Below are 57,671 nucleotides of genomic sequence, written 5' to 3'. Positions count from 1 at the left end.
CCTGGCCGACCTTGTCGATGCCCTCCTTGTGGGAGGCGCGCAGCTCGGCTTCGAACTCGAAGTCCTTCTGGTCGGCGTACTCGATCAGGTCGGCGGGCAGGCCCGCGTCCGCCAGGGCCGCCGCTATCGCCTCTTCGGTGGGGCCCTCGCCCTGGTTGTGGAAGCGGGTGCCGAGGGCGGTGTAGAGGGGGCCGAGGACGTCGGCGCCGTGCTTCTGCCAGGCGGCGGTCGCCACCCGCACCGGCTTCCACGCCTTGGTCGCGAGCATCTCCCGGTATTCCTCGGGCAGTTCGTCGATCTTGTCCTCGTTCAGCACCGCGAGGCTCATGATGTGCCAGCGCACCTCGATGTCGCGGACCTTCTCCACTTCGAGGACCCACCGGGAGGTCATCCACGCCCAGGGGCACAGCGGGTCGAACCAGAAGTCGACGGGGGTCTTGCCGGAGGCGGTCGCGGTCTCGGACATGGGTCTCCTCACAATGCGGGCCTTTCCGAGCTGCAACAGCGACCGGCCCCCGCCCATTCCCGGCTGCCGGGCGCCGGGGGCCCATGGCAGGATCAGCCTGTCCGCATACTGAACACCAGCCCAGGGAGTACCGCCCGTGCCCGGTGAGAACCTGTCCCGCGACGAGGCCCGGGAGCGGGCCGCCCTCCTGTCCGTGGACGGCTACGACGTGTCCCTCGACGTCCGCTCCGCCGTCGGTGACGACACCGCGGACGGACCGAAGACCTTCCGTTCGGTCACCACGATCCGCTTCCGCTGCGCCGAGCCCGGCGCGTCGAGCTTCGCGGACCTGATCGCGCCGAGTGTGACCGCCGTCTCCCTCAACGGCCGGGACCTCGACCCGGGCGAGATCTTCGACGGCTGCCGGATCGCCCTGGACGACCTGGCCGCCGAGAACGAGCTGGTGGTCGACGCGCAGTGCGCGTACTCCCGTACCGGCGAGGGACTGCACCGCTTCGTCGACCCGGAGGACGGCGAGGTCTACCTCTACACCCAGTACGAGCCGGCCGACTCCCGCCGCGTCTTCGCGAACTTCGAGCAGCCCGACCTCAAGGCCCCGTTCCGCTTCGAGGTACGGGCGCCCGAGGGGTGGACGGTGTGGAGCAACGGTGCCGGTGAACTGGCCGAGGGCCGCTGGCGGTTCGCGGAGACGAAGCCGATCTCGACGTACATCACGTGTGTGGCGGCGGGCCCGTACCACTACGTGACGGACTCCTACTCCCGCGTCCTGGCCGACGGCACGACGCTGGACATCCCCCTCGGCGCCATGTGCCGCAAGGGCCTGGCCCCCCACTTCGACTCCGACGACGTCTTCCTCGTCACCAAGCAGGGCCTGGACTTCTTCCACGACCACTTCGACTACCCGTACCCCTTCGGGAAGTACGACCAGGCGTTCGTCCCCGAGTACAACCTCGGCGCGATGGAGAACCCGGGCCTGGTGACCTTCCGCGAGGAGTTCATCTTCCGGGGCAAGGTCACGCAGGCGTCCTACGAGGGCCGGGCCAACGTGATCCTGCACGAGATGGCGCACATGTGGTTCGGCGACCTGGTCACCATGGAGTGGTGGGACGACCTGTGGCTCAAGGAGTCCTTCGCCGACTTCATGGGCGCCTTCGCCCTGGTCGGCGCGACCCGCTTCAAGGACGGCTGGATCACCTTCGCCAACCGCCGCAAGGCCTGGGCCTACCGCGCCGACCAGCTCCCCTCCACCCACCCGATCACCGCCGACATCCGCGACCTCCAGGACGCGAAGCTGAACTTCGACGGCATCACGTACGCCAAGGGGGCTTCCGTACTGAAGCAACTGGTGGCGTACGTCGGCCAGGACGCGTTCCTGGAGGGCGCGCGGCGCTACTTCAAGCGGAACGCGTACGGCAACACGCGCCTCGGTGACCTGCTGTCGGTGCTGGAGGAGACCAGCGGGCGGGACATGGCCACCTGGTCGCGGGCGTGGCTGCAGACGGCCGGGGTCAACTCACTGACCCCGCAGGTGCTGTTGGCGGCGGACGGCCGGGTCGACGAGCTGGCGGTCGTGCAGGAGGCGGCCGAGTCGCACCCCGAACTGCGGCCGCACCGGGTGGCGGTGGGCCTGTACCGGCGTTCCGCGGACGGTTCCCTGGCCCGGTACGCCCGTGCCGACGTGGACGTGGACGGGCCGCGTACGGTCGTGGCGGAGCTGGCCGGTGCGGAGGCACCCGAGCTGGTGCTGGTCAACGACGACGACCTGACGTACTGCAAGATCCGCTTCGACGAGACGTCACTGGAGACGCTGCGGGGCGGGCTGGGTGACCTCACCGACCCGCTGGCCCGGGCCCTGTGCTGGTCCGCGCTGTGGAACATGACCCGGGACGCGCTGCTGCCGGCGCGGGACTTCGTGGACCTGGTGCTGCGCTTCGCGGGGCGTGAGTCCGGCATCGGCGTCCTGCAGATGCTGCACGCGTGGGCCAACTCGGCGCTGGTCAACTACGTGGCGCCCGAGTGGCGGCCGGTCGGTGAGCGCCTGCTGGCCGAGGGTGCGCTGCGCGAGCTGCGGTCCGCCGAGCCGGGCAGCGAGCGCCAGCTGGCGTGGGCGCGGTTCCTCGCGACCGTGGCGTCCGGTGCGGAGGAGCTGGGGTTGCTGCGCGGCCTGCTGGACGGCACGGCGAAGATCGACGGGCTGGACGTGGACCAGGAGCTGCGCTGGGCGTTCCTCCAGCCGCTGACGGCCCACGGGGTCGCGGACGAGGGGACGCTGGCCGCCGAACTGGCCCGCGACAACACCGCGTCCGGCAAGCGCCACCAGGTCCGCTGCCTCGCCGCCCGCCCGTCCGCGGCGGTCAAGGCGCAGGCGTGGGCGCAGCTCGTGGAGTCGGACGCGCTGTCCAACGCCCTGGTCGAGGCCACCCTCGCGGGCTTCGCCCAGCCCTCCCAGCGGGAGCTGCTCGCGCCGTACGCGGAGAAGTACTTCGCGGCGATCGAGCGGGTGTGGCGGGAGCGGTCGATCCAGATCGCGATGCACGTGGTCGAGGGCCTGTTCCCGTCCCTCCAGCACTCGCGGGCGACGCTGGACGCGACGGACGCCTGGCTGGCGGCCCACGAGGACGCGGCCCCGGCGCTGCGGAGGCTGGTGCTGGAGGCGCGGGACGACCTGGCGCGGGGGCTGCGGGGACAGGCGTGCGACGCGGGAGCGGCCGGCTGACGATCTTTGGCCTGTGATCGGGCGGTCCGTGACCGTTACGGAATTCAGGCAATAGGAGCCGTAACCCCTGGTCCCACCCGAACGGACCAGGGGTTTTCCGTGCCTACTCGGCATCCGAACACCCGTCCTTTAGTTCTGCCTTGTCCGGATTTGTCGACGAGCGTGTAACAGCGGTTAGAAGGCCGGTGGACCGCGGCAATCTCCACGCCATGAACCACAACACCCCGGTCCCGCCGCTCTCCCCCCGCCCCCTGCACCACCTCGCCGAGGTACACCGCCGCGTCGTGACGGCCGCGGTCCTCCGCTCGCACGGCGTCACCCCGGCCGAGACCAACGAGCAGTGCCGCCCCGGCGGCCCCTGGCAACAACTGCTCCCCGGCGTCTTCCTGCTCCACCCCGGCCCGCCGACCAGCGAGGAGCGGCTGCACGCGGTGCTGATGTACGCGGCGAAGGAGCGGACGGCAGGCGTCCCGGCCCAGCCGGGCGCGGAGGAACCGCACCGCCCCATGTACGCGGAGGCGATGATCACGGGCCTGGCGGCCCTCACCCTGCACGGCTTCTCCGCCACACCCCCGCTGACGGCCCTGGACCGCATCGACGTCCTGGTCCCCCGCCTGCGCCGGCTCCGCTCGACGGGCTGCGCCCGCATCGTCCGTACGGCTTCCCCGCCCACCCCGCAGCAGGTCACCGGCGTCCCGGTCGCCCCCGTCCCGCGCGCCCTCGCCGACGCGGTGACCGAACTGACGGACGGGGGCGCCGTACGCCGGCTGCTGACCGAGGCGGTACGCGCCGGACACTGCGAACCGGCCGCGGTGGTACGGGAGTTGAACAACGCCAAGCTGCTGAGCCGCCCGCACGTGGTCGACGCGGTGGACTCCCTGCTGGCCGAGGGCCGGGCGATCGCGGAGGACCGCCTGTACACGATGGTGAGTGAGTACGGCCTCCCCGACCCGGTCTGGAACGTGGACCTGCGCCTCCCCGGCGGCCCGCACCTCGGCGGCCTCGACGCGTACTGGCCCGAGCAGGCGGTCGCGGTGGAACTCGACACCCGCGCCCCCCGCCAAGGCCATCGACAGGACGACGACGCCCTCTGGTCCGAGTACGCCCGCAAGCGCGAGCACCTGGAGCGCCTCGGCATCACGGTCGTCCACATCACCCCGAAGAAGCTGAGGGACGCGCTGGAGCAGCAGGCGGCAGTGGTCCGCACGGCACTCATGGCGTCCGGCGACCGCGAGCCGGCCGCGTATGTCGTGGTGCTTCCCCGGTAGTGACGGACCGGGGCGGGACCAGGAGGGGAGAGGAGGGGCCGCCGGGTGACGACCGGCGGCCCCTCCTCATTACGTGCCGCAGTACTCCGCCACCGCCTCGGGCCGGTTTCAGCCCTTCTTCAGCAGCAGTTCCGTGTTCCGGTCCCTGACCTCACCGGCCAGGTCCGTGCGGGCGCCCGGCGCGTTGTAGGAGAGCTCGCGGTAGAGGGCGGCCAGGCCGGTCTGGGAGAGGTCGCTGAAGTCGGTGCGGTGGGGGGCCGAGGACTCGATGCAGGTGGTGAAGATCGAGACGGTGCCGTCCTTGTTGTCCGCCAGCTCGATGACGCGGGCGAGCTGGGGATAGTCGACGTGGGAGGCGGTGGAGATCTCCCAGAAGGAGCGGCCGCCGGGGGCGGAGTGCGGGGTGATGGCGTTGCGGTGGATGTGGCCGTTCACCCAGGCCAGGACGTTGGCGTGGCTGCCGAGGAGGGCGACGACCTCCTGGCCGTTGTGCCGCTTCTCGCCCGGACGGGCCGGGTCGGGGCGGGTGTTGGTCATCGACGTGCTGGTGTGGTGGCTGAAGACGACCGCGTACGAGTCCTTGTTGTCGCGCAGGGTCTTGTCCAGCCACTTCAACTGGGCCGTCCCGAGGGAGCCGTTGTAGTGGCCGCCGGGGTCGGTGGTGTCGAGGCTGATGCCGATGACGTCGTCGGCGATGCGGAAGCTGTAGTACTGGGTGCCGGCGTCGACGTTGGCGGAGGAGTAGCCGTGGCCGACGGGGCCCACACCGCGGTAGGCCGGGTCGAGGTGGGCCTTGAGGTAGTCGGCGGCGGTGTACGGGGCGCGCTTCTCGTCCGGCGTGACCGAGCGCATGTCACGGACGTGCGCCTTGAGGAGGTCGCGGAACGCGGTCCCCATGGGGTCCTTGCCGTTCTTGATGGAGTCCTGGAGCTTCTTCGCCTCGGACGCGGACAGGCTCATCAGCTTCTTGCCGCCGATGGCGTACTCGGCGAGCCAGGAGTCGCCCAGGCCGTAGCAGCCGAGCGGCAGGGAGTCGTGGTTGCCGACGGTGGAGTACCAGGGCAGGTTGAGGCCGGGGCTGTTCAGCTCCCGTACGGCGGCGGCCAGGAAGCCCTCCAGCTGCGGGAAGCCGTACTGCTTGTCGGTGTCGCGCAGGGCCGTGTCGGGCTGCCAGTACTGCTTGAGGCCGCTGTTCTGGACGCCCTCGTAGCGGCGCGGGTCACCGGAGTTGGGGGTGATCCGGCCGCCGCTCATGACGGTCAGGAACCACTCCAGCTCGGTCCTCGCGTTGTTGTCCGTGTTGTCGCCGGTCGTCATCGCGAAGTGCAGCGGGGCGCCGGTGACGGGGGCGCCCCGCAGCGCGTTCACCCGCTCGACGAGGGAGACCGCGCCGTGCACGGTCAGTGCCTCGTGCGGCCGCCAGGCGTGGACGTCCGTGGCGCGCATGTACTCCAGGCGCATCGGGTGCTGGGCGTCGATCAGGTGCAGATCGGTGAGCTGCACGAACGCGGCGAGCGTGGTCCGGCGTCCGGCCCGGCCGGTCTTGGCGGCGGCGAGCTCGTTGCGGACCCCGCGCCGCCAGCCGGGACCGTTGCCGAGGCGCCGGAAGCCGGAGTTCGTCCGCGGGGCCGCGACGGTGGCGAGGGTGGTGCCACGGGTGTACGGCGCCAGGGGCGCGGCCGGCGCGGTGCGGGACTGGGCCACGGGTGCCCCGGCGGCTTCGGCGCCCGAGGCGGAGGTGGCGGCCCGGCTGTCGGTGGGCCGCAGGGCGTAGCCGACGCCCGCGGAGACGGACACGGCCGCGGTGGCGGCGAGGACGGAACGGCGGTTGACCCCCAGCGCGGAGCTGGCGACAGAGCGTGTGCGCGACATGGCGCGATCTCCCCGAGTGCGAACTGCGTCGGCAGTGGTCGCGGGCGATCGCCGGCCGTGACTGCCGCGAACTTCCCGCTCTCACTGGATCGTTGGCACCAGGGATGACCTGCGCGTGAACGAGGCGGCAACGCGCAACGCCGATCACCGTACGTGGATCTTGGACTACCCTGCGCGTCCGCGAGCGCTCCTCAGGTGGCCCGGAAGCGGTTACTCCGTGTTCATCTTTCCGGGTAGGGGAGGAGTTCCCGGCCGCTCCCGCCACAGCCGCAGCCCGATGTCGACCAGCCCCACCCGGTTGAGTTCCGGTACGGCGTCGAGGTGGTGCCAGGCCGCCATGTCCGTGGAGCCGCCGATCTCGTAGCGCAGCTCGCCGCCGGTGACCCGGGCCTCGTAGAGGAGTCGCACGCCGTGGTGGTCGACGGTCCGGCCGAAACGGAGCGGGAGGGTACGGCGGGACGAGTGCACGCCGAGCAGGCCGGTGACCTCGATGCGGTACCCGGTCTCCTCGGTCACCTCCCGCAGGACGGTGTCGTGCGGATCCTCGCCGTGCTCCATGCCGCCGCCGGGCAGCACCCACTCGGGCGGACCGCCGTCCGGTGCCGGGGAGCGGGAGAGCAGGAGTTGTCCGTCCCGGACGCACAGGGCGTAGGCCGCCACCCTCAACTTCCGTCGCATCGAAGGACGTTAACCCGGGTCGGCGACCCCTTGCGCCCTGAAGTGCACCCCTGGGCGACTTGCCCTGTTTGCGGCTCATCTCCCCAAAGGGCATCGGGGGTTTTCCCCATCCGCCCATATCGATTCGGTCAACTCTCCCTAAACATCCTTCCCATGCGTAAAGCTGTGCGATCGTCCGGGATCGCATTCCGGGCCCACCGCGACCAGGACCGATCGGTCCCGGCCGCCACCCGCTCGTTCCTTTACCTACAAGGGATGCCGATGACCCTCACCCCCCAGCGTGAACCGATAACCGGCGCGAGACGCGTGGCCCGGATTGCCGTGGCCGCCGGTCTGGTGGCCGCGCTCTCCGCGGCGGGGCCGATACCCATGGCCCTCGCCGACGCCGAGGCGCCCGTCGCGGCCGACCCGGGCGTGAAGTCCGCCCACGACAAGCTCGGCTCCGACGACGCCGACCTCCTCGCCGAGGCCAAGGCCGCCGGCGACAAGACCGTTACGATGATGGTCGCGACCGCTCCCGGGCAGACCGAGAAGGTCGCCGAGCAGCTGGACGCGGTCCAGGGCGGCCTGGTCGGCCGTACCTACGACAAGCTCGGCTACGTCCGCGCGACGGTCCCGACCGGCAAGGCGGACTCGGCCATCGCCGCCGCCGCCAAGCTGACCTCCGTGCACGGCATCGACCTGCGGCAGGACATCCCGCTCGACGACCCGACGCCGGCCGCGGACGCCGCGAAGGGCGCCGCGGGCACGGGCGGCACGGCCGCCTACTCCGCGCCGACCAAGAAGACCCCCGCCGAGAACCCGTACAACCCGTCCTTCGAGACGGGCGCCGTCGACTTCGTGGAGGACCACCCGAAGGCGGACGGCCGCGGCGTCACCATCGGCATCCTCGACTCGGGTGTGGACCTCGCCCACCCGGCGCTCAAGAAGACCACCACCGGCGAGCGGAAGATCGTCGACTGGGTGACGTCGACCGACCCGGTCTCCGACGGCGACCTCTCCTGGCGCCGCATGCTCACCTCGGTGGCCGGCCCGGCGTTCTCCGCGACCCCCGCCGGCGGCGCCGCCGAGGCGTTCACGGCCCCGGCCGGGTCGTACAAGTTCAACTACTTCTACGAGTCCGTGACCGCGGGCGGCGACCAGCTGGGCGACGTCAACCGCGACGGCGACACCACCGACGCCTGGGGCGTGCTGTACGACGCCGCGGCCGGCACGGTGCGCGTCGACCTCGACGACGACCACGACTTCGGTGACGAAGAGCCGATGAAGCCGTACAAGGACGGCTACCAGATCGGCTACTTCGGCACGGACAACCCGGCGACCGAGGTCGCCGAGCGCATCCCGTTCGTCGTCGAGATCCGCAAGGACGTCGTCTACAACGCCGCCGGCGCCAAGGCCGACTACGTCAACATGGGCATGATCTCCAGCGAGCACGGCACCCACGTGGCCGGTATCACCGCCGCGAACAGCCTGTTCGGCGGCGAGATGAACGGTGCCGCGCCGGGCGCGAAGCTCGTCTCCTCGCGTGCCTGCGTGTTCGGCCCGAGCTGCACGAACGTCGCGCTCACCGAAGGCATGATCGACCTGGTCGTCAACCGCGGTGTCGACATCGTCAACATGTCGATCGGCGGTCTGCCGGCGCTGAACGACGGCAACAACGCGCGCGCCGAGCTGTACACGCGCCTCATCGACACCTACGGCGTCCAGCTGGTGATCTCGGCCGGCAACTCCGGCCCCGGTGCCAACACGATCGGCGACCCCGGCCTGGCCGACAAGGTCATCTCGGTCGGCGCTTCCATCTCCAAGCAGACCTGGGCCGCCAACTACGGCTCGGTGGTGGAGAAGTCGTACGCGATGATGCCGTTCTCCTCGCGCGGTCCGCGTGAGGACGGCGGGTTCACGCCCACCCTGGTCGCCCCGGGTGCCGCGATCAACACCATCCAGACCTGGCTGCCGGGCGCCCCGGTCGCCGAGGCGGGCTACACCCTGCCGGCCGGCTACGGCATGCTCCAGGGCACCTCGATGGCGTCCCCGCAGGCCGCGGGCGCGTCCGCGCTGCTGCTGAGCGCCGCCAAGGCGAAGAAGATCTCCCTCGCCCCCGCCACCCTGCGCACCGCGCTCACCTCGACCGCCGACCACATCAGTGGTGTGCAGGCGTACGAGGAGGGGGCCGGCCTCATCAACATCGAGGACGCCTGGGACTCGATCCTGGACGGCGCCACCGCGCACGCCTACACGGTGAAGGCCCCGGTCGACACCGCGATCGACCAGTTCCTGAAGACCCCGGGCTTCGGCACGGGTCTGTACGACCGTGAGGGCGGCCTCAAGGCCGGTCAGAAGAAGACGTACGACGTCACGATCACCCGTACGTCCGGCGCCGACAAGGCGATCCGCCACGAGCTGCACTTCGAGAACAACGCGGCGAGCACCTTCAGGATCGTCGGCTCCGACGAGGTGAACCTGCCGCTGAACCAGCCGGTGACCGTCAAGGTCCAGGCCGCGCCGAAGTCCGCGGGTCTCAAGAGCGCGATCCTCGAGGTCGACGACCCGAGGACCGAGGGCATCGACAAGCAGGTCATGACGACGGCCGTGGTCTCCGCGCCGCTCGCCTACACCTACTCGGCGTCGAACACGGTCCAGCGCAACAGCACCCGGTCGTACTTCGTCACCGTCCCCGAGGGCGCCAAGTCCCTCGAGGTCGCCATCGGGGGGCTGAAGGGCAAGAGCCAGACCCGGTTCATCGCCATCCACCCGTACGGCGTTCCGGTCGACACCACCAGCACCCCGAACTGCTACAACAACTACCTCGACGGCAACGGCTGCAGGCCCGACGTGCGTTCGTACGCCGACCCGGTGCCGGGTGTCTGGGAGATCGAGGTCGAGTCGCGCCGTACGTCGCCGCTGCTCGACAACCCGTACAAGCTGGACGTCGCCGTCCTCGGCGCGGCCTTCGACCCGGAGACCGTGACCGTGCCCGAGGCCAAGGTCGGCACCCCGGCCACCGCCTCCTGGAAGGTGACGAACAACTTCGCCGCGATCGACGGCAAGCTGGCCGGCGGCCCGCTCGGCTCGGCCAAGACGGCCCGTCCGACCATCGCGGAGGACGAGACCCAGACCACCACGGTCGCGGTGCCCGAGGGCGCCGAGTCCCTGGACGTCACCATCGGCAACGTCTCCGACCCGGCCGCCGACCTCGACCTCGTCGTCTACGACGCGGCGGGCGAGGAAGTCGGCAGCTCCGCCGACGGCGACTCGGAGGAGTCCGTGTCCGTGGCCGACCCGGCTGCCGGCACGTACACCATCGAGGTCATCGGTTACGCGGTCCCGGCCGGTTCCACCGCGTACGACTACCAGGACGTGTTCTTCTCCGCCGCCCTCGGCAGCGTCACCGTCGACGACTCGACGCCGGTGAAGCTCGCCACGGGTGCCTCCACGACGGTCTCCGGCAGCGTCACCGCCGCCGCGGCCGCCCCGGAGGGCCGGGAGTTCTTCGGCCAGGTCCAGCTGCTCAACGCGCGCGGCACGGTCGCGGGCGTGGGCAACGTGACGATCGAGAAGGTCACGCCGTAGTCGGTGCGGCTCACGCCGTAGTCGTCACGGCTGTCGGGGCGGGCGTTCGTCGGAGTACCGACGGGCGCCCGCCCTTCGTCAATCGCAGGTGAGCCCGCGTGACTGGGCGGCGGAGACGGTGAGCCGGGCCCGGTCCTGGGCGATCTGCTTCTCGCCGACCAGCCAGTAGTCGGGCTGCCGCTCGCCGTCCGGGATGCCCCACAGCACCTGGTCGCCCTCCCGGAGGCCGGGGATCACGTGCGTGTCGATCACGTAGGTGAGCTCCTTCGCGTCGCCCTCGGCGGGCTGCGCCGGCTTGTAGTAGCGCGTCACGTCCACGGTGAGGCGGACCGACTCGGTGCCGGGGATCTGCTGCACGGACGTGGCCCTGCCCTCGGCGATCAGGCTGGAGCAGGCGAAGTAGCGCGGGCTGCCGAAGAGGGTGCCGGCGCTGGATTCCTCCTTGGCGGCACCGCTGTCGCTGCTCGTCTGGTCGCTCATGCCGCCCTCCGCCTGGGCCAGCAGCCAGGCCATGCCCGACAGCACGGCCGCGGCGGCGGCCACCGCGAGGCCGCCGAAGGCGAGGTTGAGCACGCGGCGCCGGGTGCGGGACGGGCGTACGGGAGCGCGTACGGGAGCCGCGGCGGCCTCGGGGGGTTCGGCGAGCGTCCGCCCGATGATGCCCAACTGCTCGCGCAGCAGCGCGAGGTCGGCCTCGGCGGAACGGTGTTCGGCCATGAAGGCGGCGTCCGCGCGGGCGGCGTCCGACAGGGGTTCGTCGGTGATGGCGGCCATCAGCGCGTCCATGCCGGCGTGTTCGGCCCGTCCGTCGTGTTCGGCGCGTCCGTCGTGTTCGGCGGTCATGTCACACCACCTCGTCCTCGTGCAGGCGGGCACGCAGGGCCCGTACCGCCGTGTGCAGCCGGCTCTTCACCGTGCCCTCGGGGATACCGAGCTCCTCGGCGATCCCGCGCACCGGGAGGTCGGCGTAGAACCGCAGGACGAGGACCTGGCGCTGGGCGTCGGGCAGTTCGTCCAGACCCTGGGCCACGGCGAGGGACAACACGCTGGTGTCCTCGCCGGAGGGGTGCTCCAGCTGGCGCAGGGAGGCCAGGCGTTCGCCGACGCGCTCCTGGCGGCGCTTGGCCCGGTGCCAGTCCATCGCCAGGTTGGAGGCGACGACCGCCGCCCACGCCGACACGTCGCGCGGCGCCTCGTCCCCCCGCGCCGCGCGCTCCAGCAACCGCAGGCGGACCTGCTGCACCCCGTCCGGCAGGTCCGCCTGCGGTACCCCGCCCAGGGCGAGCACGGCTCGCACCCGGCGTTCCTGGGCCGCGTCCAGCGGATCGTCGAGCACGTCCTCCTGGCCGCGGCGGGCCTTTCTGCGCAGCACAGACACCCCTCCCCTCACCGCGTCACCTCTACGACGCCGCAGCGGGCGGAAACGTTCGGCTCAAGGGTGGGAAGTTCTTCGGAGGCGTACGTCACACCAGCGCGGCAGGCCGCACAGCTTGCGGCGCGGAACGGCCGCAGGGTGAATTCCTGCAGCTCAGGGGAGGTGTGGGCAGGAGTTCCGCAGGTGTCGGCCGCCCTGGTGTGTCCCAGTCCTCGGGCATGGTGAGCAAAGAATTGGACAGGTAGGCCCGTGTCGGCCGCATCATGGAAACGTCTCGGCCAGGCAACACGCATGTAAAGACAGACAGAGGGAGTCACCGTGAGGGTCGGAATCGTCGGAGCCACCGGTCAGGTCGGCACGGTCATGCGCAGGATGCTGGTCGAGCGGGACTTCCCGGTCACCGAGCTGCGTCTGTTCGCCTCGGCCCGCTCGGCCGGGACGGTCGTCGACGGTGTGACGGTGGAGGACGCCTCCACGGCCGACTACTCCGGCCTCGACATCGTCCTGTTCTCCGCGGGCGGCGCCACCTCGAAGGCCCTCGCCGAGAAGGTCGCCTCCCAGGGCGCGGTCGTGATCGACAACTCCTCGGCCTGGCGCAGGGACCCCGAGGTGCCGCTGGTCGTCGCCGAGGTCAACCCGCACACGATCGTGGACCGGCCCAAGGGGATCATCGCCAACCCGAACTGCACCACGATGGCCGCGATGCCCGTACTGAAGCCGCTCCACGAGGAGGCCGGCCTCGAAGCGCTCGTCGTCGCCACCTACCAGGCGGTCTCCGGCTCGGGTCTGGCCGGTGTCGCCGAGCTGCACGGCCAGGCGCAGAAAGTCATCGCCGACGCGGACAAGCTGACCCACGACGGTTCGGCGGTCGACTTCCCCGAGCCGCAGGTCTACAAGCGGCCCATCGCCTTCAACGTGATCCCGCTGGCCGGCTCCATCGTCGACGACGGCCTGAACGAGACCGACGAGGAGCAGAAGCTCCGTAACGAGTCCCGCAAGATCCTGGAGATCCCGGCCCTCAAGGTCTCCGGCACCTGTGTGCGCGTCCCGGTCTTCTCGGGCCACTCGCTCCAGGTCAACGCCCGTTTCGCGCGTCCGCTGAGCGCGGAGCGCGCGAAGGAGCTGCTGGCCGGCGCCCCGGGGGTCGCTCTTTCCGACATTCCGACCCCTCTCCAGGCCGCCGGCCAGGACCCGTCCTTCGTCGGCCGCATCCGCACCGACGAGACCGTGGAGCACGGCATCGCCCTCTTCATCTCCAACGACAACCTGCGCAAGGGCGCGGCCCTGAACGCGGTCCAGATCGCGGAGCTGGTGGCGGCGGAACTCAGCTGAGCGGCGCCCGGCTCGGCGCCCGGCTCGGGAGTTCCGCCGGCGGGCGGGCGGTGCGGGAAACAGCGAGCCCGAGCCGATCAGGCACCTGATCGGCCAGGTGGATCAGGCGGTACCCGGGGACTTCGTGGCCTGGGCGACCTTGCCCGTCACGTCCACGGTGTCCTCGGCGGCCGGCGCCTCGACGTCGGCCTCGGTACCGAAATCGCTGAACTTCAGCGTGGTGGTGCTGGTGACCGTCCGGCTCTGCTTCGGAGCGTCCCCGGACTCGGGGCGCAGGGTGAGCCGGACGGTCTGCTGCCGCAGGCGGCCCTGGTCGTCGAGCCACATGTCGAGCGGGAGCGACGACGTGCCCAGCTGCTCGCGCAGCGCCTTCGCCCTGGCCGGATCACCCTCGGCCAGGGCTTCCACGTCGGCCTTGACCCGGTAGTGCGTGGTGCGCGCCCCGTCGATCGTGTCCGTCCCGACCTTGGTGACGTCGCGGTCGGTCACGCCCTTGGCGTACTCGAACGACTCGGCCGGGTCGCTGACCTGCCCGTCCGCGCCGCTGGAGCCGGAGCCGGAGCCGGAGCTGTCCAGCCGGGCCAGGTCGATCTTCATCCAGGTCTTGTCGGGCGGCAGCCGGAGCTGGCTGCGCTGCTCGGCGGGCGCCTTCTGGTAGACGACACCGTCGAGGACCCGCTGCTCGATCTTCTGGCCCTGGGCGGTCAGCGTCATGCGGCTGTCGCCCTCCTCCAGGTCCATCACACCGTCGCCGCGCGCCGTCACGGACTCCCCGGCCGCGGCGGCCTTGGTGGTCAGGGTCATCCTCGCGGTGTCGGCCTCGGCCGTCCTGCGGTACGCGGCTCGCACGGTCTGGGACTCGGACGCCTTGTCACGCCCGTCCTTCGACTGTCCCGCCTTCTTGTCGTCGCCGTCGGAACAGCCGGCCAGTCCCACGGTGAGCACGAGCGCTGTGGCGGCTCCTAAGACACTTTTACCCGTCATAGGGACTTTCCTCCCCAACTCGGTTCATAGATGGGTGACTTGACCCGAACCGGGTTCCCCGTCCGCTCCGTGCCACTCCCCCGGCCTTCCGCGCCGGCCGGCGGGCGAAGGTCAGGGGCGGCGTACCTCGTAGAGGAAACAGCCGTACTCGACGGCCCGGACGTGGACCAGTGTCACGGCCGGGTCGTCGAATGCCTCCCGGAAGGCCGCGTCGAACCCGTCGGCGTCCTCGACGAGCCGTCCGCCCAGGATGTGCCCCTCGGCCGAGTACCGGCGCACCGTGCGGTGCGCGTTCGTGAACGGCAGGCCGTCGCCGTCCGGTCCCGCGCACTCCTCCGCGTGGACGAAGACGGGGCCCTGCTCGTCGTACGCCCCCGGATCGGCCCCCGTCTCAGCCGCCCAGCGGCGCAGCGGGGCGTACGAGACGAGCGCGATCCGCTCCCCCCGCTCGCTGCGGCGCAGGCAGCAGCGGAGTGGGGCGCCGCCCTCCTCGTCGATCACGGGAACCATCTCGCGTCCCGAGTCGTCAGCAGAGCGCAGCTCCTTCAGGACCGTCGGAAGAACAGGGCGTGCGATGTACGTCGTCATGTCCTCACACTCGCGCGCATCCGCCCTGCCCACCGGCGGGATACGGACATCGCGTTCCGTGCAGGCCCGTGGAAGGATGGCGCAACCCACACATAACGAGGAGATGACCGCGTGCCTGGCACAAACCTGACTCGCGAAGAGGCGCAGCAGCGGGCGAAGCTGCTCACCGTTGACTCGTACGAGATCGATCTCGACCTCTCCGGCGCGCAGGAGGGCGGCACCTACAGGTCCGTGACCACGGTGCGCTTCGATGTCGCCGAGGGCGGCACGGAGTCCTTCATCGACCTGGTAGCCCCGACCGTCCACGAGGTCACCCTCAACGGCGACCACCTCGACCCCGACGAGCTCTTCGCGGACTCCCGGATCGCGCTGCCCGGGCTGCTGGACGGCCGCAACGTCCTGCGGGTCGCGGCCGACTGCGCGTACACCAACACCGGTGAGGGGCTGCACCGGTTCGTCGACCCCGTCGACAACCAGGCCTACCTCTACACCCAGTTCGAGGTGCCGGACGCCCGCCGGGTGTTCGCGTCCTTCGAGCAGCCCGACCTCAAGGCCACCTTCCAGTTCACCGTGCGGGCGCCGGAGGGCTGGACGGTCATCTCCAACTCGCCCACCCCGGAGCCGAAGGACAGCCTCTGGATCTTCGAGCCGACGCCGCGCATCTCGACGTACATCACCGCGCTGATCGTCGGCCCGTACCACTCGGTGCACAGCGTGTACGAGAAGGACGGCCAGACCGTCCCGCTCGGCATCTACTGCCGCCCCTCGCTCGCCGAGCACCTCGACTCGGACGCCATCTTCGAGGTGACCCGGCAGGGCTTCGACTGGTTCCAGGAGAAGTTCGACTACCAGTACCCGTTCAAGAAGTACGACCAGCTGTTCGTGCCCGAGTTCAACGCGGGCGCGATGGAGAACGCGGGCGCGGTCACCATCCGCGACCAGTACGTCTTCCGGTCGAAGGTGACGGACGCCGCGTACGAGACGCGGGCCGAGACGATCCTGCACGAGCTGGCCCACATGTGGTTCGGCGACCTGGTCACCATGGAGTGGTGGAACGACCTGTGGCTGAACGAGTCGTTCGCCACGTACACCTCCATCGCCTGCCAGGCGCACGCGCCGGACAGCCGCTGGCCGCACTCCTGGACCACCTTCGCCAACTCCATGAAGACGTGGGCGTACCGGCAGGACCAGCTGCCGTCCACGCACCCGATCATGGCCGAGATCCGCGACCTGGACGACGTCCTCGTCAACTTCGACGGCATCACGTACGCCAAGGGTGCTTCCGTACTGAAGCAGCTCGTCGCGTACGTCGGCATGGACGAGTTCTTCGCGGGCGTGCAGGCGTACTTCAAGGCGCACGCGTTCGGCAACACGCGCCTGTCCGACCTGCTCGGCGCGCTGGAGGAGACCTCCGGCCGTGACCTGGGGACCTGGTCGGAGAAGTGGCTCCAGACCGCCGGCATCAACATCCTGCGCCCGCAGATCGAGACGGACGCGAACGGTGTCGTCACGTCCTTCGCGATCCGCCAGGAGGCCCCCGCGCTGCCCGCCGGCGCGAAGGGCGAGCCGACCCTGCGCCCGCACCGCATCGCGGTCGGCCTGTACGACCTCGACGACGAGAGCGGCAAGCTGGTGCGCGACGAGCGCATCGAGCTGGACGTCGACGGCGAACTGACCGCCGTACCGCAGCTGGTGGGCAAGCGCCGACCGGCGGTGATTCTCCTGAACGACGACGACCTGTCGTACGCGAAGGTCCGCCTCGACGAGCAGTCCCTCGCCTTCGTCACCGAGCACCTCGGTGACTTCGAGTCGTCCCTGCCGCGCGCCCTGTGCTGGGCGTCGGCGTGGGACATGACCCGGGACGCCGAGCTCGCGACCCGCGACTACCTGTCCCTGGTCCTGTCGGGCATCGGCAAGGAGTCCGACATCGGCCTGGTGCAGTCGCTGCAGCGCCAGGTGAAGCTGGCGATCGAGCTGTACGCCGACCCGACCGCCCGCGAGGCCCTGCTGACCCGCTGGACGGACGCCACGCTCGCGCACCTGCGTGCGGCGGCGCCGGGCAGCGACCACCAGCTGGCGTGGGCGCGCGCGTTCGCGGCGGCGGCCCGTACGCCGGAGCAGCTGGACCTGCTCGACGCCCTGCTGGAGGGCACGCAGACGATCGAGGGCCTGGCCGTCGACACGGAGCTGCGCTGGGCGCTGGTGCAGCGGCTGGCCGCGGTGGGCCGCTTCGACGAGGCGGAGATCGCGGGCGAGTACGCGCGCGACAAGACGGCCGCCGGCGAACGCCACGCGGCCACCGCCCGGGCCGCCCGCCCGACGCCGGAGGCCAAGGCGGAGGCGTGGGCGTCGGTCATCGAGTCCGACAAGCTGCCGAACGCCGTCCAGGAGGCCGTCATCGGCGGCTTCGTGCAGACGGGGCAGCGCGAGCTCCTGGCCCCGTACACGGACAGGTACTTCGAGGTCCTGAAGGACATCTGGGAGTCCCGCTCGCACGAGATGGCCCAGCAGATCGCGGTCGGCCTCTACCCGACGATCCAGGTCTCCGAGGAGACCCTGCGCAAGACCGACGAGTGGCTGGCCTCGGCCGAGCCCAACGCCTCCCTGCGCCGGCTCGTCTCCGAGTCCCGCGCGGGCGTGGAGCGAGCGCTGAAGGCCCAGGCGGCGGACGCGGCGGCCACCGAGTAGCGGCCGCCGTACGTACGGCAACAGGGGGCGCCCGGCACACCACCGGGCGCCCCCGCTCACGCACGCCGGTCGTCAAACTGCGGGCAATCGTGCCGCCGGGGCGGCACGGGTGGGCGCAGGCGGCACCCCGCGACGCCGGGCTGCGCCGTCCACCCCCGCCCGGCCCCCGTCAAGCTGCGGGCAATCGTGCCGCCGGGGCGCCACGGGTGGGCGCAGGCGGCACCCCGTGACGCCGGGCTGCGCCGTCCACCCCCGGCGAGCCGCAGCCCACGGGCTGACGGACCGGTTGCAGCTGCCCCGCGACCGTCGCCCCGAACGCCAGCGCCATGCCGCCCAGCTGCACCGGCGTGAGCGCCTGCCCGAGCGCCGCCCAGCCGACCACCGCGGCGGTCAGCGGCGAGAGCGGGCCGAGGAAGGTGACCTGGGTGGCGGTGAGGCGGCCGATGCCGCGGAACCACAGCCAGTACGCGACCGCCGTGTTCGCCAGCGCCAGGTAGAGGTAGCCGCCGACCGCCCGGCCGTCCAGCGCGGGCGGCGCGCCCTCGACGAGGAGGGCGAGAGGGGCGATGAGCAGGCCGCCCGCGGTCAGCTGCCAGGCGGTGAGCGCGAGGGGGCCCACGCCGTCCGGGCGGCCCCACCGCTTGGTCAGGACGGTGCCGGCGGACATCGAGGCGGTCGAGGCGAGGGCCGCGAGCACACCCACGGTGTCGAGCGCCCCGGCCGCCTTCAGGACGACCAGGCTCACCCCGGACGCGGCGACGAACCCGGTGATCACACTGCGGGCCGTCGGCCGCTGCCCCAGCAGCAGCGCCGACAGACCCACGACGAACAGCGGCCCGATCGAGCCGACGACCGCCGCCATCCCGCCCGGCATCCGGTACGCCGACAGGAACAGCAGCGGGAAGAAGGCGCCGATGTTCAGCGCCCCGAGCACCGCCGCCTTCCCCCACCAAGCGCCGCGTGGCAGCACCCGGGCCAGGGCCAGCAGGACGAGGCCGGCGGGCAGGGCGCGCATGAGGCCGGTGAACAAAGGGCGGTCGGCCGGCAGGAACTCGGTGGTCACGGCGTACGTGGTGCCCCAGGAGACGGGCGCGAGGGCGGTGAGCAGGACGGTCGCTGGCCGTTTCATGACCGGCACCCTTCTCCGAAGGTAGCTTGATGAAAAGTAGCTTATCTCTAAGCTACTTGCAGTCAAGCTACTTTCTTGCGGGTGATCGGAAGCGGGCGGATACTCGCCCCATGAGTGCAGAGCGCAAGGACGCCGTCGACGCGATCATCGAGCAGTGGGCCGACGTGCGGCCCGATCTCGAAACGGCCGCCATGGAGGTCTTCGGCCGGATCTACCGGCTCTCGCGCGCGATGGGCGACCGCATGGAGAAGGCGTACGCGTCCCTCGGGATCTCCCGCGGCGAGTTCGACGTCCTGGCGACCCTGCGCCGGTCCGGAGAGCCGTACACCCTCTCCCCCCGCCTGCTCTCCGGGACGCTGATGCTCACCACCGGCGGCATGACCGGCCGCCTCGACAAACTGGAGCGGGCGGGCCTGCTGCGCCGCTCCCCCGACCCGCACGACCGCCGGGGCCTGCAGGTGACGCTGACGGAGAAGGGGTTGGCGCTCGTCGACGAGGCGGTGGGTGCGGGCCTCGCGGTCCAGACGGACGCCCTGAAGGGTGCCCTGGACGAGGAACAGGCCGGCCGATTGGCCGACCTGTTGCGAGAGTTGCTCATCGGGACCGAGGGGTCCTAGCAGTCCGAGCCCGGTCCGGGCTCGGAGTGAACCGCCCCGGTCAGGCCTTGGAGCCGACCTCGGCCTTGGGCCTGGTCTTGATGTTGCGGGTCGTCACCCGGTGCGCCTCGTGCGACTTGTCCAGGACCATCACCAGGCCCGCGATGACCGCGAACAGGACGATGGGGGCCACGACGAAGAGACCCAGCGTCTCGATGACGCTCAGGCCGGTGCCGGGATCGTCACCGTCGTCGCGGGTCAGCGCGAGCGCGGGGGACGACATGAGCAGCATCATCAGCGTCGTACCGGCAGCCAGGGCGCCGGCGCGCAGGGCGTTCTTCTTCACAGGGCCAACGTAGCGAACGGCCGGAAGGGACGCGCGTCCGGGGTGCCGTATGAGGCGGGCGGCGCTCACGGAGTGCCACCCGAGGTGTGCCGGAAGACGTCCAGCAACGCATGCAGCCGCGGCGAGCCCGCCAGTTCCTCCAGCGTCACCGGCCGCCCCTCCGTGTCCGCGATCGGGAGCCGCCAGTTCGGGTACTGGTCCCAGGTGCCCGGCAGGTTCTGGGGGCGGCGGTCGCCGACGGTGTCGGGGAGCCAGATGCCCACCATGCGGGCGGGGGTGTGCAGGAGGTAGCGGTGGACGGCCTGGATCTCGGCCTCCTCCGAGGACGGGTCGATGCCGCCGCCGGTGCCCTGCAGGAGGCCGAGGCGAGCGAGCAGGGCCAGCCACTCCGCGGTGTCGGCCGACGCCTCCGCCCGCTCTTCGTCCAGGGGGCGGGTCAACAGGCCGAGGTGGTCGCGGAGTTCGACGTGTTCGCCGGTGAGGCGGGACGCGGTGGGCGGGAGGTCGTGGGTGGTCGCGGTGGCCAGGCAGTCGGCGCGCCAGTGGTCGGGGGGCAGGGGGCGGCCGTCGCCGTCCCAGTCGCGCTCGAACCACAGCACCGACGTGCCGAGCACGCCCCGCTCGCGCAGTGTTTCGCGCACGCCGGGCTCCACGGTGCCCAGGTCCTCGCCGATCACCACCGCCCCGGCGCGCGAGGCCTCCAGGAGCAGTACGGCGAGCATGGCCTCGGCGTCGTAGCGGACGTACGTGCCCTCGGTGGGCGGTTCGCCGAGCGGCACCCACCACAGCCGGAACAGGCCCATGACGTGGTCGATGCGCAGGGCGCCGGCGTAGCGGAACAGGGCCCGCAGCAAGGACCGGAAGGGTTCGTAGCCCGACTCGGCCAGGCGGTCGGGCCGCCAGGGCGGCAGGCCCCAGTCCTGGCCGCGCGCGTTGAAGGCGTCCGGGGGCGCGCCCACCGACATGCCCGCCGCGAAGTACTCCTGCTGCGCCCAGGTGTCGGCGCCCTCGGGATGGACCCCGACCGCGAGGTCGTGGACCACGCCCACCGGCATGCCCGCCTCGCGGGCCGCGCGCTGGGCGGCGGTGAGCTGGGTGTCGGTGAGCCAGGCGAGGTAGGTGTGGAAGTCGACGCGGTCCATCAACTCGCCGCGGGCGCGGGCGGTGTCGGCCGAGCGGGGGTCGCGCAGGCCGGCCGGCCAGCCGTGCCAGTCGGAGCCGTGCACCTCGGCGAGGGCGCACCAGGTGGCGTGGTCCTCCAGGGCCTCGCCCTGCTCGGCGAGGTAGTCGACGTAGGCGGCGCGCCGGCCCGGCCCGAGCGGCACCTCCCGGACCAGCTCCAGTGCCTCCCGCTTGAGCTCCCACACGGCGTCCCGGTCGATCAACGCGCCCTTCTCCAGCACCGATGCGCGCAGCCGCTCCGCCCGCTCCAGCAGGCCGCGCAGCCGCTCGCGGTCGGTGACCTGGGCGTACTCGGGAATGTCCGCGACCCGCAGATGCACCGGGTCGGGGAAGCGGCGTGAGGAGGGGCGGTAGGGGGACGGGTCGGTGGGGGCGCCGGGCACGGCCGCGTGCAGGGGGTTGACCTGGACGAAGCCGGCGCCGAGCGCGCGGCCGGCCCAGGCGGTGAGTTCGGCGAGGTCGCCGAGGTCGCCCATGCCCCAGGAGTGTCGGGAGAGCAGGGAGTAGAGCTGCACGAGGAGGCCGTACGAGCGTCCCGGCGGCGCGGGCAGCCGGGGCGGGGCCACGATCAGGTGGGCGCGGGCGGTGCGGTCGTCGGGCGCGGTGGCGGTCACCCGGTGGACGCCGGGCGGGAGTTGGTCGGCGGCGGCGCGGGTCTCGCCCTGTTCGGTCTCGATGCGCAGGCGAGTGCCGGCCGGGAGGGCGTCGAGGGCGGCGCACGTGCCGCCGCTCCAGCACACCACCGTCGGCGGCAGCAGCCGCTCGCGCAGTTCCCGTTCACGGGCGGCGAGTGCGCCCCGCACGGCCGCGGGGGTGCCCGCGTCGACGTCGAGGGCGGCCAGGACCCGGGTGACGGCGGCGGCCGAGGCCGCGACCGTGCGGTCCGGGGAGGGGCTGTACGAGGTCGCGACGCCGTGCAGCGCCGCGAGCCGGGACAGGTCCTCGGTGGGCGGCTCGACCGACCGGGGTGCTGTCATCTAGGGCTCCGCGTGCACGTCGGACTCGCTGGTCAGGGGGGCGGCGTCGGCGAGCGGCGGCTCGCTGGTGAGGGGTTCGGCGTCCGGCAGGGGCGGTTCGCTGGTGAGGGGGGTCTCGGCGCAGGCTCCCTCCGCGCTGAACACGCAGAAGTGAACCTCCGACGAGGCAGTCAGGGCGGATGAGGCAGTCGGGGCGGACGGCTCCGCCTCGGGTTTGGAGGGGGCGGGGAGCAGAAGGTATGCCGATGCGGCCATGGGGGCCTCCTTGTCGGGGGCGACGATCGGTCATCGCAGCTCTACCCAGTGGCCGCGGCGGCAGACGTACCAGAGGGAACAACGTGCCTCTCATCACAATCTTCCAAGCTCCCCTTCCCTCACTATTCACTCAGTACATATATCCAGTACATAATGCTCGCCATGAGCACCCGCCACATCCTGCTGGGGCTGCTCGCCGGAGGGCCGAGCCATGGCTACGACCTCAAGCGACGCCACGACGAACGTTTCCCCCAGGCCCGCCCGCTGGCCTACGGGCAGGTCTACACGACCCTGCAACGCCTGGTCCGGGACGGCCTCGCGGAGGTCGAGGGCACCGACTCGGACGGCGGTCCGGAACGGACGACGTACCACTCCACGGAGGAGGGAGCGCGTGAACTGGCCGACTGGGCCGGGTGCATCGCCCCGCCCGCGCCCTTCGTGACGAACGAGATCTTCGCCAAGGTCGTCGTCTCGATCCTGGCCGGCGGCGACCCGGCCGCCTACCTCCGGGAGCAGCGCGCCGCCCACATGGAGCGGATGCGGGAGCTCACGGCGGTCAAGACCGCCACGGGGGCCGACTTCGCGACCGTGCTCTCGGCCGACTACGCCCTCAACCACCTCGACGCCGACCTCCGCTGGATGACCACCACGGCGGCCCGGCTCACCACCCTGACCGCGGAGGTCGACTCAGCATGAGCAACCCAGACCGCGGGCTTCGTGGGCGTACGGCAGGCGATGCTCGCCGATCTGCACGGCCAGCGTCGTGACGGCCGGCTCGGCATGGAAATCGGCTACTACGCGACGGGGCTCGATCTGACGGCCGCCGCGATCCTCGTCGCCCTCGCGATCGTCCTGTCCGCTCTCGCCGTCGGCACCGCCGAGGCCCTGGCCACCCGGCGCCGAGGTCTGGCCGCGCTGACCGCGGCCGGGGTCCCGCGCGCGGTACTGGGCCGGGCGCTTCTTCTGGAGACCGCGCTGCCGCTGCTCCCCGCGGTCGCGCTGGCGGGCACCGGCGGTATGGCGACCGGCGTCTGGTACGCCACGATCACCACGGAGTACACCACCCCGTCCGTGCCGTACGCGGCTCTCCTGGTCCCGCTCGCCGTGTACGCGGCCTGTCTGCCGGCCGCGGCCACGTCACTGCCGCTGCTGCGCCGCTCGCTGCACCCGGCGGAGCTGCGCTACGCATGACCCCGTGACCGCCGGCCCGTGACCGCCGGCCCGTGACCGCCGGCCCGTGACCGCCGGCCCGTGACCGCCGGCCCGTGACCGCCGGCCCGTGACCGCCGGCCCGTGACCGCCGGCCCGTGACCGCCGGCCCCGGGGGCACGGGGCCCCCGGGGGCCGGCCAAGGCCTGTCCGGCGCCGCGGAGGCCCTGTCCGGCAATAGAAAAGCCCGGATCCTCAGGCTGAAATGCCCTCGATCCGGGCCAGGGCGTCGTCCGCGCCGTACGGCTGCAAGTACGGCATCCAGCGCGGGTCCCTGTGGCCGGTCCCGATGATGCGCCAGGCCAGGCCGGTGGGTGGGGCGGGTTTGTGGCGCAACCGCCAGCCGATCTCGACGAGATGGCGGTCGGCCTTGGTGTGGTTGCAGCGGCGGCAGGACGCCACCACGTTGTCCCAGGCGTGCTTGCCCCCGCGGCTGCGCGGGATGACGTGGTCGACGCTGGTTGCGACGCCACCGCAGTACATGCACCGGCCCCCGTCACGGGCGAACAGCGCCCGGCGGGTCAGAGGAACGGGCCCCCGATAGGGAACCCGGACGAATCGCTTGAGCCGGACCACGCTGGGTGCGGGGACTGTGACGGTCGCGCTGTGCATGAAGGCGCCGGACTCCTCAAGGCACACGGCCTTGTTCTCGAGGACGAGGATGAGCGCGCGGCGGAGCGGTACGACGCCGAGCGGCTCGTACGACGCGTTCAGGACCAGGACATGCGGCACGGATGGCCTCCTTGGACGCCGGCGGCGCGTGGCTCGCGCCGGGACGATTCGTAGTCAGTGTCTCCTCATGCCTGGTGGAAGCGCCACCATGTGCCGGTAACGGGCTGGGAGTGTTTTCGACCACATCGGGAGCATTCCCAGGATCGCGCGCTGTTCATCCCACCTGTTCATCCTCGGATTCATCCCCAGGTGAGAGTGGTCTCTCCCTCGAACATTGCGCCGATCCACACACGTTGCCCCGATAGTGTGGTGGACCTGCCCCACCGGTGACCTTTTCGTGACCTTGAAACACGACAGATGACCTTGACCGCTGCCGGAGGGGCGGACCGCTGCACCGTGGAGGTACCTGCCGTGTCCTTGTCCGCCGTCCTACTCGCCGCCGGTTCGTCGCCGTCGCCGTCTCCCTCCGAGACGCCGACCACTCCGGCGGTGCCGTCGCTCGAGGATGCCCAGGAGAGCGCGACGAACGCCGCCGGCTGGATCGAGCAGAACTGGTCCACCTGGCTGGCGATCGGCCTGAGGGTCCTGCTGATCGTGGTGATAGCGGCGGTGCTGAGAGTCGCGGTGCGGCGGGCGATCACCAAGCTGATAGACCGCATGAACCGCTCGGTGCAGGCGGTCGACGGCACCGCTCTCGGCGGCCTGCTGGTGAACGTGGAGCGGCGCCGCCAGCGCTCCCAGGCGATCGGCTCGGTCCTCCGTTCGGTCGCGAGCTTCCTGATCCTCGGCACCGCGGCCCTGATGATCCTCGGCACCTTCGAGATCAACCTCGCCCCGCTGCTGGCCTCCGCCGGTGTCGCGGGCGTGGCGATCGGTTTCGGTGCGCGCAACCTCGTGACGGACTTCCTCTCGGGCGTCTTCATGATCCTGGAGGACCAGTACGGCGTCGGCGACACCATCGACGCGGGTGTGGCCTCGGGCGAGGTCATCGAGGTGGGCCTGCGCGTCACGAAGCTCCGCGGCGACAACGGCGAGATCTGGTACGTCCGCAACGGCGAGGTCAAGCGCATCGGCAACCTCTCCCAGGGCTGGGCCACGGCCGGCGTCGACGTCACCGTCCGCTCGGACGAGAACCTCGACAAGGTGAAGCGGACCCTGAACGAGGTCGGCGAGAAGATGAGCAAGGAAGAGCCCTGGAACGAGCTCCTGTGGGGCCCGGTCGAGGTCCTGGGCCTCGACAGTGTCCTCCTGGACTCGATGGTCGTCCGCGTCTCGGCGAAGACCGCGCCCGGCAAGGCCCTCACCGTCGAACGCGAACTGCGCTGGCGCGTCAAGCACGCCTTCGACGCGGCGGACATCCCGATCGTCGGCGGCCCCGTCCTCCCCGCGGACGCAGAGCCGGACGCGGACCCGACGGCCGGCATGGCGCCCCCGTCGGCGTACAGCAACACGGCGTCCCCACAGGCCCAGGCGGCCACGCCGCTGACGCCGCCGAGCGTGTCGAAGTAGGGGAAACAAGCCTGGAGGCCCGGGCAGAACTCACTGTTCTGCCCGGGCCTCCAGGCTTGTCGACGGCGGAGCCGCGCCACCCGCGATCTGACGGGCCGCGTCGTCCACGACCTCGCTCCAGACCGTCAGCCCCTCAGCGTCGAATCCCGCCACGAGAGCCTCCCGCACATGTTCCGGCAGACGGCCGGCGTGCGTCCGACGGACCTCTGTGAAGACACGCAGGTACCGATCGACGTGCTCCTGTATGTAGGGCGTCGCGTCCTCGTAGTCGCGTGGATCCGCCATCCGGTTCACCACCTCGCCCCTTCCGGCCCAGCCGAACCAGCTCACCGTAGATGACCGCGTGTCCGATCGGTAACGACTGCGTTGCCTCGGCGGCGACCTATTGACGCCCTCTCCACAGCGGTCCTATGGTCCAGACCACCAACAGGAAACCTTCCTAACAATCAGGCCGGAAACCCTCCATGGACTTCCCTCCCTGATCACTGGGAACCTGGACAGCCGAGAGGCAGGTGTCGACCCCATGGCAGGAACCGCCGGTACGCCGGGCACCCCGAGCGTCCTGCGCGCCATGAACGACCGCGCCGCCCTGGATCTCCTCCTGGAGCACGGGCCGCTGTCCCGCACGCGGATCGGCAAGCTCACCGGCCTCTCGAAGCCGACCGCGTCCCAGCTGCTGGCCCGCCTGGAGGCGTCCGGGCTGGTCCTCGCGACCGGCACCAGCGAGGGCCGCCCGGGGCCCAACGCCCAGTTGTACGAGGTCAACCCGGCCGCCGCGTACGCCGCCGGGCTCGACGTCACCCCCGAGCGGGTCCGTGCCGCCGTCGCCGACATCACCGGCCGCACGGTGGGCTCGTACGAACTCCCGACCCCGGGGAGGCGGCCCGTTCAGCCCGTCGTCCAGCAGGTCACCGCCGCCCTGGACGGCGCGGTCAAGGCGGCGGGGCTCGCCCGTGACGACGTCCACCGGCTCGTCATCGGCACCCCCGGCGCCTTCGACCCCAACACCGGCCGACTGCGCTACGCCTCCCACCTGCCCGGCTGGCACTCCCCGACCCTCCTCGACGAACTCGCCGCCGCCCTGCCGATGCCGGTCGAGTACGAGAACGACGTCAACCTCGTGGCCGTGGCCGAGCAGCGGCTCGGCGCGGCCCGCGGGCACGGCGACTTCGTCCTGCTGTGGAACGAGGGCGGCCTCGGTGCCGCCCTGGTCCTCGGCGGCCGGCTGCACCGCGGCTGGACCGGCGGCGCCGGCGAGGTCGGCTTCCTGCCGGTGCCGGGCACCCCCCTGGTCCGGCAGGTCAGCAAGGCGGGCAGCGGCGGCTACCAGGAGCTGGCCGGCTCGCAGGCGATCCCCAAGCTGGCCCGGGACCTCGGCGTCGAGGACATCCCGTCGGGCCCGTACGCCGAGGTCGCCGCCGCCCTCGTCGCGCGTGCCGCGGAGGCCGACGACGGCCCCCACCGGCGCCTGCTGGAGGCGTACGCGACCCACCTCGCCACCGGTCTCGCCTCCCTCGTCTCCGTCCTCGACCCCGAACTCGTCGTCCTCAGCGGCGCCTCGCTCACCTGCGGCGGAGAACCGCTGCGCGCCCTCGTCCAGGCCGAACTGGAGGAGCTGGCCGCACCCCGGCCCCGGCTCGTCGTCGGCGACGTCCGCGAACACCCGGTGCTGCGCGGCGCGTTGGAGAGCGCGCTCGCGGCCACCCGCGACGAGGTCTTCGACACCTCGCGCTGACCCCTCCAGTCCCCTTTCACCGACACACCCCCCTCTTTCACCGACACACCCGACACACCCCCCTCGCGCACGTCCATCACCCTCAGCCCCGCCCTGCCCTTGGGAGACCTCGTCATGCCCGGAATATCCAGGAAAGTCGCGCTCGCTGCCGCCGCCTCCGTCGCCCTCCTCGCCACCGCCTGCACCGGCCAGTCCGGCTCCGGCGCGAGCGACGACCCCTCCGAGGACACGACCCTCAACTTCTGGCACGCCTGGAGCGCGCCCGCCGAGGTGAAGGCCGTGAAGTCGCTGGTCGCCGGTTTCGAGAAGGCGCACCCCACCATCCACGTCAACGTCGTCGGCAACATGACCGACGACAAGATGAACCAGGCGCTCAGGACGGGCGGTGACAAGGCGCCGGACGTGATCTCGTCGTTCACCACGAACAACGTGGGCAAGTTCTGTTCGTCGGGCGCGCTGGTCGACCTCAACCCCCTCTTCGAGAAGTCGGGGATCGACCCGGCCAAGACCTTCCCGAAGGCGATGAGCGAGTACACCGAGTTCGAGGGGAACCGGTGCAGTGTCCCGCTGCTGGGCGACGCCTACGGCCTCTACTACAACAAGACCGCCTTCGAGAAGGCCGGCATCACGACCCCGCCGAAGACCTGGTCCGAGTTCGAGGCCGACGCCAAGAAGCTGACGATCTCCGACGGGGACAGCTACAAGCAGCTCGGCTTCATGCCGAACTACCACGGCTGGGAGACCACGACCGAGCACTACCTCGGGCAGTTCTCCCCCACGTACTTCGACTCCAGCGGCAAGTCGACCATCGCCACGGACCCGGCCGTCGAGGCCGGTTTCACCCTCCAGAAGAAGCTCGTCGACGAACTCGGCGGCTACCAGCGGCTGGAGAAGTACCGCTCCACGCTCGGCGACGAGTGGGGCCCCAAGCACCCCTTCCACACCGGCCAGGTCGCCATGCAGCTCGACGGCGAGTGGCGCCTGGGCATGGCCCTGGACGCCAAGCCGGACTTCGAGATCGGCGTGGCCCCGCTGCCCGTCCCCGACGACCAGGCCGACCAGTACGGCAAGGGCTACATCACCGGCACCATCGCCGGCATCGCCGCGACCAGCAAGAAGCAGAACGCGGCCTGGGAACTGGTGAAGTACATGACGACCGACACGGCCGCCGTCGTCGCCTTCTCCAACGCCATCCACAACGTGCCGTCCACGCTGGCCGCCCTCAAGTCGCCGGACCTGAAGTACGACCCGCGCTTCAAGACCTTCCTGGACATCGCCGCGAACCCGAACTCCACGACGTCTCCGGCCTCCGTCAACGGCGGTGTGTACCTCGCGACGATCCAGAACTTCGGGTACGAGTACGAGAGCGGCAAGGCCAAGGACCTGAAGGCGGGCCTCGCGAGCACCGCCAAGCAGATCGACACGGACATCGCACAGGCCAAGTAATGAGCACGATCACTCTCGCGTCGAAGCGCCGCCGGTCCGGCCTCGCTGCGAAGCAGCGGAAACAAGCACTTCGAACCGCCGCCTTCATGTCGCCCTGGCTGATCGGCTTCGCGGTCTTCTTCGCGTACCCGATGATCTCGACGGTCTATTTCTCGTTCATGCAGTACGACGGCTTCAAGCCGCCGACGTGGAGCGGAACGAAGAACTGGACGTACGTCTTCGAGCACTACCCCTACTTCTGGCCCGCCCTGCGCAACACCCTGTGGCTGGTCCTGATCACGGTCACGCTCCGGGTCGCCTTCGGACTCGGCGTCGGCCTGCTCATCACGAAGATCAGGACGGGCACGGGTGTCTTCCGCACCCTGTTCTACCTGCCCTACCTGGCCCCGCCGGTGGCGGCCACCATGGCCTTCGCCTTCCTGCTCAACCCCGGTACCGGACCGGTCAACTCGATCCTCGAAGGCATCGGCGTCCCGGCCCCCGGCTGGTTCAACGACCCCTCCTGGTCCAAGCCGGCCCTGACCCTGCTCGCCCTGTGGGGCATCGGCGACCTGATGGTCATCTTCATGGCCGCACTGCTCGACGTACCCCGGGAGCAGTACGAGGCGGCCGAGCTGGACGGAGCGTCGGCGTGGCAGCGCTTCCGCTACGTCACGCTCCCCAACATCTCGCCGATCGTGATGTTCGCCGTGGTCACCGGCGTGATCCAGACCATGCAGTACTACGCCCAGCCACTGATCGCCGGGAAGGTCGCCTCGGGCGTGATCCAGGGCGCGGGCACGCAGTTCGAGCCCGGCTATCCCGACAAGTCCACCCTCACCCTCCCCCAGCTCGTCTACAACCTCGGCTTCCAGCGCTTCGACTACGGCTCCGCGTGTGTCGTCGCCCTCGTCCTCTTCGCCCTGTCGATGGCGTTCACCGCGTTGCTGATGCGGCGCCGGGGCGGTCTCATCCAGGCAGGTGACTGACCATGACCCAAGTACTGGACAGGCCGGTGGAGTTGCCGGCGCCCGTCTCCCCGGCCGAACGCACGGCCCGCCGCAGGGCGTTCCTCGAATGGGTCGCCGTCCATTCCCTCGGGGTCGCGGTGGCGCTCTTCTTCACCCTGCCCTTCGTGTTCGTCTTCCTGACGTCCCTGATGAGCGACTCCCAGGCCCTCAGCCGCGATCTGATCCCGCACACCTGGGAGTGGGGCAACTACGCCAAGGTCTTCGACACGCCCGGCTTCCTGACCTGGTGGAAGAACACGCTCCTCTACGCCGGCGCAGGCACCGTCCTCACCGTCGTGTCGTCGATCCCCGTGGCGTACGCGCTCGCCAAGTTCCGCTTCCGGGGCCGCAACCTGTCCCTGATGCTGGTGATCTCGATGATGATGCTGCCGCCGCAGGTGGTCGTCATCCCGATGTACCTGTTCTGGGCGAAGCAGCTGGACCTGTCCGGCACGCTGTGGCCGCTGATCATCCCGATGGCGTTCGGCGACGCGTTCTCCATCTTCCTGCTGCGGCAGTTCCTGACGACGATCCCGAACGAGTACCTCGACGCGGCCCGGGTGGACGGCTGCGGCGAGCTGCGCACGCTGGTGAGGGTCGTCCTGCCGATGGCCAGGCCGGGCATCGCGGCGGTCGCCCTCTTCCAGTTCTTCTACGCGTGGAACGACTACTTCGGCCCCCAGATCTACGCCTCCGAGAACCCCGGCGCCTGGACACTGAGTTACGGACTGGAGTCGTTCAAGGGAGCGCACCACACCGACTGGAACCTCACCATGGCCGCGACCGTACTGGTCATGGCCCCCGTGATCCTCGTGTTCTTCTTCGCCCAGAAGGCGTTCGTCGAGGGCGTCACGCTCACCGGAGTAAAGGGTTGAACCTCACATGCAGCATCTCCCCGGGGGGCAACCCCCGGACCCCCGGCCGATGATCACCGTTCCCGGCATCCGGAAGCGAGGTACCCCTCAGTGAAACTCACCGTGGTCGGCGGAGGATCGACCTACACCCCCGAACTCGTCGACGGCTTCGCCCGTCTGCGGGACACCCTGCCCGTCGAGGAACTGGTCCTCGTGGACCCGGCGGCGGACCGCCTGGACCTGGTGGGCGGCCTGGCCCGCCGTATCTTCGCCCGGCAGGACCACCCGGGCCGGATCGTGACCACCTCTGTGCTGGAGGAGGGCATCGAGGGCGCCGACGCGGTCCTGCTCCAACTCCGCGTCGGCGGCCAGGCGGCCCGCGAGCAGGACGAGACCTGGCCCCTGGACTGCGGCTGCGTCGGCCAGGAGACGACCGGCGCGGGCGGCCTCGCCAAGGCGCTGCGCACGGTCCCGGTGGTCCTCGACATCGCGGAACGGGTCCGTCGTACGAACCCCGACGCCTGGATCATCGACTTCACCAACCCGGTCGGCATCGTCACGCGCGCCCTGCTCGAGGCCGGCCACAAGGCGGTCGGCCTGTGCAACGTGGCGATCGGCTTCCAGCGGAAGTTCGCCGGAATGCTCGGCGTCACGCCCGGGGAGGTCCACCTGGACCACGTCGGCCTCAACCACCTCACCTGGGAGACGGCCGTACGCCTCGGCGGCCCGGAGGGCGAGGACGTCCTGCCCAGGCTCCTGTCCGAGTACGGCGACACGATCGCCGCCGACCTTCACCTGCCCCGCCCGCTCCTGGACCGCCTCGGCGTGGTCCCCTCGTACTACCTGCGCTACTACTACGCGCACGACGAGGTCGTACGGGAACTGAAGACGAAGCCGTCCAGGGCGGCCGAAGTAGCGGCCATGGAACAGCAGCTGCTGGAGATGTACGCCGACCCGGCCCTGGACGAGAAGCCGGACCTCCTCGCCAAGCGGGGCGGCGCCTACTACTCGGAGGCGGCGGTCGACCTGGCGGCCGGGCTGCTCGGCGGAGGCGGCAGCCCCTACCAGGTGGTCAACACCCACAACCGCGGCACCCTGCCCTTCCTCCCTCCCGACGCGGTGATCGAGGTGCAGGCGGCCGTGGGGCAGAAGGGGGCGACGCCGCTGTCCGTGCCGGCCGTGGACCCGCTGTACGCGGGCCTGATGGCGCAGGTGACGGCCTACGAGGAGCTGGCGCTGGACGCCGCGCTGCGGGGCGGCCGCGACCGGGTGTTCCGGACGCTGCTCGCCCACCCGCTCATCGGCCAGTACGAGTACGCCGACACCCTCACCGACCAGCTGATCGCACACAACCGGGAGCATCTCGCGTGGGCCTGACCGCAAGTGTCCTCGCCGTCGACGCGGGCAACAGCAAGACCGACGTCGCGGTCGTGGCGGCCGACGGAACCGTCCTCGCCACGGCCCGCGGCGGCGGGTTCCGACCGCCCGTGGTGGGTGTGGAGGCGGCGGTGGACAAGGTGGCGCAGGCCGTGGGACAGGCCTTCGCCGCGGCCGGAGTCGAGTCGGTCGACCACGTCTCCGCCTGCCTCGCCAACGCCGACTTCCCCGTCGAGGAGGAGCAGTTGGCGGCCGCGCTGCACGCGCGCGCGTGGGGGGCGAGTACGGAGGTCCGCAACGACACGTTCGCGGTACTGCGGGCCGGCGTCACCGAGCCGCGCGGGGTCGCCGTCGTGTGCGGCGCCGGCATCAACTGCGTCGGCATGCGTCCCGACGGCCGCACCGCCCGGTTCCCCGCGCTGGGCCGTATCTCCGGCGACTGGGGCGGCGGCTGGGGCCTCGCCGAGGAGGCCCTGTGGCACGCCTCGCGCGCGGAGGACGGCCGCGGACCTGCTACGGCCCTTGCGCACACCCTCCCGGCCCACTTCGGGCTGCCCTCCATGTACGCCCTCGTCGAAGCCCTGCATCTGGAGCACGTCGGCACGGCCCGCCGCCACGAGCTGACGCCGGTGCTCTTCTCGACGGCCGTCGCCGGTGACGCGGTGGCCCGCGGCCTGGTCGACCGCCTGGCCGACGAGGTGGTGACCATGGCGACGGTGGCGCTGACGCGGCTGGATCTGTTGGAGGAGGAGACACCGGTACTTCTGGGAGGCGGGGTGCTGGCGGCCCGGCATCCCCAACTGGACGACGGCGTACGTGACTTGCTGGCGTCCCGTGCCCCCAAGGCCGTACCGCAGGTGGTGACCGCGAGTCCGGTGCTCGGCGCGGCGCTGCTGGGGCTGGACCGGGTGGGCGCGTCCGGAGAGGTACAGGAGAGGGTGCGGGCGTACTTCGAGGACTGAGCCGGGTTTCGTCATGGCACCCGGCGCTGGTGCAAACGCCCCTGGGGGCTCCGCCCCCAGACCGCCGACCTATGCCCACCCACCACCCGACTCGGTCGCTCAAGAAGTGACCGTCGCCCTGGAGGCCCCGCGGCCGCCGACGCACCGGAGTGGGTCGTGGCGGTACGGCGCAGCCCGCCGCTCAGCTGGTCCCAGTACCGGTCCACCGTGGCAACGGGCGGAGGGGCGCGACCCGCGGCGGGCTCGCCGTACCGCCACGACCCCGACCCACAACGCGCCCGCCTGCGCCGCACGCCCGCCCCCAAGGCCCCCGGATGGAACCGAACCGATTCCACCGGCGTATGAATGGGCAGGGGGTGGTGCGGGGCCGCGGCCGTACCACCGCGAGAGCACACTGCGATCCGATCAAGATCCAGCCAAGGCCGGTGCGGATGTCAGTCCCGGCAGCGATACTTGCGGCGACGGATGACCATGGGGGAGGTCAAGTGACACACCCGCCGAAAAGCAGCGCGGCACCACCAGGCTCCGGTGTGCCCACGATGCCTGCGGTACCACCGCAGCCGCAACCGCACCCGAGCGGCCCAGTGCCGCCGGTGCAGCACAACAACCCCGCTCCCGCCACTCCCCCCAGCCCGCCCGAGCCGCCCCGGCGCACCGCCTTCGCCGAGGGCGTCGACCGACTGCGCAGCGCCGCCACCACCGAGCCCGGCCGGCTGCGCATCATCGGCGCCGTCCTCGCCCTGCTCGTCGTCGCCTTCGGTGCCGTCACCGCCTGGCAGATGGCCGACCGGTCGACCGCCGCCGACGACGTGCTGAACAACAGCCAGCCGCTGAGCTCCGCCGCGGCCGACATCTACCGCTCGCTCGCCGACGCCAACACCGCCGCCTCCAGCGGCTTCCTGGCCGGCGGCCAGGAGACGGCCGCCTCCCGCGACCGGTACGAGAAGGACATCGACGCCGCCGCCGAGGGCCTGGTCCAGGCGGCGGCCAACTCCGACCCGGACTCGCCGGCCGCGGAAACAGTGGCCAGGCTGAACAAGCTGCTGCCGGAGTACAAGGGCCTGGTCGAGCGGGCACGGACGTACAACCGGCAGGGCTTCCCGGTCGGCGGCGCCTATCTGCGGTACGCCAACGAGAAGATGCAGAAGGAGATGCTCCCGGCGGCGGAGGATCTCTACAAGAAGGAGAACCAGCGCCTGCGCGCCGACTACGGCGACGCCACGCCCTACCCGTGGGCGGCGATCGGCCTCGGCGTCCTCGCGCTGGCCGCGCTCGCCTGGGCCCAGCACCGCAACTACCGGCGTACGAACCGCGTCCTGAACCACGGCCTGGTCGCGGCCACCGCGACCGCCACGGTGGTGCTGCTCTGGCTGGTCGTCGGCCACAGCGTGGCGCGCGCGGCCCTCGACGACTCCTACGACCACGGCGTCCGCTCACTGAACGTCCTGCACGACGCCCGCATCGCCTCCCTGAAGGCGCGCGGCAGCGAGAACCTGACCCTGGTGGCCCGCGGCGCCGAGACCGTGGAGGTGAACGGCACGACGTACGACGCCTACGACCACGACTTCGGCGAGGAGATGGACACCCTCGGCAAGGGCCTGGCCGAGGCGGAGAAGCTCGCCGACGACAAGACGGGCGAGCAGCCGGTCACCGCGGCCGTCGGCAACATGACCGAGTGGAAGAAGCGTCACGCCGCGGCCCGCGCCCAGGACGAGAACGGCAACTACCAGGCGGCGCTGGACAGGGTGATCGGCCCCAAGGGCGCGACCGGCGAGTGCTTCGACAGCGTCGACGCGAACCTCGCCAAGGCGATCACGCACGAGAACGCCGAGTTCGAGCAGGCGGCCGGCAACGGCCTGGACGCGATGACGGGGCTCACCGTGGGCGCGGCCGTCCTCGCGGTCCTGGGCGCGGCCGGCGCCGTCCTGGGAATCGGCCGCAGGCTGTCGGAGTACCGGTGAGAGGGGGCGTGACGATGCGGCGGTGGACGCGAGGGCGAGGTCTGCGGGCCGGGCTGAAGGGCTGGGGCGGTGTGGGCGCGATGGCGGTCGTCTGCGCCCTGGCGTTGACGTTCGCGCTGCTGCTGCCGCTGATCCCGTCGGGCGGCGACGGCAGCACGGGCACGGGCGGCCCGGGCCTCGCGTACGGCAGCCGGGCCCGTGCCGAAGGGGGCTGCACCACGGACGAGATGGCGAAGGCCCCCGAGAAGCAGACGCTGTCCCCGTCCGGCGCGGACGGCCCGACCATCGAGGCGATCAAGAACCGCGAGGGCGAGAAGCGCAAGCTGATCGTCGGCGTCGACCAGAACAGCTACCGCTGGGGCTACCGCGATCCGAACAGCGGCCAGGACGCGGCCCTCGAGGGCTTCGACATCGACCTGGTCCACCGCATCGCCGAGGACATACTCGGCGACCCGAACGCGGTCCAGTTCAAGGCGATCCCCACCGACCAGCGCATCCCGGCCATCAAGGACGGCCGGGTCGACATGGTCGTCCGTACGATGACGATCAACTGCACGCGCCTGGCCGATGTCGCCTTCTCCGCGCCCTACTTCAAGACCGGCCAGCAGGTCCTGGCGCCCAAGTCGTCGGCGATCACGGGGTACGACGGCTCGCTCGCGAAGCAACGGATCTGCACGGCGAAGGGCTCCACCGCCAACACCACGCTGGTCGAGGGCCAGAAGTCGGGCAAGCTCGTCTCGTCCGCCGACCTGAGCACCACCGTCCCCAACCAGCTCGACTGCCTGGTGCGCCTCCAACTCGGCGAGGTGGACGCCGTGGTGACCGACGGCGCGCTCGCCGCGAGCCAGGCCGCCCAGGACCCGACGGTCGAGCTGAAGGGCGAACCCTTCACCGCCGAGTACTACGGCGTGGCGATGAAGAAGGACGCCGACGATCTGGTACGCCGGGTCAACCAGGTTCTGGTGGACTACCGCCAGGACACGGCGAACGGCTGGCAGGCGTCGTACGGCAGGTGGCTTTCGGCGACACTGGGCAAGGATCCGAAGACAGCGGAACCGCCCACGCCGGCGGAGTACTTGCGCAAGAGCTGACAGACCATCAACCCATCAACACACACCCCATCAACACACACCCGTCAACTCACACCCCGTCAACACACAACGCAGCGAGAGGTGATCGATGGGCGTCACGGACCCCGCCGGGCCGGTGATGGACCGGGACGAGGTGGACCGTGCGCTGGCGCGGCTCGGCGCGGAGCACGAGGCCATCGAGACCTCGCTGTTCGCCCTCCAGGACCACGCGGGCCGCAGACTCCTGGAAGGCGCCGAGCTCACCGGCGTCACCAAGGAGCGCTGGCAGGCGGCGGAGGCGTCGATCAGCCTGCTGTGGGCGTACTTCGACGCCTACACCGGCGCGCTGCGCTCCGCCCGTGGCATCCGCGCCCGCCGCCGCTGGTCCAGCCGCGAGGACCTGGTGGAGCTGACGGAGCTGCTGCGCGGCGAGTCCGTCACGGTCGCCGGATCCGCCTCGGCGACAGCCAACGCGCCGACGCTGCACGGTGGTCCGGGCAAGCTCAGCGAGCGGTTCTCGCTGGTCACGCTCGTGGACCGGATGAACGAGCTGTACGCGACCTCGCTGGACATGGTCGTCGCCGCCGACGCCGTGTGGTCGGCGCTGCCCGCCCGTATCGATTTACTGGCCGCGGAGCTCCAGCGCACCCGCCGGCTGGCGCACTCCGTCGGCGTACGCCCCGGGGAACACCCGGCGGGCGACGACCTGGACCGCATCACGCGCACCCTGACGAACCTGCGCGAGCAGGTGGTGTCCGACCCGCTGGCGTTCTGGGTCCCGACGCCGGGGAGTTCGGCACCCGGCGGCGGCAAGCCCGACACCACGGTGTACGACCGTGAGGCGCGCGCCCTGGAGGACGTGCGCCGGGAGATCGACGCCGTGCTGACGGTCCGGCAGGACGCGGAGGCCCGGCTGGTGAAGCTGCGGGACGTGCTGTCCCGCGCGGACCGCACCCTCGCCGAGGCACGCATCGCGCGCGGCGAGGTCCTCGCGAAGATCGCGGCCACGGAGGTGCCGGTGGTCAGCGGCCCGCCGACCGTGCTGCAGGAGCAGCTGGCGACGGCCGCCGAGTACCGCAGACACGCCCAGTGGCACCGCCTCTCCCCGCTCCTGGAGTCCCTGGAGCAGAAGGCGGAGGACGAACTGCTGCGCGCCCGCGAGTCGTTGACCGCGGTCACCCAGCCCTTGGCGGTCCGCGCGGAGCTGCGCGGCCGCCTCGACGCGTACAAGGCGAAGGTCTCCCGGCACGGCCTCGCGGAGGACCCGTTCCTGGTGGAGCGGTACGACGCGGCGCGGCGGATGCTGTGGAGCGCGCCCTGCGACCTGCGCGTCGCCGAACAGGCCGTGCTGCGCTACCAGCACGCGGCCGCCGAACTGCTCGCCGCCCCTCGGGTGCCGGAGCAGCAGGGCGGGCCCGAGGACCGTAGGGGGCCCGGAGCATGAGCGACAGAAGGGGGACTGCGTCGTCATGAGTCAGGCACAACAGCCCTGCCAGCGGCCCGGCTGCGAGGGGGCGTACGAGGACGTGGGCGGCGGCGAGCTGTACTGCGACACGTGCGGTCTCGCCCCGGTCGTCTCCAAGAGCGGCATGGTCGGCTCACCGCCCACCGGGATCACGGCCGGCGGCCGCGGCTCCCGGGGTTCGTCCGGCAGCGCCGGTTCGCGCGCCAGCGGCCGCAGCAGCTCGCGTACGTCCTCGCAGTCGTCGAAGTCGCGGCGCTCGGTGTCGGGACGGCTGTCGCGCTCGGTGTCGGGCCGGTCCACGGGCCGCTCGCTCTCGGTGCGCAGCTCCGGCGCGGGCGCCGGGTCGTCCTCCCGGGGCCGGCTGGGCGCGGGCCTGGTCGAGGTGCCGGGCGTGCCGCGTCCGGACCCGCGCGCGATGGTCCTGGAGAACCCGGAGGTGCCGGAGCGCAAGCGGTTCTGCTCGCGCTCCGACTGCGGGGCGCCGGTGGGGCGTTCGCGCGGCGAGCTGCCGGGGCGCACGGAGGGGTTCTGCACGAAGTGCGGCCACCCGTACTCCTTCGTCCCGAAGCTGAAGTCCGGCGACGTGGTGCACGGCCAGTACGAGGTCGCGGGCTGTCTGGCGCACGGCGGCCTGGGCTGGGTCTATCTCGCCGTGGACCGCGCGGTGTCGGACCGCTGGGTGGTGCTCAAGGGCCTGCTCGACACCGGCGACCAGGACGCGATGGAGGCCGCGATCTCCGAGCGGCGTTTCCTCGCGGAGATCGAGCACGCCAACATCGTGCGGATCTACAACTTCGTCGAGCACCTCGACCAGCGGACGGGTTCGCTGGACGGGTACATCGTCATGGAGTACGTCGGCGGCAAGTCCCTCAAGGAGATCGCCAACGCCCGCCGCGGCCCGCAGGGCAAGCGGGACCCGCTGCCGGTGGAGCAGGCGTGCGCGTACGGCATCGAGGCGCTCGAGGCCCTCGGGCATCTGCACAGCCGCAACCTGCTGTACTGCGACTTCAAGGTCGACAACGCGATCCAGACCGAGGACCAGCTCAAGCTGATCGACATGGGCGCGGTGCGCAGGATGGACGACGACGAGTCGGCCATCTACGGCACGGTGGGCTACCAGGCGCCCGAGGTCGCCGAGGTCGGCCCGTCGGTCGCCTCCGACCTGTACACGGTCGCCCGCACTCTCGCCGTCCTCGCCTTCGACTTCCAGGGCTACACGAACGTGTTCGTGGACTCCCTGCCCGACCCCGACAACATCGAGGTCTTCCGCCAGTACGAGTCGTTCTACCGGCTGTTGGTCCGCGCCACCGACCCGGACCCGGCCCGCCGGTTCGCGTCCGCCCAGGAGATGGCGGAACAGCTGACGGGTGTGCTGCGGGAGGTCGTGTCGCTCCAGTCGGGGCGTGCCCGCCCGGCGCTGTCCACGCTGTTCGGGCCCGAAGTGCGGGTCACCGACACGGTGTTGTTCCCGAAGCTGGACGGAGAGGTGTCGAGGCTGGGGGCGCGGACGGTGCCCTCCTCGCGGCGGCGTTCCTCGGCCGGTTCCCTCCTGCCCGCCGCCGCCCCCGCCCTGCCGGCCGGCGACGGAGCCGTCACCAACGCGGTCGGCAGCAACGCGGCCGGCACCGCTCCCAGCCTGGTCAAGCCCGCCGACGCCCCCGTCGCCGCGCTCGCCCTGCCGGTGCCGCACGTGGACGCGTCCGATCCCAACGCCGGGTTCCTCGCCGGTCTGATGGCCACCGCGTCCGCCGAGCTGCTGGGGGCGATCGCCGCCGCGCCGACCCCGTCGACCGAGACGCGGCTGCGGCAGATCCGGGCCTGGCTGGAGAACGGCGACACGGACACCGCCCACCAGGCCCTGCTGAAGCTGGAGGAGGAACGGCCCGACGACTGGCGGGTCGTCTGGTACCGGGGTGTCGCGGCGCTCGTCACCGGCGACCACGAGGCCGCCGCGCTCGGCTTCGACGCGATCTACGACGCCTTCCCCGGCGAGATCGCCCCCAAGCTGGCCCTCGGCCTGTGCGCGGAGGTCCTCGGCCAGCTCGACAACGCCGCCGAGTACTACCGCCTCGTCTGGTCGACCGACCCCAGCTATGTCAGCGCCGCCTTCGGCCTGGCCCGCGTCCAGCTCGCCACCGGCGACCGGCGGGGCGCCGTACGGACGCTGGAGTCGGTGCCTGAGTCGTCCATCCACTACACGGCCGCACGCGTGGCGGCCGTCCGGGCGCGGCTGCGGCAGCGCACGGCGGTGGCCGGCGACGTACCCTTCCTGGACGATCTGACGGCGGCAGCCGGCCAGGTCGAGGCCCTGGAGGCGTACGGTCTGGACCCGGCCCGGCGTGAGCAGTTGTCCGCGGAAGTCCTCGGCAGCGCGCTGGACTGGATACTCTCCGGTGGCCAGGGTTCCGCGCCTCTGCCGGCCGCCGGGGGGCGGGTGCTGCTCGGCAGCGGCCTGGACGAGCGGGGCCTGCGCTTCGGACTGGAGCGTTCGTACCGCACGCTGGCCCGGCTGGCGTCGGGCGGCGAGGAGAGGATCGACCTGGTGGAACGTGCCAACCGTTACCGCCCCCGGACATGGGTGTAGTTGATGTCGCAGATGCCCCAGCAGACCGCCCTGTCGAGGTGTCCGAGCTGCGAGGAACCCCTCGAGTCGGGTGACCGTTTCTGCGGTGCGTGCGGATACGACCTGTCCGCCGTACCCGCGCCGCCGGGCGACCACCCGACGATCGCCATGAACGGCGGCGTGCCGCTCCCGCCGGACGGCACGCCCGGCATGCCACCGGCCGCACCGCAGCAGCCCCAGCCGCAGCCGCCGTACGCGGGCTCACCGCAGCCGCCGTTCACGGGCTCACCGGTGTCCCCCGCCTCGGGCGTACGGTTCGACCGGTCGCCGGAGCCCGACGAGTACCCCCTTCAGGCCCCCGATCCACGCGTGGCCACCGACGTCCCGACCCCGCCCGACGGCATCAAGGTGTGCGTGGCCTGCCGGGCCGGCCGGGTCGACAGCGACGGCTACTGCGAGAACTGCGGGCACGCCCAGCCACGGGAGCGCGACCACATGGAGCAGGACATCGGCCCGGTGGCCGCCGTGAGTGACCGCGGTCTGCGGCACCACCGCAACGAGGACGCGTTCGGTCTCGGCTGCGCCGCGCTGCCCGACGGCTCGGCCGCGGTCGTGGCGATCGTCTGCGACGGCGTGTCCTCGGCGACCCGCCCCGACGACGCCTCGCTGGCCGCCTCCCGCGCGGCGAGCGAGTCGCTGCTCGCCGCGCTCCCCCACGGCACGCACCCGCAGCAGGCGATGCACGAGGCGATCGTCGCCGCCTCGCACGCGGTCAACGCGCTGGCCGAGGAGCCCGCCACGGCCCGCGAGCACGCCCCGCACCAGAACGCCCCCGCCTGCACCCTCGTCGGCGCGGTGGTGACCTCCGGGCTGCTGGTCGTCGGCTGGGTCGGCGACAGCCGCGCCTACTGGGTCCCGGTGGACCGCAGCACTCCCCCGGCCCGGCTCACCGAGGACGACTCCTGGGCCGCGCAGATGGTCGCCGCGGGCCTGATGAACGAGGCGGAGGCGTACGCCGACGAGCGGGCCCACGCGATCACCGGCTGGCTCGGCGCGGACGCCTACGAACTGGAGCCGCACACCGCTTCCTTCAAGCCGGACCGGCCTGGTGTGGTGGTGGTGTGCACCGACGGCCTGTGGAACTACGCGGAGGCGGCCGAGGAGATGGCCGAGGTCCTGCCGCCGGACGCCGCGGTGCGCCCCCTGCACAGCGCCCGCGTCCTGGTCGGTCACGCCCTGGACGGCGGGGGCCACGACAACGTAACAGTGGCGGTCGTACCGTTCCCGGCCCCGCCGCAGGGGGCAGGATCGGCCTGAGGGCCGCACACGGGGAAGTCTCGACGGACCGGAGGGGACCGGTCCGTCCACAGTCGTCGCCCCGCCCGAGGCGGGGAGTTCGAGGGGGATTTGAGTAGGTATGGCCAATTTCTCGAAGTCCAGCGTGCCGCAGTTCTCGGTGGACGTGTACCAGAACGAGTTCCTGCCGGAGGGCGGCCGCGAGGTCAACGCGATCGTCACGGTGACCGCGACCGGCGGCGGCACGATCGGAAGCGCGGTCGCGTCGCCCCACCTCTACTCGGCCGGTCAGGGCCCGTCCGCGGCCGTGGCGATCATGGTCGACTGTTCGGGCTCGATGGACTACCCGCCGACCAAGATGCGCAACGCGCGGGACGCCACGGCCGCCGCCATCGACACCCTGCGCGACGGCGTGCACTTCGCGGTGATCGGCGGCACGCACGTGGCCAAGGAGGTCTACCCGGGAAACGGCCGGCTCGCGGTCGCCGACGCCACCACCCGCGACCAGGCCAAACAGGCCCTGCGCAAGCTCAGCGCGGGCGGCGGTACGGCCATCGGCACCTGGCTGCGTCTCGCCGACCGGCTGCTGTCCTCCGCGGACGTGGCCATCCGCCACGGCATCCTGCTCACCGACGGCCGCAACGAACACGAGTCCCACGAGGACCTGAAGGCCTCCCTGGACGCCTGCGCCGGGCGGTTCACCTGTGACGCGCGCGGCGTGGGCACCGACTGGGAAGTGAAAGAAGTCACAGGAATCGCCTCCGCACTGCTCGGCACCGCCGACATCGTCGCCGACCCGGCGGGCCTGGCCGCCGACTTCACGCAGATGATGGAGACGGCGATGGGCAAGGAGGTCGCGGACGTCGCCCTGCGACTGTGGACGCCGGTGGGCACCACCGTGAAGTTCGTCAAGCAGGTCGCGCCCACCGTCGAGCAACTGACCGACCGCCGCACCGAGTCCGGCCCGCGAGCGGGGGACTACCCCACCGGCTCCTGGGGAGACGAGTCCCGTGACTACCACGTCTGCGTCGAAGTCCCGGTCGCGAACATCGGCCAGGAGATGCTGGCCGCCCGGATCTCCCTGGTCGTCCCGCAGCCCGACGGCGGCACGCAGGCACTGGCCGGCGCGCAGGGTCTCGTACGGGCCGTGTGGACCGACGACATGGTCGCCTCCACGTCGATCAACCCCCAGGTCGCCCACTACACGGGTCAGGCAGAACTGGCACAAGCCATCCAACAAGGGCTTGATCTGCGCAAATCGGGAGACTTCGACGGAGCAACGGCCAAACTGGGCAGGGCCGTTCAGCTCGCGAGTGCCTCCGGGAACGCGGATACTGCGAAACTGCTTGCGAAGGTGGTCGACGTCGTCGATGCGGCGACAGGTACTGTGCGACTGAAGGCGAAGGTCGCGGAGGCCGACGAGATGACTCTCGAAACCCGGTCGACAAAGACTGTTCGTGTAAAGAAGTGACCTAGCAGGACCCTGGTAAGACCGAGTAGGACACAGAAGGAGAGGGGGACGCGCCGACATGCCGACCTGCCCGAACGGACACCAGTCGGGTTCCGACGACTGGTGCGAGGTCTGCGGTCACCGCATGGCGGGTGCCGTGCCTCCGCCCCCTCCCCCACCGCCGCCCCCGGGCGGAGGCTACGGCTTCCCGCCACCGCAGGGCCCGGGCACGCAGCCCGGCCCGCCCGGCGGCCGTGCGCCCGAGCCGGAACTGTGCCCGCAGTGCCGTACGCCCCGTGAAGGCGGTGCGCCGTTCTGCGAGGAGTGCCGGTGGAACTTCCTGACCAACACGGCCACGTCGTACACCCCGGCCGCACCGCCGCAGGCGCCCGGCCCCAATCCGGCCGCGCGCTTCCAGCAGCAGCCTCCGGGTCCGTCGTACGGCGGCGGTGACGGCTACGACTACCAGGGCTCGCGCCCCTCGCAGGTGAACCGGCCGGCCGAACCGATCCCGCCGGGCCCGCCGTTCGGCAACGGGCCGTCGGGACCGGGTGGTCCCCGCCCCGGTCAGGGTCCGGGCCAGGGCCAGGGCCCCGGCGGTCCGGGTGCCCCCGGTGGCTACGGCGGTCCCGGTGGTCCGAACGGTCCCGGTCAGGGTCCCGGCGGTCCGGGTGGACAAGGGGGTCCCGGTGGTCCGGGCGCTCCCGGTGGCTACGGCTATCCGCAGCCCGGTGGTCCCGGCGGACCTGGTGGCCCGAGCGGTCCTGGTGGTCCCGGCGGCCCGGGCGCTCCCGGAGGCTACGGCTATCCGCAGCCCGGCGGACCCGGGGGCCCGGGAGGTCCCCAGGGACCCGGCGGACCCGGCGGCCCTGGTGGCCCCGGCGGTCCCGGGCCTTTCGGCGCCGACCCGTCGCGGCCGGTTCCGCCGCCGCCCGGCCCGACCCCGCACGGCGGTCCCGGTGGCCCCGGCGGTCCCGGTCAGGGCCCCGGCGCACCCCAGGCTCCCCAGGCGTTCCAGCAGCCCGGTCCGGGCGGCCCGTCCGGCTACCCGCAGGACCCGAACCGGCAGCAGCAGGGCGGTCCGTCCTTCGGCGGCGGTGGCGGCGACTGGGAACTGCCCCCGCCGTCCTCCGGCCAGGGCCCCGGCGGCGGGTACGGCTATCCGCAGCCCGGCGCGACCCAGGCCCCGCCCGCCCCTCCCGGCCCCGGCTATCCGCAGCAGCCGTCGACCTGGTCGGCGACGATCGGCCCGGACCGCGACTACTTCATGGCGATGATGCAGCGCTCGGGGCCCGAGGCAGCGGGTCTCAACCTGCCCGCGTACTCGCCCGAGCAGCAGCGCGCCCTCACCGGCAACCAGATCACCATCGGCCGCCGCCGGCACTCCACCGGCGACACCCCCGACATCGACCTGGCGGTGCCGCCGGAGGACCCGGGCGTCTCGCACCAGCACGCGGTGCTGGTCCAGCAGCCGGACGGCTCCTGGGCGGTCGTCGACCAGAACTCGACGAACGGCACGACGGTCAACGGCTCGGAGGAGCCGATCCAGCCCTTCGTGCCGGTGCCGCTGCAGGACGGGGACCGGGTGCACGTGGGGGCCTGGACGACGATCACCATCCACCGCGGCTGATCAACGACGGTCGGTCATCGGAGGGGCCAGGCATACGGCCCCTCCGGGTCGTCCAGCCACGCCCACTCGCGTTCGCCGCTGACCGTGAGGCCGTAGCGCTCGCGCTGCGGCTGCCCTTCGCGCTCCCACAGTGCGTACGCCTCCTGCGGGTCCAGGCTGCCGCGGGTCAGGGCGAGCAGGAACCGGAACAGTTCGTCGTCCCTGGCCCGGCGCGGCACGCCGCCCAGCGGGGCCTGCTCCGGCTCGGGCCCGCCGCCGCGCAGCGGCACGAAGTAGGCGGGCGTGTGCAGGAAGTGCCCCTCGGCCTGCCCGGTGTCCGTCACCGTCAGCGCGACCAGGCCGGTGGCGAGCGGGGTGAGGATGCGGGCGCCGGGACGGCACTGGAAGAGCCAGGCGGGCGGGATCGACGGCAGTGTGCAGGTCGCGATGATCCGGTCGAAGGGGGCTCGTTCGGGCACCCCGCGCGCTCCGTCGCCGGTGACGACGACCGGGTGGTATCCGGCGGCCGCCAGATGCTGCCGGGCCGCCTCGGTGATCTCGGGTTCCAGGTCGACGGTGGTGACGAGGCCGTCGTCGCCGAGCCGGTGGGCGAGCAGCGCCGCGTTGTACCCCGTACCCGCGCCGATCTCCAGGACCCGGTCGCCGTCCCGCACCCGCAGTTCGGCCAGCATCATCGCCATCAGCGAGGGCTGGCTGCTGGAGGAGACCAGCTCGCCGTCACGCAGCCGGGTGGCCAGCGGGGCGTCGGCGTAGACGCCGCGCAGCCAGCGCTCGCGGTTGCGCGGGTCGGGGCTCTCGCCCCAGCGCCGCTCGTAGCCGCCCACGACCCCGACGTAGTAGTACGGCACGAACAGGTGCCGCGGCACCGCCAGGAACACCTCCCGCCACACCGGGTCGGCGGCCCACGCCCCGCTCGCGTCGATCTCCCGCACCAGCGCGGCCCGCGCGGCGGCGGCGAGGTCGGTGAGGTGTTTGTGGTCCCGGTCGAGATCGTGCGCGCCCATGGGTCCACTGTCCTGCGGCAGCCGCCCGGAAGCGAGCCGTTGCGCCGGCATGTGCCGAACCAGGGCAGGTCCTAAGCCTTGAGTCCTGGGTCTCCCCGTCTGAGACCATGGGTGACGTGACAGAGATTCGGCGCGGCACGCTTCAGGAGCAGACCTTCTACGAGCAGGTCGGCGGGGAGGAGACCTTCCGCCGCCTCGTCCACCGCTTCTACGAGGGAGTCGCCGAGGACCCGATCCTGCGGCCCATGTACCCGGAGGAGGACCTCGGCCCGGCCGAGGAGCGCCTCGTGCTGTTCCTGATCCAGTACTGGGGCGGCCCGACGACGTACAGCGACAACCGCGGCCACCCGCGGCTGCGGATGCGCCACGCCCCCTTCACCGTCGACCGGGCGGCGCACGACGCCTGGCTGAAGCACATGCGGGACGCCGTCGACGAGCTCGGCCTGTCCGAGGAGCACGAGCACACGCTGTGGAGCTACCTGACGTACGCGGCGGCCTCGATGGTGAACACCCCCGACTGAGCACGACCGACTGAGCTATACCAACTGAGCGATACCGACTGAGCACGACCGTCGAGGCTCGGATTCCGGTCGCACGGCCCCGGATTCCGGTCACAATCCGGTCAAGCCCGGCCCTGAAGCGCTTACCCCCGGCCCGTCCCCTCTGACAACATCGCCCGGAGATCCGGACGACGGCGGGGGAACGACGGAGCACGGCGGGGGGCCGGGTGACGGGGTGGGGTGGGGCCGCGAGGTTCGTCCTCCAGCGTGCCCGGGCGCACCGGCTGCTGCTCGCCGCCGCCCTGCTGACCGTCCTGCTGACCACGGCCGTCCTGGCGACCCTCGCCGCCTACTCGGGCGCGATCGGTGACGCGGCCCTGCGCCATTCCTTACGGGACCCCCGCAACGCCGTCGACACCGCGCTGATCGTCAAGGCCGACGTGCCGGCCGATCAGCGCACGGCCGCCGACGCCGCCGTACGGGACGCGGCCCGCAAGACCTTCGACGGGCTGCCGGTGACCGTGCGGACCATGCACCGGTCGGGCCCGTACGCCCTGCCCCGCTCCCTGCAGCCGCCCGCCGAGCGGTCCGGGGACCCGGATCTGACCTTCTTCGCGGCCCTGGACCGCACGCAGGTGCGGCTCGTCGCCGGACGGCTGCCCGGCCGGAGCGACGACGGCGTCGAGGTGGCCCTCCCGCAGACCGCCGCCCGGCTCCTCGGCCTCGACCCCGGTGACCGCCTCACCGTCACCGACCGGCTCGGCGGCCCGAAGGTGCGCGTCACGGTCACCGGCCTCTACCGGCCGGCCCGGGCGGACGCACCGTACTGGACGCTGGACGACCTGGGCGGCCGCGGGGTCAAGCAGGTCGGCTTCACGACGTACGGTCCGCTGCTCGCCGATCCCGGTGTGGCGGCCGGCGAGGCGGTGAGCGCCGGGCCGTCGGCCTGGCTGGCCTCGGCCGACTTCTCGACGCTGACGACCGGGCGGATCGACGACCTGCGGGCGGCGGCCCGCGCCGGGAACTCGGCGCTGCGGGGGCAGCCGGTGCTCAGCGGCAGTACCGCCGCCGCCACCGACCTGCCCGACGTCCTCGACCGCGTCGACCGCTCGCTGCTCGTCTCCCGCTCGACGCTCCTGATCGTCGCCCTCCAGCTGGTGCTGCTGGCGGCGTGTGCCCTGCTGCTGGTGGCGCGGCTGCTGAGTACCGAACGCACCGGCGAGACCCGGCTGTTGCTGGCCCGCGGCGCCTCCCGCCGCCGGATCGCGGGCCTCGCCGCCCTGGAGGCGCTGCTGCTGGCCGTCCCCTCGGTGGTCTGCGCACCGCTGCTCGCCGGACCGCTGACCCGGCTGCTGGCCGGGCGGGGTCCGCTGGCCCGGATCGGGCTGCACCTGGACGTGCCGGCGGGCGGGCGCGCGGGGGTGTGGCTGGTGGCGGCCGGGGTGGCGCTGGGCTGTGCGCTCGCGGTGACGCTGCCCGCGCTGACCTCGTCGTTCGGCTCCGGGCGGGCGCGTGCGTTGCCCTCCGCGATCCGCGCGGGTGCGGACCTCGGGCTGCTGGCGGTGGCCGCGGTCGCGTACTGGCAGCTGAGCCGCCAGACCTCCGGCGCCGTGACCGGCGACATCCCCCACTCTCGGCTTCGCTCGAGCGGGGGGACCCCCATCGGCGCCCTCGGCGTCGATCCGCTGCTGGTGGCGGCGCCCGCGCTCGCGCTGCTGGCCGGAACCGTCCTGACGCTGCGGCTGCTGCCGCCGGTGGCGCGGCTCGCCGAACGCCGGGCGGCCGGCGGGCGCGGACTGACCGCGGCGCTGGCGGGCTGGCAGATCGCGCGGCGCCCGATGCGCGGGGCGGGCCCGGTGCTGCTGCTGGTCCTCGCCGTCGCGCTGGGCATGCTGGCGATCGGCCAGGGCGCCTCCTGGGACCGCTCGCAGGACGACCAGGCCGACTTCCGGGCCGGGGTGCCGGTGCGGGTCCTGGCCGCCGGGGACGGCGGGCTCGGCCGCACCGACGAGTACGCGGCCGTACCGCAGGTACGAGAGGTCGCCCCCGCCGTACGCACGGAGCTGCCGCTGTCCGGCAACCGGACCGCGACCGTGCTGGCGCTGGACACCGCGCACGCGGCCAACGCCCTGCTGATGCGCCCCGACCTGGCGTCCGAGCCGGTCCGGCCGGTGCTGGCCGGGCTGGGACCGAAGGGGACGTCGGCGGGCGTGCGGGTGCCCGCGGGCACCGACCGGCTGCGACTGGCGGCGACCCTGCGCAGCTCCGCGGGCGCGGGCGCGACGGCGGACGTCACCGTCACCCTCCAGGACCGCTACGGCACCCCGTACCAGGTCCCGGCCGGCGAACTCCCCGTCGACGGCCGCCGCCACACCCTGGACCTGGACGTCCCGTCGGGTCCTCTCACCCTCACCGGCATGGACTGGGTCATCACCCAGCCGGCCGACCGCGCCGAGCAACACCGGTTCGTGCTGGACGAGTTGACCGCCGTGGACCCCGACGGGGCGGTACGGCGGCTGTCGCTGCCCGCCGACTGGAAGGCCGGGGCGGCGAGCGAGGCGGAGGCGGCGGGGCCGGACGAGCCCACCCAGCCGACCGAGCCGCGCCTGAGCACGCCGTCGGGACGGCCCACGGTCGACTACGGCACGGGATACGTCCCCTCCGAATACAACTGGATCCTTTCCGCGCTGACCCTGCGGCTCCAGGTCGTCCAGCCCCCGCCACCCGCCGTCACGGCCGTCGCCACCGACCGCTTCCTCGACTCCGCGGGCGCCCGCACCGGGCAGCGCGTGGACGTGGCGTTCGGCGGCGCGACCCTGCCCGTGCGGATCACGCACTCGGTACGGTCCCTGCCGACCACCGAGGAGGCCACCGGCGGGGCACTGCTGGTCGATCTGCGCTCCGTGAACCGGGTGCTGGCGGCGCGGCACGCGGAGGGCATCACGCCCACCGAGTGGTGGCTGCGGACCGGGCCCGGCGAGGCGGCCGACGTCACCGCGGCGCTGCGGGCGCGGCCCGACCTGGATCCGGCGCAGGTCGTGGTGCGGGACGAGATCGCCGAGCAGCTGCGCGACGACCCGTTCGGCGCGGGCCCCGAAGCCGCGTTCGCCGCGGCGGCCGGGGTGGCGGCGGCGCTGGCCGCGGTCGGGTTCGCGGTGAGCGCGACGGGTTCCCTGCGGGAGCGGGGCGCCGAGTTCGCCGTACTGCGCGCGCTGGGCGCCCCGCGCCGACGGCTGGCCCGCACCATCGCCGTCGAACAGGGGGTGCTGGTGGCGCTGGCGCTGCTGGTGGGCGCCGCTCTGGGCACGGTCCTGACCCGGGCCGTGGTCCCGCTGATCGTCCTGACCTCCGAGGCCGCCCGGCCGGTGCCCCAGGTGCTCGTCGAACTACCGGTCACGGGGGTCGCCGTACTGCTGACGGCGGTGGCCCTGCCTCCGGTCCTGGTCACGGCGGTGCTGGCGCTGCGGCGGGCGAATCCGGTGACGTCGTTGCGCGAACAGGGCGGTGAGTGAGGTGAGTTCGGTGATGACGCCATGGGTGCGGACCAGGCTGCGGACCGCCCCCGGGGCCGCCTGCGCGCTCGCGTTGCTGGTGGCGCTGACCGCGTGTCTGGCCGCCGCGTTCCCCCGGGCCGTCGACCGGTACGGGGACGCCGGACTGCACCGGGCCGTCGCGCAGGCCGGGCCCGAGCGGAGCGGTGTGCGGGTCGCCGCCCCGATACCGAGCCCACTGCTGCCGCAGACGCAGCGGGAGGACGCCCTGCGTCCCGAGGCCCTGTCCCGGCAGTACGCCGATGTCCGCGCCCTCGTCCCCGAGCCGCTCACCGTCGACGGCGGCCAGTCGACGTACGGCGTCAGCACGACCATGGACCTGGTGGCGCCGGACCCCTGGCTGCCGAGGCCGACCGGTCTGCCCGCGCAGGTGTCCCTCGTCGCCCAGGCGGGCCTCGCCGAGCACGCGGACCTGCGTACCGGACGCCTTCCGCGCGCGACCGGCCAGGTGACCTCCCGGGCGGCCGAGGTGGAGGCCGCGGTCACCGTCGAGACCGCCAAGGGCCTGCACATCAAGGCCGGTTCGGTGATCCACGTACCCGGCGTGGAACGCGAGCCCCTCGCCGTCCGCGTCACCGCGATCGTCGCCCCGCGCGACCCGGACGGCGCCTACTGGTCGGTGCGGCCCCTCCTGCGCACCCCCACCCTGGTCCGCCTGCCCGGCCCCTCCTCGGACGCCGACCGGTACTGGCTCGGCGCCCTCCTCCTCGCCCCCGACGCGGCCCCCGCGATCCTGGGCACGCCCGGAAACCCCGAGCGCTACTGGCAGTTGAGCCCACCCACCGACGCCCTCCACGCCCACGACACGGAGCGGCTGCGCTCCGCGATCGCCTCCCTGGAATCCGGCCCGGCACTGCAGAAGGTGCGCACCGCGATCGGCGACCTCGCGGACGAGTACACCGCCGGCGTCACCGACGTGAACACCGACCTCGACGACGTGCTCGCCTCCTACGCCCGGCTGCGCGAGGGCGTCGACCCGCTCGTCTCCGTCGCCGCGTTCGGCACCGGCACGGTCGCCGCCGCCGTCCTGCTCATGGCGGGCGGCCTCGCCGCCGACCGCCGCCGCACCGAACTCGCCCTCCTGCGCGCCCGCGGCGCCTCCCTGCGGGGCCTGACGGGCCGTCTGCTCGCCGAGACCGCGGTCATCGCCCTCCCCGCGGGCGCCCTCGGCCTCACGGCCGCGCTGCTCGCCCTCCCGGCCCCCCGCGCGCTGCCCGCCGTCCTGACGGCCGCGGCGGTCACGGCCCTCGCCTGCGGCGCCCTGCCCCTGCGGGCCGCCGCCGCGCACCGGGCGGTCCGCGTCCACGGGGGCCGCGAGGACGTGACGTCCGTACGTCCGTCCCGCCGCCGTACGGTCGCGGAGCTCACGCTGGTGGTCCTCGCGGCCGGCGCGGTCGAGACCCTGCGCCGACGCGGCACGTCGGGTTCCGCCGGGGACCAACTGGTGTCGCTGGCCCCGGTGTTGATCGGCGTGATCGCGGCGCTGGTCCTGGTCCGGCTGTACCCGCTCCCGTTGCGGGCGCTGGCCCGCCCGGCCCGCCGGCTGCGGGGCGCGGTCGGCCACCTCTCGCTGGCCCGCGCGGGCCGCACCTCCGTCCCGGCGACGCTGCCCCTCCTCGCCCTGCTGACCGCCCTCACCACCGCGGCCTTCGGCGGCTCGGTCCTCGCCGGGGTGCGCGAGGCCCGCGACCACGCGGCCCTGCTCACGGTCGGCGCCGACGCCCGCATCGAGACGACCGGCCCCCTGCCGACCGCCCTGCCCGACCGGATCCGCCGCGTACCGGGCGTGGACGGGGTGGCGGAGGCGAGCATCGCGTATCAGGCGAGGCCGGAGGAGGGGCGGGAGACGGTGGCGCTGGTGGGGGTGGATCCCGGGGAGTACGCGGCGTTGGCGGGGCGGGTGGGGGTCGGGGGGTTCGGGGGAGGGGAGTTGAGGGCGGCGGCTGGGGCGGGTTCCGGGCCTGCGACCGGGTCGGGTTCCGGCGAAGGGGGATCGGGGTCGGCTCTGCCCGCGCTGGCCTCCCCGGCCACCGCGGCGACGTACGGCACCCGCCCGTTCCCGGTGGGCCTGGAGGACGGGAGCACGGTCACCGTGCGGATCGTCCTCGTCCGGGACCGCACCCCGGCGGTCTCCGGCGCCCACTTCCTGGTCGTGGACCGCGCCGGGCTGAGCGGCACCGCGGCCCGTCCGACGGCACTGCTGCTGACCGGCGACCACCTGGACGCCGGGGCGCTGCGCCGGGCGGCGGGCGACTCCGCGGGCATCCAACTGCGGTCCGAGGAACGCGCGCGGTTCGTCGACTCACCCCTCCAGTCCGGTGCCGAACGCATCTACACCACCGCGGTGGCGGCCGGCGCGGGCTACGCCGTCCTGGCCCTGCTCCTCGCCCTCCTGCGCGCCGCCCCCGAACGCACCGCCCTGCTGGCCCGCCTGCGCACCATGGGCCTCACCCGCGCCCAAGGCCGCCGCCTCCTCGTCCTGGAGTCCCTTCCCCAGGCCGTCCTGGCAGCCCTCGGCGGCACCCTGACAGGCTGGGCCGCCATCCGCCTCCTCTCCCCCGGCATCGACCTGACGACCATCGCCCTCGCCTCGACACAGACCGCCCCGACCAGGGCCGAACTCCACACGGACGCCCTGTCACTGACAGTGCCGGCGATCTCGGTGCTCGTACTGGCGGCGGGCGTGGCGGCAGGCCAGGCGTGGTGGTCGGGACGGCGGGGATCGGTACGGGAGTTGAGAGCGGGGGATGCGCGATGAACGCCAGCGGCATTGGCAGCGGCCGTCGCGGCTTGGGTGAGCGCAGCGGGCGCGGCTGCGGTCGGTGGCGCGGGGCGCGCGGCGGGCGCAGCGCGCGTGACTGGCGAAGCCGCTGTGGCACCCACACCCACCCCAGCTGCGGGCAATCGTGCCGCTGGGGCGGCTCCCGACCCACAGAGACCGGCACCCCGCAGCGCCGGGCCGCGCGACCCACCCCCGCCCAGCTCCCACCCCGGGCACCGGCTCAGGAGGTGGTGGGCAGGCGTGGGCGCAGCGGCACCCCGCGAGCGCCGGGCTGCGCATCCCACCCCTCCGCAACCGCCCCGCGCACCGGCTCAGGAGGCCGCCAATGACAGCCACCAACCCCACGCTCACCGACCTCGCCGACCGAGCCACAGCGCACCGCAACCGCCCCACCTACGGCCACGACGCCCTGATCACCTGCGACCGCCTCGTCCGTATCTTCACCACGGACGGCATAGAGGTCCAAGCCCTCCAGGGCCTCGACCTCCTGGTCCGGGAGGGCGAACTCATGGCCCTGGTCGGCGCGTCCGGCAGCGGCAAGTCCACCCTCATGAACATCCTCGCCGGCCTGGACACCCCCACCGCCGGCGCCGCCCGCGTGGCCGACCGCGACCTCCTCACGATGACCGCGAAGGACCGCCTCGCCTACCGCAGGGAAGTCGTCGGCTTCGTCTGGCAGCAGACCTCCCGCAACCTCCTCCCCTACCTGACCGCCGCCCAGAACGCCGCCCTGCCGATGCAACTGGCCGGCCGCACCCGCACCCCCAGGTCCCGCCGCGCGCACACCGACCGCGCCCTGGAACTCCTCAGCCTGCTCGAGATCGCCGACTGCCGCGACCGCCGCCCGCACCAGATGTCCGGCGGCCAGCAACAACGCGCCGCCATCGCCGTGGCCCTCGCCAACAACCCCGCGGTCCTGCTCGCCGACGAACCCACCGGCGAGCTCGACTCCCACACCGCGGAACAGGTCTTCGCCGCCTTCCGCACCGCGAACGAACAGCTGGGCACCACCATCGTCATCGTCACCCACGACCAGGCGGTGGCCGGCGAGGTCCGCCGCACGGTCGCCATCCGGGACGGCCGTACCTCCACGGAGGTCCTGCGCCGCAGCGAGGTCGACGCGACGACCGGCCACGAGACGGTGGTCGCCCGCGAGTACGCCATGCTCGACCGCGCCGGCCGCCTCCAGCTCCCCGCCGACTACACCCGCGCCCTCGGCATGCGCGACCGCGTGGCCCTCGAACTGGAGCCGGACCACATCGGCGTATGGCCGGACGACAGCGAGCGCGACTGAGCGCGACGGCGCAGCACTGCGCACGACTGCGCACGCACCGTAACCGAACAGAAATACGGCACGGGTATTGACGCACCCCCGACCCGCTGTCATGGTTACCGGCATCGAGACATCAGATGTCTGACGTCAGACGCCTGATCCCCTCGATGCCGCCACGGAGCCCAGGCCGTACGGTGGCTCCAGACCCGCCCACGCCCGCCCGGAGGCCCAACGATGTCGCTCTCCGAAGACCTCGCCGAGCGCCTGCTCAGCGCGATCATCGACGGCACCTACCCGCCGGACGCCGCTCTCCCCCCGGAGGCGGAGCTCGCCGAGCAGTCCTCCGTGAGCAGGCTGACCGTACGCGAGGCGGTGAAGCAGCTGCGCGCGCAGAACGTCGTACGCGTGGTCCGCGGCCGCGGCACCTACGTGAACGCCCCGGACCGCTGGACGGCCATGGCCGCAGTGATCCGCGCCGCGTCCCACACCTCGCACACCTCGCTCTCGGAGCGCCTCATCGAGGCCCGCCGCCTCATCGAGAACGGTGCGACGGAACTGGCCGCGCTGCGCCGCGACGAGACCCACCTCGCGGAGCTGCGCGAGCACCTCGCCACGATGCGGGAGGCCGCCGACGAGGCCGACACGGAGAAGTTCGTGCAGGCGGACATCGACTTCCACGCCACGGTGATGCGGGCGACGAACAACCTCTTCGTCCCGCTCCTCTTCGAGCCCTTCGGCGCACTCCTCGCCGAGGGCCGCCGCGAGACCTCCGCGATCCCGCAGATCCGCGTCAACGCGATCGCCCACCACGAGGCGGTCCTCCACGCCCTCGAGTCCGGCGACCCGGACAAGGCCCGCGAGGCGATGAGCGCCCACATGAACCAGACGGCGCACGACTACCGCACCCACGTCCTGAAGTCCGGCGAGTAACAGAGCCGAACCGGCCGTACGCGGCCCGCGGGCGGGCACACCCACCCGACGGTCACCCGCCCCGCCTCCCCTTCACACAGCCACGCACAGCCACGTCTCTATACAGCCACGCCTCTATACAGCCACGTCTTCACCTACCCACGTCCCAGGAACCGCCATGTCCCTACCCCGTCATGCCCTCCCGGAGCCCGAGGTCCTCGCCGGTCTCCCGCCCGTCAGAGCAGTCGCCCCCGCCGAAGTCGCGGCCCGGACGGCGAAGGCTCCCCGCCTCGTCGTCCTGGACGACGACCCCACCGGCACCCAGACCGTCAAGGACATCCCCGTCCTCACCACCTGGACGGTCGAGGACCTCCGCTGGGCCCTGCGCCAGACCAGCCCCGCCTTCTTCGTCCTCACCAACACCCGCAGCCTCTCCCCCGACGACGCGGCCGGCCGCAACCGCGCCATCGTCCGCGCCCTGAACGAAGCTTCCCGGGCCGAGAACATCCCGTACGTCATCGCCTCCCGCGGCGACTCCACCCTGCGCGGCCACTTCCCGCTCGAAACCGACGTCCTCGCCGAGGAGTTGACGCGTGCCGGAGCCGCCCCCGACGGCGTCGTCCTCGTCCCCGCCTACATCGAGGCCGGCCGCCTCACCGTCGACTCGGTCCACTGGATGCGCACTGCGGACGGCCTTCTCCCGGTGGGCGAGAGCGAGTTCGCGAAGGACGCCACCTTCGGATACACCTCCTCCGCACTCCCCGAGTGGGTCGAGGAGAAGACGAAGGGCCGCGTCCCCGCCGACAAGGTCCTCCGCATCACCCTCACCGACCTGCGCACCGGCGGCCCCGCCCATGTCGGCGAGCGGCTCCGCACCCTCCGCGACGGCGCCACCGCCGTGGTGGACGCGGTCTGCGACGACGACCTCCGGGTCCTCGCCCTCGCCGCCGCCGAGGCGGAGGAGACGGGCACCCGCCTCCTCTACCGGGTCGGCCCCTCCTTCGTCCGCGCCCGGGCAGGCCAGTCCGCCCACCCCCCGCTGACCACCCCCGAACTCGCCGCACTGCGCGCACCGTCGCCGCACGGCCTGATCGTCGTCGGCTCCCACGTCTCCCTCACCACCCGCCAGCTGAACCGGCTGCGCGAACAGACGGGCGACCTCACCGAATACGAACTCGACGTGGCCCAACTCCTCGACCCGGCCCGCCGGGACCCGCACATCCACGAGATCGCCACGGCCGCGGCGGCCGCCCTGAAGGCGACCGACACAGTCATTCGCACCAGCCGCACAGTGATCACGGCAACCGACCCCGACGAGAGCCTCGCCATCTCCCGCAACGTCTCCGCCGCCCTCGTCGAGACGGTCCGCCTGATCACCGCCGCCCGCCGCCCCGCCTTCGTCGTCGCCAAGGGCGGCATCACCTCCAGCGACACCGCGACCCACGGCCTGGAGATCCGCCGCGCCTGGGCCCGCGGCACCCTGCTGCCCGGCATCGTCTCGCTGTGGCAGCCCGTCGACGGCCCCGCCGCCGGCATCCCCTACATCGTGTTCGCCGGGAACGTCGGCGGCGACGACGCCCTCGCCGACGCCCTCGCCCTGCTGAGGAGCGCCGCCTGATGCTGCTGACCGGCCCCGAGGGCCTCAAGGCCCTGACCACCGCGTACGAGACCGGCCGCGCCCTGCCCGGCTTCGTCGCGTACAACCTGGAGACGGTCCAGGGCATAGTCGCCGCGGCGGAAGCCAACCCCGAATCCCCGGTCCTGATCCAGGCAGGCTCGAGCGCCTTCAAGCACGCGGGCCGCGACGCCCTGACGCGCCTCGCGCTCGACGCGGCCGCCGCCTCCCCCGCCCCGCTCGGCGTCCACCTGGACCACAGCCGCGACCTCGACGAGATCACCGCCTGCCTCCGGGCCGGCTACACCTCCGTGATGATCGACGGCTCCCACCTCCCCTTCGCCGAGAACATCGCCCTCACCCGCGAGGCAGTACGCCGCGCCCGCGACCACGGCGCCTGGGTCGAAGCCGAACTGGGCGCCCTGGCGGGCGACGAGGACGTCTCCACGAACGCCACCGCGGCCCCCACCGCCATGACGGACCCCGCCCAGGCAGCCGAGTTCGTGGTCGAGACCGGCGTGGACGCGCTGGCGGTGGCGGTCGGCAACGTCCACGGCTTCACCACCCACCCCGTACGCCTCGACCTGGACCGCCTGGCCGCGATCCACTCCACCGTCCCGGTCCCCCTGGTCCTCCACGGCGCCAGCGGCCTCCCCGAGGACCAACTCCTCGCCGCCCTGCCCCGAGGCGTCGCCAAGATCAACGTCAACGCCGAACTCCGCCGCGCCTACCTCCAGGCGGTGAACACCCAACTCCCCACGGCACTACCGGTTTCCGACGTGGTCAGCCTCTGGTCGGCGGCCCGCGACGCGGTAGCGGAAACGGCAACCCGCATCATCACCCAGCTCACGCAATCCAGCCCCTCCACCACATCCAGCCCTCCCACCACATCCATTCCCTCCACCACATCCAACCCTCCCGCCACATCCAGCCCCTCCGGCGTTTGAGGAGCGGGGTCTGGGGCGGAGCCCCAGGTTCGGGACGGGAAGGGGCGGAGGGGGCGAACCCCCACGAGCCCAGCCCCCACGCACCCGCACCCGCACGACGCCCCAGCCCCACACTCCCCTCCCCTCCCCTCCCCGCTCGCTCGCTTGCTTGCGAAAGAAAGGCACCCTCCAATGACCCCCCGTCCCCACACCGCGGTAATCGGCCTGGGCGCCATGGGCCTCCCCATGGCCACCCACCTCGCCGCCCACCTCCCCGTAACGGCGTACGACATATCCGCACCCCGCCTCGCCCAGCTCACCGAGGCCGGCGGAACAACCGCCCCCACCCCCGCCGACGCGGCCCGCCACGCCGACCTCGTCCTGCTCGCCGTACGCGACCAACAGCAGGTCGACAACGCCCTCTTCGGCGAGCACGGCGCGGCCGAAACCCTCCGCCCCGGCACCACCGTCATCCTCACCAGCACGGTCGGCCCGGACGCCGCCCGCACCACGGCCGCCCGCCTCGCGGAACACGGCGTCCTCACGGTCGACGCCCCGGTCAGCGGCGGCCCGGTCCGCGCCGGGAACGGCGATCTCCTCATCGTCGTCGGCGCCGAGGACAAGGCCCTCGCCCTCGCCCGCCCGGTCCTCGACCTGCTCGCCTCCACCCTCACGGTCGTCGGCCCCCGCCCGGGCGACGGCCAGTCCCTCAAGGCGATCAACCAGCTCCTCGCCGGCGTGCACATCGCGGCCGCCGCGGAGGCGATCGCGCTGGCCCGCGGCCTCGGCCTCGACCCGGCGACCGTGGTGGAGAGCCTGCGGCACGGCGCGGCCGGTTCGTTCATGTTCGCCGACCGCGGTCCTCGCATGGTCGAGACGTACGAGAACGAGACCGCCCCCG

General features: G+C 72.4%; 43 protein-coding genes and 1 pseudogene (2 of these 44 only partly in view). 30 read left to right on the top strand and 14 right to left on the bottom strand.

Annotation, left to right across the window (positions count from 1 at the left end; all coding sequences use genetic code 11):
* Nucleotides 1-466, bottom strand: partial view of a DsbA family protein gene (locus OG252_RS32540; RefSeq protein WP_266439488.1) — the 5' portion only. It extends 197 nt beyond the left edge of the window; the window shows 466 of its 663 coding nt (coding positions 1-466); the start codon lies at nucleotides 464-466; its stop codon lies off the left edge, out of view.
* A 136-nt stretch (nucleotides 467-602) separates the two neighbouring features.
* Between OG252_RS32540 and pepN (OG252_RS32535) the strand changes: the two genes are divergently transcribed.
* Nucleotides 603-3,182, top strand: coding sequence for an aminopeptidase N (gene pepN, locus OG252_RS32535; protein ID WP_329340547.1), 2,580 nt, complete (start codon nucleotides 603-605; stop codon nucleotides 3,180-3,182).
* 209 nt (nucleotides 3,183-3,391) lie between these two features.
* Nucleotides 3,392-4,450, top strand: a complete 1,059-nt coding sequence (locus OG252_RS32530) for a hypothetical protein (protein ID WP_329340544.1) — start codon at nucleotides 3,392-3,394, stop codon at nucleotides 4,448-4,450.
* Nucleotides 4,451-4,558: 108 nt separating this feature from the next.
* Here OG252_RS32530 and OG252_RS32525 read toward each other — a convergent pair whose 3' ends face one another.
* Nucleotides 4,559-6,322, bottom strand: a complete 1,764-nt coding sequence (locus OG252_RS32525; protein WP_266439483.1) for a TIGR03767 family metallophosphoesterase — start codon at nucleotides 6,320-6,322, stop codon at nucleotides 4,559-4,561.
* Nucleotides 6,323-6,532: 210 nt separating this feature from the next.
* On the bottom strand, nucleotides 6,533-7,000 hold the full coding sequence (locus tag OG252_RS32520) for an NUDIX hydrolase (RefSeq protein WP_266439482.1): 468 nt from the start codon (nucleotides 6,998-7,000) through the stop codon (nucleotides 6,533-6,535).
* Between the two features lie 261 nt (nucleotides 7,001-7,261).
* On the opposite strand from OG252_RS32520, the gene OG252_RS32515 reads away from it, so the two are divergent.
* Entirely contained in the window at nucleotides 7,262-10,570 is a 3,309-nt protein-coding gene (locus OG252_RS32515) for a S8 family serine peptidase (RefSeq protein WP_329340542.1), read from the top strand.
* A gap of 78 nt (nucleotides 10,571-10,648) precedes the next feature.
* On the opposite strand, the gene OG252_RS32510 is transcribed toward OG252_RS32515, so the two are convergent.
* The gene (locus tag OG252_RS32510; protein WP_266439478.1) at nucleotides 10,649-11,413 is read right to left on the bottom strand and encodes a hypothetical protein; all 765 of its coding nucleotides are present in this window, start codon (nucleotides 11,411-11,413) and stop codon (nucleotides 10,649-10,651) included.
* A 1-nt stretch (nucleotide 11,414) separates the two neighbouring features.
* Nucleotides 11,415-11,948, bottom strand: a complete 534-nt coding sequence (locus OG252_RS32505; RefSeq protein ID WP_266439476.1) for an RNA polymerase sigma factor — start codon at nucleotides 11,946-11,948, stop codon at nucleotides 11,415-11,417.
* Nucleotides 11,949-12,263: 315 nt separating this feature from the next.
* On the opposite strand from OG252_RS32505, the gene OG252_RS32500 reads away from it, so the two are divergent.
* A complete protein-coding gene (locus OG252_RS32500; RefSeq protein ID WP_266439474.1) occupies nucleotides 12,264-13,277 on the top strand; it encodes an aspartate-semialdehyde dehydrogenase in 1,014 nt (337 codons plus the stop codon).
* 102 nt (nucleotides 13,278-13,379) lie between these two features.
* Here OG252_RS32500 and OG252_RS32495 read toward each other — a convergent pair whose 3' ends face one another.
* Together OG252_RS32495 and OG252_RS32490 are read right to left on the bottom strand one after the other, a co-directional pair.
* Nucleotides 13,380-14,222 carry a hypothetical protein gene (locus OG252_RS32495; protein ID WP_329340539.1) on the bottom strand — a complete coding sequence of 281 codons (843 nt, stop codon included), beginning with the start codon at nucleotides 14,220-14,222 and terminating at the stop codon, nucleotides 13,380-13,382.
* Between the two features lie 150 nt (nucleotides 14,223-14,372).
* Entirely contained in the window at nucleotides 14,373-14,849 is a 477-nt protein-coding gene (locus OG252_RS32490) for a DUF1203 domain-containing protein (protein ID WP_266439472.1), read from the bottom strand.
* A gap of 111 nt (nucleotides 14,850-14,960) precedes the next feature.
* On the opposite strand from OG252_RS32490, the gene pepN (OG252_RS32485) reads away from it, so the two are divergent.
* The gene (gene pepN, locus OG252_RS32485; protein WP_329340537.1) at nucleotides 14,961-17,537 is read left to right on the top strand and encodes an aminopeptidase N; all 2,577 of its coding nucleotides are present in this window, start codon (nucleotides 14,961-14,963) and stop codon (nucleotides 17,535-17,537) included.
* A gap of 169 nt (nucleotides 17,538-17,706) precedes the next feature.
* Here pepN (OG252_RS32485) and OG252_RS32480 read toward each other — a convergent pair whose 3' ends face one another.
* Entirely contained in the window at nucleotides 17,707-18,666 is a 960-nt protein-coding gene (locus OG252_RS32480) for an EamA family transporter (protein ID WP_329340534.1), read from the bottom strand.
* 110 nt (nucleotides 18,667-18,776) lie between these two features.
* On the opposite strand from OG252_RS32480, the gene OG252_RS32475 reads away from it, so the two are divergent.
* A complete protein-coding gene (locus tag OG252_RS32475; protein WP_329340532.1) occupies nucleotides 18,777-19,283 on the top strand; it encodes a MarR family winged helix-turn-helix transcriptional regulator in 507 nt (168 codons plus the stop codon).
* A 40-nt stretch (nucleotides 19,284-19,323) separates the two neighbouring features.
* Here the strand turns inward: OG252_RS32475 and OG252_RS32470 are convergent, their stop codons facing one another.
* The 3 genes from OG252_RS32470 to OG252_RS32460 all read right to left on the bottom strand — a co-directional run bounded on the left by OG252_RS32470 (nucleotide 19,324) and on the right by OG252_RS32460 (nucleotide 22,022).
* Nucleotides 19,324-19,557: a hypothetical protein gene (locus OG252_RS32470; protein ID WP_329345232.1), complete on the bottom strand. Its 234-nt coding sequence runs from the start codon at nucleotides 19,555-19,557 to the stop codon at nucleotides 19,324-19,326.
* A 116-nt stretch (nucleotides 19,558-19,673) separates the two neighbouring features.
* Nucleotides 19,674-21,767 (bottom strand): 4-alpha-glucanotransferase, encoded by a 2,094-nt coding sequence (gene malQ / locus OG252_RS32465; protein WP_329340530.1) that lies wholly within the window; start codon nucleotides 21,765-21,767, stop codon nucleotides 19,674-19,676.
* Nucleotides 21,768-22,022, bottom strand: a complete 255-nt coding sequence (locus tag OG252_RS32460; protein WP_329340528.1) for a hypothetical protein — start codon at nucleotides 22,020-22,022, stop codon at nucleotides 21,768-21,770.
* Between the two features lie 162 nt (nucleotides 22,023-22,184).
* On the opposite strand from OG252_RS32460, the gene OG252_RS32455 reads away from it, so the two are divergent.
* Entirely contained in the window at nucleotides 22,185-22,718 is a 534-nt protein-coding gene (locus OG252_RS32455; RefSeq protein WP_329340526.1) for a PadR family transcriptional regulator, read from the top strand.
* 12 nt (nucleotides 22,719-22,730) lie between these two features.
* A pseudogene (locus tag OG252_RS32450) lies at nucleotides 22,731-23,213 on the top strand (ABC transporter permease); the annotation flags it as partial.
* 213 nt (nucleotides 23,214-23,426) lie between these two features.
* Here the strand turns inward: OG252_RS32450 and OG252_RS32445 are convergent.
* Nucleotides 23,427-23,963: an HNH endonuclease gene (locus tag OG252_RS32445; RefSeq protein WP_266439462.1), complete on the bottom strand. Its 537-nt coding sequence runs from the start codon at nucleotides 23,961-23,963 to the stop codon at nucleotides 23,427-23,429.
* A 351-nt stretch (nucleotides 23,964-24,314) separates the two neighbouring features.
* Between OG252_RS32445 and OG252_RS32440 the strand changes: the two genes are divergently transcribed.
* Entirely contained in the window at nucleotides 24,315-25,412 is a 1,098-nt protein-coding gene (locus OG252_RS32440) for a mechanosensitive ion channel family protein (RefSeq protein ID WP_266439461.1), read from the top strand.
* Between the two features lie 30 nt (nucleotides 25,413-25,442).
* Here OG252_RS32440 and OG252_RS32435 read toward each other — a convergent pair whose 3' ends face one another.
* A complete protein-coding gene (locus tag OG252_RS32435; protein ID WP_266439460.1) occupies nucleotides 25,443-25,697 on the bottom strand; it encodes a hypothetical protein in 255 nt (84 codons plus the stop codon).
* Between the two features lie 238 nt (nucleotides 25,698-25,935).
* Here OG252_RS32435 and OG252_RS32430 point away from each other — a divergent pair, with 238 nt between their 5' ends.
* The 13 genes from OG252_RS32430 (at nucleotide 25,936) to OG252_RS32370 (ending at nucleotide 44,210) form a co-directional block, all read left to right on the top strand.
* Nucleotides 25,936-27,147, top strand: coding sequence for an ROK family transcriptional regulator (locus tag OG252_RS32430; protein ID WP_329340522.1), 1,212 nt, complete (start codon nucleotides 25,936-25,938; stop codon nucleotides 27,145-27,147).
* A 114-nt stretch (nucleotides 27,148-27,261) separates the two neighbouring features.
* A complete protein-coding gene (locus tag OG252_RS32425; protein ID WP_266439458.1) occupies nucleotides 27,262-28,593 on the top strand; it encodes an ABC transporter substrate-binding protein in 1,332 nt (443 codons plus the stop codon).
* Complete coding sequence (locus OG252_RS32420; RefSeq protein WP_266439457.1) at nucleotides 28,593-29,561, top strand: carbohydrate ABC transporter permease; 969 nt, start codon at nucleotides 28,593-28,595, stop codon at nucleotides 29,559-29,561. The genes OG252_RS32425 and OG252_RS32420 overlap by 1 nt, the downstream gene beginning before the upstream one ends.
* Nucleotides 29,562-29,563: 2 nt before the next feature.
* Nucleotides 29,564-30,457: a carbohydrate ABC transporter permease gene (locus OG252_RS32415; protein WP_266439455.1), complete on the top strand. Its 894-nt coding sequence runs from the start codon at nucleotides 29,564-29,566 to the stop codon at nucleotides 30,455-30,457.
* A 90-nt stretch (nucleotides 30,458-30,547) separates the two neighbouring features.
* Entirely contained in the window at nucleotides 30,548-31,813 is a 1,266-nt protein-coding gene (locus OG252_RS32410) for a 6-phospho-beta-glucosidase (RefSeq protein WP_329340517.1), read from the top strand.
* Nucleotides 31,804-32,775 carry an N-acetylglucosamine kinase gene (locus OG252_RS32405; protein WP_329340515.1) on the top strand — a complete coding sequence of 324 codons (972 nt, stop codon included), beginning with the start codon at nucleotides 31,804-31,806 and terminating at the stop codon, nucleotides 32,773-32,775. Before OG252_RS32410 ends, OG252_RS32405 begins: the two co-directional genes overlap by 10 nt.
* A 539-nt stretch (nucleotides 32,776-33,314) precedes the next feature.
* Nucleotides 33,315-34,736 (top strand): hypothetical protein, encoded by a 1,422-nt coding sequence (locus OG252_RS32400; RefSeq protein ID WP_329340514.1) that lies wholly within the window; start codon nucleotides 33,315-33,317, stop codon nucleotides 34,734-34,736.
* A 14-nt stretch (nucleotides 34,737-34,750) separates the two neighbouring features.
* Nucleotides 34,751-35,827, top strand: a complete 1,077-nt coding sequence (locus OG252_RS32395; protein ID WP_329345231.1) for a glutamate ABC transporter substrate-binding protein — start codon at nucleotides 34,751-34,753, stop codon at nucleotides 35,825-35,827.
* Between the two features lie 88 nt (nucleotides 35,828-35,915).
* Nucleotides 35,916-37,250, top strand: a complete 1,335-nt coding sequence (locus tag OG252_RS32390; protein ID WP_329340512.1) for a hypothetical protein — start codon at nucleotides 35,916-35,918, stop codon at nucleotides 37,248-37,250.
* Nucleotides 37,251-37,275: 25 nt separating this feature from the next.
* Nucleotides 37,276-39,855, top strand: coding sequence for a serine/threonine-protein kinase (locus tag OG252_RS32385; protein ID WP_329340510.1), 2,580 nt, complete (start codon nucleotides 37,276-37,278; stop codon nucleotides 39,853-39,855).
* Complete coding sequence (locus OG252_RS32380; protein ID WP_329340508.1) at nucleotides 39,856-41,151, top strand: PP2C family serine/threonine-protein phosphatase; 1,296 nt, start codon at nucleotides 39,856-39,858, stop codon at nucleotides 41,149-41,151. It abuts the gene before it with no gap.
* A 100-nt stretch (nucleotides 41,152-41,251) separates the two neighbouring features.
* Nucleotides 41,252-42,601 carry a vWA domain-containing protein gene (locus tag OG252_RS32375; protein WP_329340507.1) on the top strand — a complete coding sequence of 450 codons (1,350 nt, stop codon included), beginning with the start codon at nucleotides 41,252-41,254 and terminating at the stop codon, nucleotides 42,599-42,601.
* A gap of 58 nt (nucleotides 42,602-42,659) precedes the next feature.
* Nucleotides 42,660-44,210 carry an FHA domain-containing protein gene (locus OG252_RS32370; RefSeq protein WP_329340506.1) on the top strand — a complete coding sequence of 517 codons (1,551 nt, stop codon included), beginning with the start codon at nucleotides 42,660-42,662 and terminating at the stop codon, nucleotides 44,208-44,210.
* 14 nt (nucleotides 44,211-44,224) lie between these two features.
* On the opposite strand, the gene OG252_RS32365 is transcribed toward OG252_RS32370, so the two are convergent.
* A complete protein-coding gene (locus tag OG252_RS32365; RefSeq protein ID WP_266439441.1) occupies nucleotides 44,225-45,214 on the bottom strand; it encodes a methyltransferase domain-containing protein in 990 nt (329 codons plus the stop codon).
* Nucleotides 45,215-45,321: 107 nt separating this feature from the next.
* Between OG252_RS32365 and OG252_RS32360 the strand changes: the two genes are divergently transcribed.
* From OG252_RS32360 to OG252_RS32325, 8 genes are all read left to right on the top strand, one after another.
* Nucleotides 45,322-45,735, top strand: a complete 414-nt coding sequence (locus tag OG252_RS32360) for a globin (RefSeq protein ID WP_329340503.1) — start codon at nucleotides 45,322-45,324, stop codon at nucleotides 45,733-45,735.
* Between the two features lie 206 nt (nucleotides 45,736-45,941).
* Nucleotides 45,942-49,226, top strand: coding sequence for an FtsX-like permease family protein (locus OG252_RS32355; RefSeq protein WP_329340501.1), 3,285 nt, complete (start codon nucleotides 45,942-45,944; stop codon nucleotides 49,224-49,226).
* 13 nt (nucleotides 49,227-49,239) lie between these two features.
* Entirely contained in the window at nucleotides 49,240-52,023 is a 2,784-nt protein-coding gene (locus tag OG252_RS32350; protein ID WP_329340499.1) for an ABC transporter permease, read from the top strand.
* A 349-nt stretch (nucleotides 52,024-52,372) separates the two neighbouring features.
* Nucleotides 52,373-53,341 (top strand): ABC transporter ATP-binding protein, encoded by a 969-nt coding sequence (locus OG252_RS32345; protein ID WP_266439435.1) that lies wholly within the window; start codon nucleotides 52,373-52,375, stop codon nucleotides 53,339-53,341.
* A 213-nt stretch (nucleotides 53,342-53,554) separates the two neighbouring features.
* Complete coding sequence (locus OG252_RS32340) at nucleotides 53,555-54,250, top strand: FadR/GntR family transcriptional regulator (RefSeq protein WP_266439433.1); 696 nt, start codon at nucleotides 53,555-53,557, stop codon at nucleotides 54,248-54,250.
* A gap of 157 nt (nucleotides 54,251-54,407) precedes the next feature.
* On the top strand, nucleotides 54,408-55,847 hold the full coding sequence (locus OG252_RS32335) for a four-carbon acid sugar kinase family protein (RefSeq protein WP_329340496.1): 1,440 nt from the start codon (nucleotides 54,408-54,410) through the stop codon (nucleotides 55,845-55,847).
* A complete protein-coding gene (locus OG252_RS32330) occupies nucleotides 55,847-56,791 on the top strand; it encodes a class II fructose-bisphosphate aldolase (protein WP_329340493.1) in 945 nt (314 codons plus the stop codon). Before OG252_RS32335 ends, OG252_RS32330 begins: the two co-directional genes overlap by 1 nt.
* Nucleotides 56,792-56,962: 171 nt before the next feature.
* Nucleotides 56,963-57,671, top strand: the 5' portion of a protein-coding gene (locus OG252_RS32325; RefSeq protein ID WP_329340491.1) for an NAD(P)-dependent oxidoreductase. It continues 218 nt past the right edge of the window; 709 of the gene's 927 nt are visible here — the first part of the coding sequence; it begins with the start codon at nucleotides 56,963-56,965; the stop codon falls past the right edge of the window.

It is taken from the genome of Streptomyces sp. NBC_01352, from assembly GCF_036237295.1.
Lineage (GTDB): Bacteria > Actinomycetota > Actinomycetes > Streptomycetales > Streptomycetaceae > Streptomyces > Streptomyces plumbiresistens.
The sequence above is the reverse complement of the archived record's forward strand: the minus strand, read 5'-3'. Positions and strand labels throughout refer to the sequence as shown.

Coding starts and splice junctions, on each gene's coding strand:
- OG252_RS32530 (WP_329340544.1), top strand. CDS start 3,392: ATGAACCACAACACCCCGGTCCCGCCGCTCTCCCCCCGCCCCCTGCAC.
- OG252_RS32525 (WP_266439483.1), bottom strand. CDS start 6,322: ATGTCGCGCACACGCTCTGTCGCCAGCTCCGCGCTGGGGGTCAACCGC.
- OG252_RS32520 (WP_266439482.1), bottom strand. CDS start 7,000: ATGCGACGGAAGTTGAGGGTGGCGGCCTACGCCCTGTGCGTCCGGGAC.
- OG252_RS32515 (WP_329340542.1), top strand. CDS start 7,262: ATGACCCTCACCCCCCAGCGTGAACCGATAACCGGCGCGAGACGCGTG.
- OG252_RS32510 (WP_266439478.1), bottom strand. CDS start 11,413: ATGACCGCCGAACACGACGGACGCGCCGAACACGACGGACGGGCCGAA.
- OG252_RS32490 (WP_266439472.1), bottom strand. CDS start 14,849: ATGACGACGTACATCGCACGCCCTGTTCTTCCGACGGTCCTGAAGGAG.
- OG252_RS32480 (WP_329340534.1), bottom strand. CDS start 18,666: ATGAAACGGCCAGCGACCGTCCTGCTCACCGCCCTCGCGCCCGTCTCC.
- OG252_RS32475 (WP_329340532.1), top strand. CDS start 18,777: ATGAGTGCAGAGCGCAAGGACGCCGTCGACGCGATCATCGAGCAGTGG.
- OG252_RS32470 (WP_329345232.1), bottom strand. CDS start 19,557: ATGATGCTGCTCATGTCGTCCCCCGCGCTCGCGCTGACCCGCGACGAC.
- malQ (WP_329340530.1), bottom strand. CDS start 21,767: ATGACAGCACCCCGGTCGGTCGAGCCGCCCACCGAGGACCTGTCCCGG.
- OG252_RS32460 (WP_329340528.1), bottom strand. CDS start 22,022: ATGGCCGCATCGGCATACCTTCTGCTCCCCGCCCCCTCCAAACCCGAG.
- OG252_RS32455 (WP_329340526.1), top strand. CDS start 22,185: ATGAGCACCCGCCACATCCTGCTGGGGCTGCTCGCCGGAGGGCCGAGC.
- OG252_RS32435 (WP_266439460.1), bottom strand. CDS start 25,697: ATGGCGGATCCACGCGACTACGAGGACGCGACGCCCTACATACAGGAG.
- OG252_RS32430 (WP_329340522.1), top strand. CDS start 25,936: ATGGCAGGAACCGCCGGTACGCCGGGCACCCCGAGCGTCCTGCGCGCC.
- OG252_RS32425 (WP_266439458.1), top strand. CDS start 27,262: ATGCCCGGAATATCCAGGAAAGTCGCGCTCGCTGCCGCCGCCTCCGTC.
- OG252_RS32420 (WP_266439457.1), top strand. CDS start 28,593: ATGAGCACGATCACTCTCGCGTCGAAGCGCCGCCGGTCCGGCCTCGCT.
- OG252_RS32415 (WP_266439455.1), top strand. CDS start 29,564: ATGACCCAAGTACTGGACAGGCCGGTGGAGTTGCCGGCGCCCGTCTCC.
- OG252_RS32400 (WP_329340514.1), top strand. CDS start 33,315: ATGCCTGCGGTACCACCGCAGCCGCAACCGCACCCGAGCGGCCCAGTG.
- OG252_RS32395 (WP_329345231.1), top strand. CDS start 34,751: ATGCGGCGGTGGACGCGAGGGCGAGGTCTGCGGGCCGGGCTGAAGGGC.
- OG252_RS32390 (WP_329340512.1), top strand. CDS start 35,916: ATGGGCGTCACGGACCCCGCCGGGCCGGTGATGGACCGGGACGAGGTG.
- OG252_RS32385 (WP_329340510.1), top strand. CDS start 37,276: ATGAGTCAGGCACAACAGCCCTGCCAGCGGCCCGGCTGCGAGGGGGCG.
- OG252_RS32375 (WP_329340507.1), top strand. CDS start 41,252: ATGGCCAATTTCTCGAAGTCCAGCGTGCCGCAGTTCTCGGTGGACGTG.
- OG252_RS32370 (WP_329340506.1), top strand. CDS start 42,660: ATGCCGACCTGCCCGAACGGACACCAGTCGGGTTCCGACGACTGGTGC.
- OG252_RS32365 (WP_266439441.1), bottom strand. CDS start 45,214: ATGGGCGCGCACGATCTCGACCGGGACCACAAACACCTCACCGACCTC.
- OG252_RS32360 (WP_329340503.1), top strand. CDS start 45,322: ATGGGTGACGTGACAGAGATTCGGCGCGGCACGCTTCAGGAGCAGACC.
- OG252_RS32350 (WP_329340499.1), top strand. CDS start 49,240: ATGACGCCATGGGTGCGGACCAGGCTGCGGACCGCCCCCGGGGCCGCC.
- OG252_RS32345 (WP_266439435.1), top strand. CDS start 52,373: ATGACAGCCACCAACCCCACGCTCACCGACCTCGCCGACCGAGCCACA.
- OG252_RS32340 (WP_266439433.1), top strand. CDS start 53,555: ATGTCGCTCTCCGAAGACCTCGCCGAGCGCCTGCTCAGCGCGATCATC.
- OG252_RS32335 (WP_329340496.1), top strand. CDS start 54,408: ATGTCCCTACCCCGTCATGCCCTCCCGGAGCCCGAGGTCCTCGCCGGT.
- OG252_RS32330 (WP_329340493.1), top strand. CDS start 55,847: ATGCTGCTGACCGGCCCCGAGGGCCTCAAGGCCCTGACCACCGCGTAC.